Below are 57,671 nucleotides of genomic sequence, written 5' to 3'. Positions count from 1 at the left end.
ATCCCTGTTTGTGCCGGTGCGCTGGATGTATCGGCAACCGCACTAGGAATAGGGGCAGTGAATCATGGCGATGTGTATACCATCCTTGGCACCACTTGCTGTACCGGCATTGTTTGCAATGATCTCAAACGTATTAATCGGCAAACCCGCTTTGTCCCTCATGCGTTAAGTGGCCATTATATCAATCTATTTGCTCTGCAATCTGGCACTCCCAATATTGATTGGGCGCTGTCAAAACTCACCGACAGCAAAGATTTCTTGCAAACCAGCACCCAACTTGAGGCCGTGCCAGCCGGTTGCGGTGGAGTATTTTATCAGCCCTATATCAATGGCGAACGGGCACCATTTTACAGCCCATCAGCGCGCGCCGGTTTTTTCGGTATCAGTCAACACACCACTGACAGCCACCTGTTACGAGCGGTTTTTGAAGGTCTGGCGTATGCCATTAAGGATTCTCTCGCTGATTATCCTGCGGGTGGGCGTCTGTACTTGGCTGGTGGCGGTGCGGCTTCCAGCTTGTGGTTGCAAATTATTGCTGATTGCACTGGCCGCGAGGTCGTCACCCGGCAAGTAAAAGAATTGGGTGCCCGCGGGGCCGCCATGTTGGCAGCCCAAGCCATCGGACAAACGGCTTCTCTGGTAGATTCACTCGATAACATCACGACCTACACACCCGACCCACAACAAATGCCTATCTATGACGCGCTTTACCCTGTTTTTCGTCAGCTACGCGAGGCGCTACAGCCCGTCTGGCAAGCCAGAGAACAGGCCTTAAGCCAACTTAATAGCGCTAAATATCCTCCTCATTCTCAGGACAATCTATGAAAACGCTCTTTACCGCAGAATATGCCGGCAGTCTGGACCATTTCCATCAGCTTGGCGAATTGGTTATCAGTGGTTGGGCGGCAGGGAAACCCAAACTGAGTGAGGAACGGTTGATTGCACTCGGCCACGATGCTGATTTTCTGGTCACCAGTTATGACGATATTACTGCCCGGGTGATTAAAGCTTGCCCGCAACTGAAGCTCATTGCCTGCACTCGTGCCAATCCGGTCAATATTGATGTGAATGCGGCAACAGAGCGGGGAATTCCGGTTATTTATACTCCGGGGCGCAATTCTGATGCGGCGGCAGAATTAACGATTGCACTGATGCTGAATCTGGCTCGCCACATTCCGCAGGCGCATAGCGCTCTGAAGCAGGGACAATTCACGGCAACCACGCCAGGCAATGCTGGGCTTAAAACCGATGTAGTGTGGGATGTGACCAAAGACAGCCCTTATGAAGTGTTTAAAGGGGTGGAATTACGCAATAAAACTTTGGGGATTGTCGGTTATGGCAGTATTGGACAGCGCGTTGGACGTATTGCGCGAGCTTTCGGCATGCGGCTGTTGGTAGCCGACCCTTATGTTTCAGAGGTCGAATTGGACGAACCAGGCATCCACAAAACTACATTGGAGCTGCTCTTCAGTCAGTCTGACTTTGTCACTCTACATGTGAAAGTCACCCCACAAACAGAAGGATTAATTGATGCGCACTTGTTTTCATTAATGAAACCAGAGGCTTATTTTATCAATACTTCACGCGCGGCAGTGGTAGTTGAGCAACACTTAGTTGATACCTTGCGGCGCAAACAACTGGCTGGTGCGGCGTTAGACGTCTATGCCCATGAGCCGATCCACGCCAATCATCCTTTTATTCATGAGTTTGATAATGTGGTTATCACCCCACATATTGCAGGTGCTACACATGAGACGCTGGTTAAACATAGCGCCATGATTGCACAGGATATTGAACGTTTTCTACGCAATGAGCCTTTATTATATCGCTATAACTGAGCCGACTATATTGAGGAGTGCTTTTCAGTTCAATCTGGGGGTATGTGCCATAAAATCAAGCGTATGCGCCCAATTAACCACTCCGGCATCCGATCCTAAACCGGTTGCCACTAATCCCGCGACTGCCGAACCGAGTTCACAAGCCTGTTCCAGTGACCAGCCATTAGCTAATCCGGCAATAAATCCACCGCAGTAACTGTCACCACAACCGGTAGTATCTGAAACTGCCACCTGATAGGCAGGCACACGGAAATTATGGTGCGAACTTATCACATAAGACCCTTGCGACCCGGCTTTAAAGATACAGGTACCCACGCCTAAATCGAGGAAGAACTGCCCAATATCCTGCGGATTATCCAGGCCAGAGATAAAAGCAGCCTCTTCTAATGCTGGCATAAAATAATCAATAGCAGCGAGCATGGGTTTTAATAATGATAGCGTTTGTGAGTTGGGCGCGATGAGATCAAAACTGGTGACCACGCCTTTGCTTTTTGCATGATGCAAAAGCCGCGCGCTTTGGCCTTTGTCCATCGCAGCCAGTAACCCGCTGCCGCCGTGGTGCAAAAATCGGGTATCGCATACCCTATCAAAATCAATATCGTCGACATACCAATGGTCAGATGCCCCTCGACAATGCAATGCGGGGCGCTCACCATCGGGTCGAATAGTCAAAATTGTGGCTGAGGTTTCTGCTTGCGTGGTGCGCTGGATAAGCGAGCTATCAATACCCAACTTGTGATAAACACTCAGAATAAAATCGGCTTTCTCATCCTCTCCCAGACAAGCAGAAGTCGCGGTATGAATACCCAACTTTGCGGCATTCATCGCCGCACCACTGGCAGTCCCAGCAGGGTTAAGACGAATTTGATCGATAAAATGCACCCCGCCCTTTTCAGGAATACCGGTGACCGGACGCCCGGCAATATCTAAAATGGTCAGGCCAACAAACACCGCATCAAATTTACTCACTGCATTTCCTTATTCGTATGCTACTGCACGTTGGGAGCGTTTAAGATTGCGCTGGATAAATGACAGTGCCAACGCACCAATCAAAATAAGGCCAGTCAATGCATCTTTAACAATAAAATCAAGGCCTAATAGATTTAAACCATTGGCAACCATACCAAGAAATAACACGCCAACGAGGGTGCCTGGGACATTCGGCCGCCCCTGAGCATGGAAAGCGGTACCAATAAATACGGCGGCAATGGCGTCCAGCAAATAGGCCTGACCCGCAAGGGGCGTAAACTGGCGCAAGTTTGCGGATAAGATCACCCCGCCTAATGCACAGGTCACGGAGGTAATAATTAATGTCCAGAACAAATAGCGTTTTACCCGAATACCAGCTGCATTTGCCGCCTGACTGTTCAGCCCCAGTGCATGAATGCGCTTACCAAAGATGGTGCGTTCAAAAAAGATAAAATAGAGCAGAAACAGCACCCCGGCAAAAATCACCGGTAAGGGAATATTGGCCCATGACCCCACCGCCAGATTGTGATATTCCTGCGCCATACGCCGGAAAGCGATCGGCCCACCGCCATCAGTATAAATCCGCTCCACACTGCTGCCGATGAAATAAGTCCCTAATGTCGCCAGAAAGGGTTTAACGTTACACCAAACAATTAAGAAGGCATTCAGTAAACCAATTAATGCTCCTCCCGCCAGAGCGGCCAATATCGCCACTTGCCAGGATAATTGGTATTGCTTGAGGGCGATAAGCGCAAAAGCTGCACCAAAATCCAGTGCCACCCCGACCGACAGATCTATCCCGCCAGCCGTCACTACCAAGGTCATCGCCAGCGCCACAATCAGTAGGATGGCATTCCCTTGTAATAGATTTTGCAGATTACCAGTCGAGAAAAAGGCCTGTGTTTTCAATGAGAAAAAAATAAAAAAGGCGGCTAATATTAAAACAAACCCATACTGAATGAGTAAGTACTTCAGAGCAGGCAAGGCCCGTTGACGGTATTGAATGTTCACATTTTTCATCAGTAACGCCCGCCAGACTTCAATGCCGAGGTCGCCAGCACCAGTAATATCAGCGCACCTTTTATCGCCCCAACCCAGAAAATGTCGACGCGCAATAACGCCAACCCATTCGATAACGCATTCACTAGCAAAGCGCCGAGCAATGCGCCGCCAATCGTCACGACCCGCCGACGTGAAAATGCAGAGCCGATAAAAGTAGCAAGAACCATTTCTAGCAATAATGACTCTTCAGTCCCTGGCGAGCTTCCAGATCCCCGAGCTACCAGCGCTAATGCGGCCAACACGGCGGTGAGCGCGGCCAGCATATATGATTGCACCACCAGCCGTTTAACCGGTAAACCCGACATTTCTGCGGCTTCGCGATTGCCACCACTCGCCTGTAAATGTAACCCCCAGCGAGTTCGGTAGAGAACAAAGAGCAATACGGCAAATATGAGCAACATAAACCAAACAGCAACCGGCAATTGCCAGTAACGATTATCGCGAAAAGCCACCATCGCGCTATCGGTCACACTTATGCGTCGTTGCTGAGTTATTAGGTTAGCTATGCCGATAAAGGCGACGGAGCTGGCCAATGTCGCCAGTAATGGCGGCAATCTGACCCAGACCACCAACACGGCATTGACTGCGCCCGCCAGTAATGAGGCACCCACCGCCCAGATAGCGATGGTCAAATAACTCGCACCTTGATTGGTCAGCCCATCACTGATGATGGCCGCAGCCAAAACAGCAGTCGCCGGCAGCGAAATATCGATACCACCCGAAACAACATCATCTCCACCGCCGGTCACCACACAAACTAAACCGAAACAGAGGATAGCCAGTGGCACCGTCTGGCGCAGAATAGTGGTGATATTTTGCCATCCGAGAAAATAAGGTGCCTGTACACAGAGAAAGAGTAATAAAGCTGCGAACAGTAATATCGGTATGTTATCAATTAATTGCCGTTGATTCGGCAAGAAACGCTTGCCAACAAAAGGCTTATTTTTTACCTGCCCGTGACTGAGTTGGCTCATATCAGTGCCTCCTGTTCTGACAGTGGCGACGCAGAGGGCGTGCTGCCGGTGGTTAATGCCAATAAAGCTTCCTGAGTTAAGTCTTGTGTTGAGACTTCTGCCACCAACTCACCGCGTAACATCACTAAAATTCGGTCACATAATCCGATCAGCTCGCTGGCATCACTGGAGGAAACCAACACACTTTTGCCGCTGGTCACCAATGATTCAACCAATTGATAAATCTCAGCTCTGGCCCCCATATCCACACCCAATGTTGGTTCATCCAAAATAAACAGATTGGCATCTGTTGCCAGCCAACGGGCTAAAATCACTTTCTGTTGATTACCGCCGCTGAGGAAGCGAACCGGCTGGCGAAGATTATTGGGCCGAATACGTAGACGGTTTGCTAACCCCTCGGCGCGCACCGCCGCTTTACCGCGTTGTTCCCAACCAGCCAAGGCCACATCGGATAATGACGCCAAATTAATGTTATCGGTCACTGGCATTTCCAGCACCAATCCCTGATGGCGCCTATCTCGTGGCACCAGCACAATGCCCTGTGCAATAGCCTCAGCGGGAGAGAGAATTGATTGCGATCTACCATTGATAGTGATGTTCCCACTACCTGGCCGTTGCAGGCCGTAAAGGGTGTCAATGAGCGCGTCTCGCCCTGAGCCCAATAGACCGGCAATCCCGACGACTTCACCTTCAGCAACCTGAAAACTCAGAGAAGAAAATGCACGATTAACTCGCAGTTGGTTAACTTCAAGTCGGGGTTTTAATGCCGTTTTAGCGCGTCGCGGGGCAAACAGCGCATCAAGGTCTCGGCCAATCATCAAACGGATTAATGGCACAATATCCTGTTGAGTCACCGGAGATAAGGTTTCGATATCCTTCCCGTTACGAAATACTGTTACACGGTCGCATAACGCCGTTATTTCCGACAAGTAATGTGAGATATAAATAATGGCGATACCGCGCGCTTTTAATTCACTAATAGCGGCAAACACCCGTTGTGCTTCACTGGCTTCCAGCGGGGCCGTCGGCTCGTCAAACACCACCAATTTCGCCTGACCATCAATCAGCGCCCGGGCAATTTGTACTAATTTGCGTTCAGCAATACTCAGTTCGCTGATTAAGGTATTGCTGTCAATCTCGGTATTCAGAATTTGCCTGAAAAATTGCTCTGTTTTTTGCTGCATCGCACGTTTATCCAGCCCCAGCCACGGGTGGCGTAATTCTTGTCCCATAAAGACCGATTCAGTCACGGTAAAATGTGGGATTAAGTGCAATTCCTGATGGATAAAGCGGACACCACTGGCGTGGACAGTTTTAGCTGTAACGGGGTTAAGCCGTTTATCATCAACGATAATTTCTCCGCTATCAGCTTGATAAACCCCAGCCAGAATTTTGATCAAGGTTGATTTGCCAGCGCCATTTTCGCCAATAAGACCGTGTACCTCTCCCGGAAGAACCCGCAGCACTGCGCCATCCAGTGCCATAGTTCCCGGAAACGACTTTCTAATATTGTTCATTTCAAGGCCACCCACAGCGTGGGTGCCTGAATAAGCAGAATATGTCATGGTGTTATTTCAAATCGCCGTAACCAAGCTGCTTGTAGACTGCCTTCGCCGCTTCTGGCCCGTTGACTGGCAGCACCGGGACGAAGGTTTGTGGCAGTAATTTTTCACCGGCAAAGTAGCGTGCTACGTTATCCGCAGAAGTTTTGCCAATCAGATTAGGTTGTTGCGCGACGTTGGCAACCAGAGGGCTGCCCTTTTCTGCCATGATTTCCAGCGTTTCTGGCCCGGCATCAATCGCCGTCACTTTGACATCACCTGCGCGCCCGCTCTCTTCCAATGCCTGCACAATACCAATAGCAGGCTGATCCCAGCAGGCAACATGGATAGCATCCAAGGTACCTTTCGGATGTTGACTCAATAATTCCAACGTTTTTTTACGGGCATCTTCCGGCGAGTTAGCATATTGCTCCGCCAATTCCGGCTGAATAATTTTAATACCGGGATAATCCTGCAGTACATATTTCCACAGATCGTAGCGAATACCACAAATACGCAATGAATTAGAGAAAGCATTAAATACCGCTATATTGCCCTTTCCCCCCAACGCATCTGCGGTATAGCGGCCAATGGTGCTGCCGATGGTGTAATTATCGGAGGTGGTGTTATTGATGGAATAAGGTGACACATGGTCGACAGTGAATATCGGGATACCTGCTGCCTGTAATGCTTTAAATTTAGGCTCTACTGCGCTGTCACCCAAAATACTGATAACCGCATCGACTTTACGCGCCAGCAAAATATCATGGTTATCGGCATGCACTTGGTTATCACGCCCACCATCTACCGCCACCACTTTCCCACCCAGTTTTTCAACCTCACTGGATGCCCCTTTAAAGGCTTCGCGATCCCAAAAGTGTTGTGTGCCAACCACCGCCACACCGATTGTTTTCCCTTGCAGGGAGAGTGCTTCAGCTTGTGCCTGGACACTACCCGCCAATAAAACCAGCCCAGAAAGACCGGCAGCTATCGCGGTATTCAGCGTTTTCTTCTTTGTCATCTTGTTATTATCCTTTTATTCACTGCTTGTTATTTGCCACTTTTCTTTGTGCAATCCCCTGGTAAAGCACCTAGAAGCTAGCAATGCAGTCAGATAAAGCGAAATAACAAAAGTGATAAAGGAAAGTTAAAAAGCGGGATTGTATTTTACAATCGATTAACCAGAAATATTTAAATAGCCCACAGTGGTCGCAGCGAGCTGAAGGTTATAGTGTGTATCAGGCCACTTATTCGAGTCGCAGTAAAGCCGCTAACACAGTTGTAGCTTGACGTTTGACGAAGATATATCGCCTGATTTCACCCACTTACTGTGATAAGGATCGCTGAATTTTTTTTCTATAAGTGCTTGAATAATGAAAGAGCGTGAGAAATTTTACTCCTCCGCAAGATGAGCTTCTCACTGGTTTTCGAGGCGGCCCTTTCAAGTGCTCGGGTATCTCTCCATGAAACGGTTGCGTTCATGCCCACTTTTGCGGCATGTTTACAACAACACTTCCCTGCTTTAGACGTTCGAATTATCACTTTGTGAGCAACCTGATGATTAAGTGGCTGTGGAAAGCAAACCAACCGCAAGCGGAGATGCTTGCACAGTGGCGTGAAGCGCTGAATATCCCCCTATTGGCACCTTTAAATGAGGAGGAAAAACAGCGGCTGGTTTCTGTCGCAAGTCACCTGTTGCAGCAAAAGCGCCTGGTGCCACTACAAGGGTTAGTATTAACACCGCTGATGCAGGCCCGTCTGACACTGCTATTCGCCCTGCCAGTTATGGAACTGGGAGCGAAATGGCTAGATGGCTTTCATGAAGTGCTGATTTATCCCTCCCCTTTTGTGGTTGACGACGACTGGCAAGATGATGCAGGCCTGGTTCATTCTGGGCAAACCGTGCAGTCCGGCCAAAGCTGGGAGCAAGGGCCTATTGTTCTGAACTGGCAAGATATTCAAGACTCATTCGATTTATCAGGCTTTAATCTGGTTATCCATGAAGCAGCTCATAAGTTGGATATGCGCAACGGCGGGCACTCAAACGGCGTGCCACCTATCGCTATGCGTGATGTTGCAGCATGGGAATATGACTTACACCAGGCGATGGACAACATTCAAGATGAGATAGATATGGTGGGAGTTGACGCTGCCAGTATGGATGCCTACGCCGCCAGTGATCCCGCAGAATGTTTTGCTGTGTTATCTGAATATTTTTTCAGCGCACCTGAGCTATTAGAAAACCGTTTCCCGGCGGTGTATCGGCATTTCTGTACTTTCTATCGCCAGGATCCGCTGGCCAGACTAAAACGCTGGGAAAACGAGAGCCAAAATATTGAAAGTTCATCTCCAATGGGTTAGTTATCCGCTCGTCACTTTAGGGAATACAAAATGCGAGGAAGAATAAAAACACCAGGTTAGCTTTATTTAACCGCAATAAACACCTTCTTTGCTCAGATGCTGAGCAGTCGACCCAAATGTACTAATTTAGCGTTGACAGTATCGGGTATGCTAGATATCATGCGCCCCGTTCACACGATTCCTCTGTAGTTCAGTCGGTAGAACGGCGGACTGTTAATCCGTATGTCACTGGTTCGAGTCCAGTCAGAGGAGCCAAATTAGAGAAGCCCGCTTAAGGAAACTTAAGCGGGCTTTTTGCTTTACTCATAACCTGATATCAGAAGGCCAGCACCTGATGGTTGAAAATGTGGAAGTCTCAAAAATGCGTGGAACTAAACGGGTGTACTTACATAATGTCTAAGATCGTCGATACTTTTATTGCCCCGCTGTGCCATGACGAGATAGAGACGCTCTATCAGGACGATCACCTGGTGCTTATCAATAAACCCACTGGGTTACTCAGCCTCTCGGGGAAAAATCCGCAAAATCTCGATTCGGTGCATCATCGGCTGGTTCAGATATTCCCCGGCTGCACCCTGGTCCACCGCCTCGATTTCGGTACTTCCGGGCTGATGGTCATTGCGCGCAATAAGGCTATCAATGCCGCACTCTGCCAACAGTTCAGCCAGCGCACAGTGACCAAAGTGTACAGCGCTTTGCTTTGCGGGCATCTGGATGACAACGAAGGGGTGATAGACGCAGCAATTGCCAAAGATCCGGCGCTGTTCCCACTGATATCGATTTGCGCAACTCACGGCAAGCCCGCTCGCTCCGGCTATCGGGTCGTTGAACGTTTTTATCATGAGTTGGAAGACGGAAGGTTACTACCATTGACGCGGGTACAGCTCATCCCAGAAACCGGGCGTACCCATCAACTGCGCATCCACTGCCAGCAGTTGGGCCACCCGATTTGGGGCTGTGACCTGTATGGCGGCCGCTTGCTGCCGGGAACCGAGCAGACACCACGACTGATGCTGCACGCCAGTGAGTTACATTTTGTTCATCCCATTAGCGAGGAATGGATCAAAATCAGTCATGCCAGCCCGTTCTGAGAACGGCTAATTACCACATCAAATCATCGGGCACTTTAAAATCAGCATACGGATCTTCTTCATCTTGCTCTTCCTGACTTAGAGCACTATTTAAGACAATACTGTTCGCATCTCGCTGCGCAATTTTATCGGCGACACTCGCGGGGATAATAGCGTATTCACTTTCGCCATTGTTATCCGCAACAACTCGAGCAATAGCGAGACGACCGCTAATCAACTGAGCTTGCGTCATCTTATCCACAACTATTTTTTTAATTAAATTATTATCTGTGAAGTTAAAACCAATATCGCCTTTTGAAAGGTTGATTCTGTTCATTTCAATAAGCTGCTTCACCTGAGCTTTATACTCTTTAGATAAAGCAGCTTGTTTTTGTTGTTCACTTAGCTGTTTATCACGCTCAAGTTGTGCTTTTTTATTTTCTTCCACCGCTTCTCTCGCCTCACGAGCCTGAACTCGTGACTTTTTAGCTGTTCGTTGGACTTTAGCCATTTTCTTGCTGCTCACTAATCCAGCTTTTAGCATTTGCTCTTGTAAGGTAAGTTTTGTCATCTTCGTTTCTAAGTCAGTTGAATAATTTGTGGGATTATACCTGTTATTTTTGAGGCTGTACCCAGCCAGAAAGCCAAATTTAGATAAGCCCCACCAGCCCCCTCTATTCAACCCATCCCAGAGTTCCCTACCCTCACCCAATATCAATAATGAGTCATTACAGAAAAAACTGAAGTTTTAGCCGGTTACAGCCGTTAATTAACCGGGGGACTTTGGGTTATCAATTTGATGCACCTTGCATGGCTTTTTACCGGGCCATGCAGTCTGATTAGGCCAGCAAGGAATTGGTCGAAAGCATAAAAGCGAAAGGGATGGCAGATGATTGAAGCATCAGTGACAGACTTAATTTGTCTACAAGATATATCCTGCACCTTCTACTCAGGAAAAACCGTACATCCCGTTTTGCATAATGTCTCGTTCTCCATTCCCCAAGGCCAAAATTGCGCCATCGTAGGAGTATCGGGTTCGGGTAAAAGTACCCTACTCACTATTCTTGGCTTGCTGGATCAACCAACCTCTGGTCACTATCTGCTGAACGGGCAGGACATGTTTGCGGCCAGCGCCAACCAACGCGCGATGGCACGTAACCGAACCATCGGATTTATCTTTCAAAGTTTCAATCTACTACCTCGACTGGATGCACTGGATAATGTAGCGCTACCGCTGATTTATCGCGGTGTTTCACGACAAATGGCCCGACAATTGGCCCAAAAGCAATTGAACCAAGTGGGGCTAGGTGACCGCCTGCTCTATCACCCGGCGGATTTATCTGGTGGTCAACGCCAGCGTGTTGCCATTGCTCGAGCCTTGGTCGGTGAACCTTCTCTGCTATTGGCCGACGAACCTACCGGTAATCTAGACAGCCAGACCGCACAGGAGATCATCGATTTATTGCTAACTCTCAATCGAGAGCATGCAGTGACGCTGGTTATTGTGACGCATGATGTGGGCATCGCCGCGAGAATGCAGCGCTGCTTACAGGTCAAAGATGGTCAGGTTTATGAGGCGTCACATGAGTGATATCCCACGTTATGGGCCCACTCTTCTTCAACTGCTCATTGAATCTCTTGATAGCCTGCGATTGCTTGGGCGACGCGCACTTCTGGCTCTATTAGGGATAGCTGTCGGATGCGCCGCTGTGGTGGCTCTGATTAATATTGGTCATAACGCCGAAGTACAGGCCATGAGTGTATTTAAAGGAATGGGCAGCGATCTGCTGGTCGCTAATATTGAGCTACCACCTACGGCTAAGCCGCTGAGCTATCAATCATCAGCCCTGAATGAATCTCTGCTGCGAAAAGCATTACCAGAAATACAGTCAGTCTCTGCTCTCACCGTAGCATCGTCTGAAGTGAGAACTCATGGGCGTTCGGTAAATTTAATGGTGGCAGGCGTCAATGCACAATTAGCTCAGGTGCTGGATTTACAGATCGCGCAAGGCCGATTTTTAAGCCGTTATGATGATCAAAATACCTATGTGGTGCTCGGTGCGAATGTCGTTGCTGAAATGGCAGCCAACGATATTCAAATTTTCCCCGGCGCTCAGCTACAACTAGAAGGATATCTATATCAGGTTATCGGTATTTTGCATCCCTGGGGGACAAACCCAATGATTCCGATATCTATCGATGACAGTATTTTAATCCCCATTGCCGGGATGCATCGCGTAACCCCCTCTTCTCTGCCCACAATATTGCTGGCGCGAACCCGTGGTGGCGATGACCAACAACACATTGCTTCAGAGTTACAGCAATATCTTGCTGCTCTACTACCCGATAGGGATATCGCGACTCATATTCCTCAACAATTGCTGGCAGGTATGGCGCAACAGTCACGTATGTTTGCGGGGTTGCTGGCAGGGCTTGGCGGCATATCACTGCTCGTGGGAGGCGTTGGGGTGATGAACGTGATGTTAATGAATGTCTCACAGCGCAAGCGAGAAATTGGTGTGCGCATGTCACTCGGCGCACGCGCCAGTGATATCGCTAACCTATTTCTTTTTGAAAGCATCACCCTGACGTTAGCCGGTGCGGCGATCGGCGCGCTATGTGGCACCGGTGCCGCCTGGTTGTTTGTCTACTTTTCTGGATGGGCTGCATTTTCGCTTTCTCCGCTATCATTGCCGTTAGGCATAGTCAGTTCGGTGCTAACCGGGCTATTTTTTGGCATATATCCGGCGCTGACAGCATCACGGCTGCAACCGGCAAAGGCGCTGCGGGATGAATAATTACGGCGTAAATCTAATGTTACTGGCCACCCTGATGCTCGCTTCTCGGGCGGGTGGCGCGCAGACATCGCTAAGCCCAGCCTTTGCCTCAAGGCCCGGAGCACCTTCGGTAACACTTAAAAATGTGCCTACCGATTCTGAGCCTATCAATTTAACACTCAGTGATGCCATTTATTTTGGATTGCGCGATAACCGTACCATTCGCAGTGCCTATCTTGAGCGTATTGGACAAAAATTCGACTTGCGGGTAGCTGAGGACAGCTTTACGCCTAAAATGGTGGTGAGTGGTAGTTATTTGTCCAACCGCAATCAATCAGATAATTATCAACAAAGAAATATAGCCCCCACCACAACATTACTGACACCCTATGGCACAAGGGTCAGTTTGGGTTGGACCTACCGTCAAACCAAAGCAAACGCCGCCGGACAATCAAATAATGATGGTGCCAACATTGCCGTCATTCAGCCTTTGTTACGTGGGGCTGGACACGAAGTTGCCTCGGCACCGGTGCGTCTGGCTCGTTTGACCGAACAGCTGAATCTGTTGGCACTTAAGTCAACCGTCTCACAAAGCATTACTCAAATTATCTCAGGGTATCGCGAATTGCTCAAAGCGCAGGAACAATTGCAAATTGCCTATGATGCTCTTGAGCGATCGAGAAAACTGGTTGAGGTCAATCGCGCCATGATTGATGCAGGTCGGATGGCTGAATATGAAATTGTCCAAACCGAGGCTGATGTCGCCACACAGGAACTGTCGTATGAAGAAGCGAAGAACCAGGTAGATACCGCACGCCTTGCCTTATTGCAACAGTTGGCACTGGATTTAAACACGCCAATTGTGGCGACAGAGAAAATTCAAGCCCAGCGTATTGAGATTAAACCCGCCCAAGCTATGGCGCAGGCGCTAGCGCTACAACCGGCCTATTTGTCTCAAATTATTGCCCGAGAGCAAGCCGATATTAACCTGACGGTTGCTCAAAATGGCCGTCTGTGGGATGTATCACTGGTTGGCGGAGCAAATCAGATGCAAGCGCGTAATGCGCAAACCGGCTCATCTCGCAACTGGGAAAACTATGTCGGAGTACAGGTAGAAATCCCCATCAACGATCTGGCGGCTCGTCAGGCGGAAGTGCAAATGCAGGTTAACTTGCGTAATCAGGACATACTGCTCGCGCAGGCACAACAGCAGTTGGAACGCGAGGTTATCAATGCCGTCCGGGATATTGGCGTACGCTGGCGGCAGTTCGAAATAGCTCAGCGGGCGCGAGACCTCTCGAAACGAAAATTGGACATTGAGCGAGAGAAACTCAGCGTTGGGCGCTCAAGTAACTTTCAGGTGCTCAGCTTTGAAAACGATCTCCGCAACGCCGAAAACGCCAGACTCAATGCGCAAATTAGCTATCTCAACGCCCAAGCCGAGCTAGACCAAACCTTGGGTACCACATTAGAAAGCTGGGATATTTCTTTAGATGACTAATATGTCTAATAATATCATTTAATATTATTTCATATCGATTATTAATTAATACGCCATTGGTTTATAAATTTCACTTTAGGATGATTTAACTTAAAAAAAACATCTTTCCTTAGTTAGAAAAATATAAAGTTATTGCCTGACCTACCGATATTCTTTCACACAGGAAATTCTTATGTCATTGGCTGCAACATATCGGTGATATTTCCTGGGCATTATCAATGCGGCCAAATAATTTAAAATGGAGTTTTAAATGAAATTTAATAAAGCTGTTTTGTTTGCTGTCATCACCTCGACTGCCTTAATTTCCGCGGCCGCTCATGCCGGTCCGAAATTTAATGTCACGTTTAAAAATCTGGGTGCAGCGACGGCGCCGGATGCCGTATTTTCACCAACAACAACAGCAGAGATAATGTCCCAGGCTAACTCGACCCCTAAACCGCAGGCATCAGTTCCAGGCGGTAGTTCAAATACTTACACAATATCTAACCCTGTCGCTGATGTTGGCGCAATGCATGTTCGCTACAAAATAGGGACTAAAATTTGCCAGTTCGATATGCAATATACCGTGAAATATGTCATGGGGAATAAAGTCCCACAATGGACTAAAAGCTCCACCCCTACCAATGGGGCAAGATGTAATCTGACCGTAACTTATGCTAATCCAACTACTTATGATTCAGATGTACAGATTACCATGAGATAACAATGAGCAGGCATCTCTATGGGTGCCTGCTTTATTATTTATCGTTGCGATATTCAAATTATCAGTGTTCGGTTTAACTTATGTTCTGTTTAATTCATGTTCTGCTTAACTGCCAGGAGGTCAGAGTGATTAAAATTAACGTTTTTTCTTCCGTACCCAATACCCAGTATGCAAATAAAAATAGCGATACTAAAAATAATAGTGGAAACCTTCAGGCGGAAGACCTGCCTAATTCTACTGGCTCAGCCACCAATAGTAACTTGTCCTCTTTAGCGCAGCAATTAAGCGATGCAGCTTTGCGTGCGGAAGAACGCGATGCGAAAATGTCTCGACAGGAATTAACCGCAAAGTCGAATTCCTTACTAAATCAAATAACCGGAATGGGATATTACAACGGTCGAAAATCTTACGATCAAGAAGTACCTGATACCAATAATCCCGAACGGCTGGCACGAGCAAAGCAGGCAACCGCTTTTACTAATGGTGCCGCGAGCAATCCGTTTCAGGGTATGTCGCGGGAGCAATTAGATTTGATTGCCTACGATGACAGCGGTTCATTTACCATTAATGAGCGTCGGGCCGCGTGGCAAGAATCCTATGACCAAGAAGAGAGTTGGCGGGTTATGGCCGTCGCTCAGAGTAAAATAGAATGGGCTCAGGGCGAATTCAAACAGACCAATTTCTTTAAATCAGTTTTGCAGCATTATGAAGAATTACCCAAAATAGAACAGGCTCAGTATCCCGAGGATTATCTGACCAGACTGCAATATCTGATTAAAATGGATTTCAACTTTGTCACCGGCGAATCCGGTAACGGCAAAGAGCAACGCCAAACTGTCTGGGATATGTTGATGGCAAATAGCATTGAAAGCAGTAAAAAATACACTTCCGCTTGGGCGACTGACATCAAATAAGCTGTCAGTTACAACAGATAATCACTGTGATTACAGCGTGGTTAATAAAATGCATATTGGCGATGAATAACAAAAATAATGTCTGCGATAACCCGCTACTTTAATAAGTTAATCCTGCACAAATATAAATGTGGCGTAGCGCTGTTTATATTGGTGCTAAGTGTCATGTCAGGGTTATCAGCCTGGTCTTCCCGTCAATCAGCCCCTCATATGGTAACTCACTGGTTGCACATCGTTCCGCAGCCCCTGGAAAACCAGCTCGGGTTGGTTGGCCGTATTCAGGCGGCAACTCAAGTCGCTATTACGGCTCCCTTCGACGGAGTCCTGCAACAAGTCAACGTACATGAGGGGCAATACGTCGAAAAAAACCAAATCCTACTGACGCTGGATACGTCACAACTTGAAATACAGCTTCGTCAGGCTCAGGCTGAACTTATGAAGGCGCAGCGTGAAACGCAACAACTGCAAAACTGGGCACATAGCACAGAGGTTTCCCGCGCACGACGAGCTGTCAGCACGGCCCAGCAAACGCTAAAAAATAGCCTGAACAGTTTGCGGGATACGCAATCCCTATTTAAACGAGGAATAGTTGCTCGTATGGAGGTTGACGCACTCACTCAGCAAGTGGAAGTTCAGCAGCAGGACCTTATTGCGGCGCAAGATGAATTAATGACAACACTTGCGCATAGTCAGGGGCTGGAGCGCCAGATAGCAGATATAGAGCTAACCAATGCGCGGGCCAGATACGATACATTACAGGCCGCTTTTTCCCGCAAGGAAGTGAAAGCTCCCGTAGCAGGTTATATTGTCAGCCCCATAATCCCAGAACATAGTCGCCCGCTTCTCATACAATCCGGAATGCCCGTCAACGTAGGCACCCCGCTGATCGATATTATTAATCAAGATACATTCAGAATACTAACGCGCGTAGAAGAGATCGATTTACATCTATTACGGGAAGGTATGCCGGTGCAAATCACCGGTGATGGGTTTGCCGGGCTGGAGTTAACGGGACATATCGCCGCCATTGGTATGCAAGGGAATGTTGGTGATAGTCAACAGGCTGGCGCTAAATTTGATGTCACAATTGATGTTGACTCATCATCAATTCAGCCAGCACAACGCGTAAGAATAGGTATGAGCGCCCAACTCATGGTCGTTCTCTATCGCAATGAACAAGGCATTGCGGTGCCTCCCGCAGCGCTACACAGGGATGACTCAGGGAACACCTATGTTATCTATCGTCAGACAGCAAACTCACCGCCACAGAAAGTAGAGGTGACGCCAGGGCAGGCTTTTGTCCAGGGCATTGAAATTCATGGTATTACCTCCGGCCAAGTGAACATATCAGGCGATGGCCCACAAGAATAAACGCCATTTGGCATTACAATTGGCGCTGCCCGCTTAAGGAAACTTAAACGGGCTTTTGGCTATCTGATAATTTGCTCCGGCTTGAGTATTATCGATATAAGCTCACCGCTATTTTCGATTAAGAATACGTAGAAAATCCTGCTTATTTGAAATCAGCGAAAGTGCATTAGCAATAATTTCATCACTAAAGATCGAGGCAATATCTTTTAGCACATCGATATGCTCTTTTTCTTTCGCGATAACGCCAATGGCAATAAACATTACATTGCTTCTATCCCAAATAACACCATCCGGGAATTGGAAGATCTCAACACCTGTTTTAACGATAATATTGGTAGCTGATTTTGGTAGGTGAGGTAAGGTAATACCATTGCCCAGAAACGTAGAGACTTGCTGCTCTCTTTCATTAAGGAAAGCAATACAATCCTGGTTAATATACCCTTTAGCTTTAAACTCTTTCCCTACCATGGATAAAACTTCAGCCTTATTTTTTGCATGACACCCTAAATGGATATTTTCAGCAGTAATATTATCTAGCATGACCTGTCCCCTTTGCGCTATGACTCATTTGTCTCATATAAAGCAGTACCTATTAATTACCGGAAGACAGTTCTTCTTCTAGTTGCTCTAATGATTTATTAGCTGTTTCTGGCAAGGCTGCGACCACAAAGATAATCGCCAGATAGTTGATAAGTGCAAAAATCAGGAATACCGGGCCTAGGCCCAACTTCGCTTGTAATACCGGGAATAAGTAACTAACTATTGCATTCATGATCCACATGAAAAACACCGAAATCCCCATAGATAATCCACGAATTTTTAATGGGAAAAGCTCAGCTAATACCACCCAGGTAAGAAAGCCCATAGTCCCTTGCATAACACCGACAAATAACGCGCCCAGCAACCAAATGACAGTCGCCTTGATTTCACCCATCAGATAATAATCTGCACCGGCGATAATCAGGTGTAATGTTGCCATGAGTGCGAAACCATAAATAATTAATGTCTTCCGTTTAAACCGGTCAACCAGGAAAAGCACCCCAATGACCATACCACCGACAGAAAAGACGCCATTTAACACGTTGCAAATCAATGACATTCTTTCAGAGAACCCGGCAGTTCTCAGTATTTCAGTGCCATAATACATAATCACATTAACCCCGGTTGTTTGCTGCAATGCTGCCCAAACAATACCCACCAAGATTAATTTTAAGATCCACGGTGTATGAAAAATAATAGCCCAATCTTTCTTTGCATATAAGTGCTTTTCTTTTTCAACATCAATCAACGTGACGATATCTTCAAATTCTTTAATCGCACGCTGTTCGGGGCGAATCTGTTTTAATATGGCTAATGCTTCTTCACGGCGATTTTTACTGACCAGCCAGCGAGGACTTTCTGGCGAACGCCACATTCCAACCAATAAACAAATCGCGGGGATAGTCTGAACCAATAACATATAGCGCCAGACTTCAGGAAGATGTCCCCAAACAATACCAATCACCGCATTCACAGCAAATGCCGCTAATTGACCAAACACAATTGCTACTTCATTTAATCCCGTCAATTTGCCCCGCATTTCTGTTGGTGCAACTTCGGATATAAATGTGGGCGCAGTAACCGATGCACCACCGACTGCGTAACCGAGCAAAAATCGGGCAATTAACAGGCAGGTAATATTAGGGGACAATGCACATAATAGTGCACCAATGAAGAAAACAAAGGAGAGATAGAGTAAATATTTTCTTCGGCCAAAGAAGTCAGCCAGTTTTCCGCCCAAGATACTACCAATAGCGGCACCGACCAAAAGTACACTCATTACCAGGCCGACTGTTGTCGGTGTCAGCGCCATGTTTTCTTTCAATGACGAAAATGCACCATTAATAACACCCGTGTCGTAACCAAAAAGCAAGCCACCAAAGGTAGCGACTAATGTTATTTGATGTAATCGTTTTCTCTGTTGTGCGTTGAGATTCATCATTAACGACATATCCTTACCTTTTATTTGAGTATCCATTTAATGCCAAAAAGGTTTTTAAAAAAAACGTCTCCGCACTTTCAAAAGAGAAAGTGAAAAAACTTTTTGACACTCTGATTTATTAATTAGATAAATGCAGTTATTGAAGCCAAATAAACTTTCTTACAGAGTGTGACGTTATATTACTTATGATGTATTTTTCTATTTAGCACGCCCCTTTTACATTTTCGATTTCTTGCCTGTCCACCTGACAACTCACAGCAACACCTGAATAACTTAACTGTGACATAACATATCATTCATATTGAAATTAAAATTCTATATCGATCACAATATGATACTTAAATTCTAACTTGAGGTGAGTAAAAACAGGACTAACACTCTATTCAACAGCACCGATAAAAAATATCCATTTGATATTAAATGAAAAAAAATGATAAGTAGATGACAAAACGGGTAGGTTTTTAGTGAAGGAGTAGTAAAGAAAGTTGGTTCTTTTGTGACCCAGCTAACCATTTTATTTCAAAAATAATTTTTTATGGAATAAAAATTTGCATTTGAAGTTTAACGGCTCATTGCTGAGATTTTGCCGTGCAATTTGGCCTAAACCTGGGTCAAATAACACGATTGGAGGACTAAAAGTGGGAGCTATCGGATGTTAATGATAAAGCCCGCTTAAAGAAAGATATGCGGGCTTTTTGCTATTTGATCACTTTTTTACTTACCTGGAGCTACAACGCATAAAAAATCAATGCGGCAATGCCACCAAATAATAGCCATTTGATCAAATAATAAATTCTGCGATTCCAGGCTTTCAGGCGCTTACCTACCTTACGTACCGCATAGATATATTTGAAAGCACGGTTAACCCCACCAGTCCTATCCCCTTCTTCATTGGGGGCAGTGGCGGCACTCATCAAATTGCGCCCCAACCAATGGTTAACCCATTGCGCCCAACGATAACGCATCGGGCGTTCAATATCACAAAAGAGAATCAGCCGATCCTGCCCACTCTGATTTTCAGCATAATGAATATAAGTTTCATCAAACAGTACACCCTCGCCATCACGCCAACTGTAGGTTGTACCATCAACATCAATAAAACAGCGGTCATCATTCGGAGTGATTAAACCAAGATGATAACGTAAGGAACCCGCATAAGGATCTCGGTGGCGAGGCAAACGGCTGCCGTCCGGTAACTCAGCAAACATCGCCGCTTTCACCGATGGCAGCCCTTTCAATAAGGTGGTGGTGTGGGGGCACAATGTCATTGCTGATGGATGGCTATCTTCATACCATTTCAAATAAAAACGCTTCCACCCCGTTTTAAAGAAAGAATTAAAACCGGCATCATTATATTTATCCGATGCTTTGATTTGCTGGACTTCCATTAATGCCTTACCTTCTTCCCTGATTTTTAACCAGTTATCTCGCAGTACGCCAAGTTCAGGGAACAAGTCTTGTTTTAAATAAGGCGTGCCAGGAACGCGCGAGAATAAATACATAAAGACATTGATTGGTGAGACAAATGTCGAATGGTCTGAGAGTTGACGCCAGAACTTATAACGAACCTTTCCGCGAAAGTGCACATAGACTACGCATAAGATGAAAATAAATAAGACGATATATTTCATGATTTCCTATCAATAAATATTTCAGATAGCTAAATATCTAGTCTATTCTCATTGAACTTTCCAACTTAAAAACATTAAAAATAATGACAAGAGTAATAATACCATGATTAATAAGCAATAAAGGTCTGTACATCACTGTCATTTAATGTGAAACATCCGGTAAAACAACGGCCCGAAGGAAAATCTTCACTTAATTCTCGCAACAACTGTAATTCAAAACGCCCGGTGTCTAATGAATAACTCAATAGCTTCGCTTCGAGAAAATCAAAATAACGCCCAAGCTGCGGATAGACGGCTTTAAATAAACTCTCTTTCGCGGAAAAAGCCAATGTCAGCAAATGGTTAAAAGGTAATAGCCCATCCTGGAAACAATGATGCTCCTCTTCACTGAGAATACCCGGCCATAAGTTAGCGGCTCTTTCAACAGCAATTAAACTTTCGATATCCAGACCAATACCATGCCGACGGGAACTGGCTTCAATAGGCTCTCCGGCGGGTGTGATTATCTGTGCAGTGCACAAAGCACGTTGGTTATTATGGCTGATGCTACCAATCAAACCGGTCGGCCACAGTGGCGCGCGGTCGATACCATTTGCCAATGGATAATCGCGAGCCTCCAGCATATTCAATACCTGTCTGGCAACAAAGCGCCCTGCCAGATATTCAGCACGCCGTTTTGCAACGGCTTTTTGTAAACTGCCAGGAAACGCGATGCCATACACGGCAAATAGCTCATCCCGATATTCATTCACATCAAAATCACATTTAGCCAAAAGCCCATGAAACAGGGGTTGGTCATTCAAACCGGCGGCAGGGAGTGCAGCAAAGGTAAAATTACGGATAAATACCGAGGTCACGCGTTGTCCTATTCATGTTGATTTATAGCGTTTTATATTAGTAGCTAACCTCGCTTGCCACAATATCAGAACCCCGCCATTTGGACTAAAACGTTAGCCACTTCAAGTTGCGTCACATTTATTACCCGAGAAACCCTCTCTTTTCTCCTGCATTTAATAGGGTTTATGTGATCATGAAATGCAACTTCACAATTATTGAAACGCAGTTCCTATCGTTTCTTTTTCTGTGACAATGGTCAATTTAAAAGCAAATGTAAACAGCTAGGTTGAATACCCTGGGGATAAAGGAAAAGCCCTTTATATAACTATTCCACTATGAGGAATATCGCCTTTTTATTTATTGTTTTAATGACTTCTGGAGACCACTGAATGAAATTTCCTAAGCCACTACCAACACTCTGTCTGACTATTTCTGCCATTTTATTTAGCCAAATAGCCGCTGCTCAACAAATTAAAGCAGCTGATGTTCACCCTAAAGATTACCCTAATGTTGTTGCGGTTAAAAATATGGGTGACAAACTAAAAACGGCGACCGACGGGCGGTTGGAAATTAAAACATTCCCAGGCGGGGTCTTGGGTGATGAAAAACAAATGATAGAACAGGCCCAAATGGGAGCAATTGATATTATTCGTGTTTCGATGACCCCTGTTGCCTCTATTTTACCGGAGATCAGTGTCTTTACTCTGCCCTATATGTTCCGCGATGAAGATCACTTACATAAAGTGCTTGATGGGAAAATAGGTCAGGAAATTGGCGATAAAATTACTAATAATAAAAACTCAAAATTGGTCTTCCTCGGTTGGATGGATGCGGGTACCCGTAATCTGATAACCAAGCAACCGGTTATTAAACCGGAAGATTTGAAAGGCATGAAAATCCGGGTGCAAGGTAGCCCTATTGCATTAGCCACACTGAAAGCCATGGGCGCTAACTCACTCAGCATGGGTGTCAGTGAAGTGTTCAGCGGCATGCAAACTGGCGTTATTGATGGTACTGAAAATAATGAACCGACATTTGTTGCTCATAACTATCTGCCGGTAGTCAAAAATTATACTTTGAGCGGTCATTTTATCATTCCAGAACTGTTCCTGTATTCTAAAGCCAAGTGGGATAAATTATCTCCCGAAGATCAACAAACCATTCTGAAACTGGCAAAAGAAGCCCAGGCGGAACAGCGTGTATTGTGGCAAGCCTATGTGCAGCAATCTCATGACAAAATGAAAGCTGGCGGCGTGCAATATCATGAAATCAATCATGACGCCTATTACCAAGCCACGCAGCCAGTACGTGATGAGTTTGGCAAAGATTATCAAGACCTCATTCAGCAAATAAGTGCTGTCCAATAATATTCTTTTGGCGGTATTAATAACTTTAATACCATCGATATATACCCAGAGTCATTGGCGTTGTAGTAAGGCGACTAACACCGCTACAACGTCAATGGTAAAGGGTAATCTGAGGTCTCCGCTATGGCTCGCTATTATCTATCAACGATGGATGTTTTATATCGCCTGTCAATCTGGGTAGCTGGTATTGCTTTGATTATTATGGTTGCGGTTATTCCTATGGGGATATTCGCCCGATATGTACAAAATGATGGTTTATCCTGGCCAGAACCCGTGGCTATTTTATGCATGGTGACATTTACCTTTGTTGGCGCTGCCGCCAGTTACCGTTCTGGCTCACATATAGCCGTCAGTATGGTCACCGACAGGCTCTCAGAAATGGGAAAAAAAATCTGCCTGATATTGGTGGATTTGCTGATGATCTTGATAAGCCTGTTTATTCTGGTTTACAGCTATATTTTGTGCAGCGAACTTTGGTCACAACCGGTGGCTGAATTCCCATTACTGACGGCCGGGCAGACCTATATTCCGCTGCCTATCGGCTCCGCTATTACCCTACTGTTTATTATCGAGCGCCTGTTCTTCGGCTCACAGACCCACCGCCCGGTAGTCATGATTGGCAACTCATAATTTGGGGAACTTTGCCTTATGGATGCATTTATTTTAGTTTTTACCCTGGCAATTTTGTTGGCTATCGGCGTGCCGGTGGCTTATGCCGTCGGCTTAAGTGCGATTGCTGGTGCATTTTGGATTGATTTACCTCTGGAAGCGGTCATGATTCAAATTACCAGCGGCGTAAATAAATTCTCATTATTGGCGATTCCGTTCTTTATTCTGGCGGGCGCCATTATGGCCGAAGGAGGGATAGCGCGGCGGCTGGTGAGTTTTGCCTATATTTTCGTTGGGTTTATCCGTGGCGGTCTGTCACTGGTCAACATTGTGGCCTCAACTTTCTTCGGTGCAATTTCAGGGTCATCAGTAGCCGACACGGCTTCTATTGGCTCAGTGATGATCCCCGAAATGGATAAGAAAGGTTATCCGCGTGATTTTGCTGCTGCCGTCACCGCCAGCGGTTCTGTTCAGGCCATACTGACGCCCCCTAGCCATAACTCGGTTATTTATTCGCTGGCAACCGGCGGCACAGTTTCTATTGCTGCACTGTTTATTGCCGGGATCCTACCGGGCCTGCTGCTCAGTTTCACCCTGATGCTAATGTGTGTGGGCTTCGCTTACAAACGAGGTTATCCCAAAGGGGAGCGAGTACCATTCCGTCAGGCGCTGAAAATCTTTGTTGATACCTTATGGGGGTTGATGACCGTCGTAATCATCATGGGTGGGATACTTTCCGGGGTATTTACGGCCACTGAATCAGCCGCAATCGCCTGTTTATGGTCGTTTTTCGTCACTATGTTTATCTACCGTGATTACAAATGGTCAGAGTTACCCAAGCTGATGTATCGCACGGTAAAAACTGTCACTATCGTGATGATTTTAATCGGTTTTGCTGCCAGTTTTGGCGCAATCATGACCTACATGCAATTACCCGAGCGTATCACTGAGTTCTTTACCTCGGTTTCTGATAATAAATACGTCATTCTGATGTGTATCAATATCATGCTGTTACTGATTGGCACTTTGATGGATATGGCACCGCTGATTTTGATATTGACACCGGTCTTAATGCCGGTCACCAACTCATTGGGTATCGATCCGGTGCATTTCGGCATGATTATGCTGATCAATCTGGGGATTGGTCTGATAACACCACCAGTGGGATCAGTGCTGTTTGTGGCCAGTGCGGTGAGTAAACAGAAAATCGAGCAAGTGGTAAAAGCGATGCTACCGTTCTACGGTGCGCTATTCCTGGTATTAATGCTGGTGACTTATATTCCAGAAATATCCCTGTGGCTACCCAGAGTCTTTGGCGTTTATACCGGCTAACCAATCAGCTCATCATCTGACATAAATAAGTCGGGCCGCTGACTGGCCCGACTCACAAGATTAATCAGATTGCAGACAAACCTCAATGACAGGAGCTCTGGTGGGGAAGGCAGGTAGAAGAGTAAAGCGTCCGCGCCAGGGATGGCGCGGCTCGAGCCTACAAGGACGCTTGTTTTAACAAAAGAAGTACGGCGTCTTTACGATCTACCTGTTTTCACCGCAGCACGTACTTTGTCATTAACCTTATTAATAATTTTAAATCAATACCATAGACTCATGATTGGCCACCCCACCAGCAACAGCATGCTGATGTAGAACACCCCCATGATCCCACCCAAACGCCAGTAATCTTTGGATTTCACATAGCCGCAGCCATAGATAATCACACCTGGCCCGGTGGCATACGGCGTCAACACCCCCATGATCCCGATGGATAATACCAGCAGCATGGATAAATGCTCCATTGGCACGCCACTCAACCCCTTACCGACAGCTAAAATCACCGGCAGCATGGTGGCGGTATGAGCGGACAAACTCGCGAACAGGTAGTGAGAGAAATAGAACACCAGCACCAATGCCACCACCGTCATATTCGGTGAGAAGCCATCAAGGTGAGTGCTCATGGTATTGGCAAACCAATCAATAAAACCAGAGCGAGTCAGGCCATTTGCCATCACCACCAAGGTCGCCAGATTCACCAACGTATTCCAGGCACTGGAATATTTGGTGATATCTTTCCACGACACCACATGCAGCGCCAACATCAACGATACCGCCAGCAAACCAACGGCAGTGGCATCAATGAACTTACTGCCAAACACCCACAAACACAGGCTCAGTAGCACCAAACCAATCAGGATCATCTCTTTGCGAGTCAGACCACCCATTTCATTCAGTGCTGTTTGTGCCCAGGTCGCCACTTCATCACTTTTGGTAACACCGGGTTTATACAGCACATAGGAGAGCCACGGCGCGACAATCAGTAAAATCAGCCCAACTGGCAGGAATGCCAGGAACCACTGCATCCAGCCTATATGAACACCGGCTATTTTATTTACAAACTCAATACCCAACACGTTAGGTGCCGCGCCGGTAACAAACATGGAGGAACTGATGCTAGTACCAATCACCATCATCCACATCAAATAACCACCAATGCGCCGTGATGACGGGTCATGGGGATAGGAGTCAAACAGCGGCGGCAGGTTTTTCACCACCGGGAATACGGTGCCGCCGGTACGGGCAGTATTTGATGGCGTAAAAGGTGCCAACAGAATATCGATAATGACGATGGCATAACCCAGGGTCAGTGTTCGCCTGCCCATGAATTTCACCATGAACAAAGCAATACGCCGGCCCAGCCCGGTAGCTTCATAACCGAGCGCAAAGATAAATGCCCCGAATACCAGCCAGACGGTGGTACTGGAGAACCCTGCCAGCCCCCATTTCAATGACTCTTTACCGCCATTGAAGCTGGCATCCGCCACTTCGGCGGCACTAAATAGCACCCAATCAGAACTTAGTACGCAAATTGTCACCGCGATAAAACTTATCGCCGTGGCAGGAATTGGCTCTAAAATCATACCGACAATCATGGCGACAAAAATCGCAAAATAGCGCCAGGCTTGTGGTGGCATACCTTCCGGGGTTGGGATCAACAGCAGAACGGCCAGCACCACAAAAGGCGCGAGCGCTTTCCATAATTTCTCTTGCGACTTCAACATAGAGAGACTCCTATACCTGTTACTGGCCCAATAGCTGTTATTGGTTCAATAGCAACGTTATTATTTTTGTGAGGGAGATGATGGGGAAATTGCGCCAGAAACCAGGTCAGGATCAGCAGGTCAGCGCTGCCGCCAGGGCTAAGGTTACGGGCGATACATTGGGCATCAAACATGCGCACTCGCCACAGGCTGAGAGGATCATTCATCCCTGCCGCCGAGAGTGAGGCCAAAAGTTCTGTTGCCTGTTGTTGTAACCATTGCAAACCCGCCATACCGCCACGCGAAACCACATTGGTATCGCGATTGACGGACATCAAAATCAGCAAAGTGTGCAATAAGGCATGGTCAGGTTGCGCCCCGTCGGCTAATAAGCGCCGGTACGCGGGTAAAGCATGGGTTAACACCGTGGCAAAGCCGGATTCAGCCTCACCCCGTGCGCCCGTCAGGCCATATTGATAAAACAGGCGCTGCCCGGCGGTTTGTTGTGGATTTGATTGACGTAGTTCGCGCTCAGTCAGCCCACGGCATAAGCTGGCGGCCTCCTGACACACCGCCTCGGCGCTGATTAATTGCGCTCGTGCCTTTAATCGCCCAAGTGCGCAGCAAATCAACCCCAGAGAAAAAACGCTGCCTTTATGGGTGTTGACGCCATTGGTCGCCTGAAACATGCTGTTTTCGCAAGCCAGTCCTAACGGCCGCAAGCTGTTAAGCGCTGCCTGCCCCTGCAAATAGCTATAGCGAATACCCTGTTCGATAAAACGGGGCAGCCACGGCGCAATAGCATCAGCGCTGTGATAAAAATCTTGCAGCGTCATGTCCTGATGCGCGCCACAGTTCACGCAATCCACCAGGCCGGGTTTGGGGGTCAGATTGACTTCAGCTAACATCGCCCGATAAGCCAATGCGCCGTACTTTTTGCTGAAGTCATCGCTTGCCCCAAAGACAGGCGATGAAACCGCCATCTCATCAGTGCGTTGCAGAGGTAGCATTGAGCATCAACTCCATCTGGACCAATAATTCGTCAAGGGTGTGCGTCTGTGCCCGGGCGCACACATTAGCTGGACGATGGCACAGCAAGCAGCGGCGTGGCGCTAAGCCCACATCACGGCGTGACAAAATCCGCCCTGAAACATCCAGCACATCGATGTCCCATAACCTGCCCTGCGGGTGCTTTAGCTCCAGCAACAATGCGGCGTCTTTCACTTGTTCGGCGGGCAAATCAACCGCTATCAAGCCCTCACAGCCGGTCGGCAGCGGAAACACCTCTTGCTGTAACACCGGCCAATATTGCTGTTGACTCAATGCGGTAATGGCCTGCCACGCCAGTGCAAACAGCTTGCGAGTCAATGGGTTATCTTTTATCGCTCCCGGAGCCACCAGTGTCAGTGAAATCAACGTGACTTGATGGCGCGACAACCAGGCCTGTTGCCGGCTCTGACGCGACTCACGGCTGGTCAGTAATTCCGGCAAACTGATCGGCCGGTTAGCGGCTAATGCAGGGGAAAGTGTATTCATCATCTACTCCTGTATCTGATGAACAACATCAATCACGGAACCATCGCGATAGCGCACCACCGCCACTACCCGATCGGTAAATTTGATCGGTTGTGGTTCACCGGTCAGAATCAGCGCACGCTGATAGAGCCAGTCGATGGTGACTACCGGCAAGCCCGCTTGCTGTAAACGTTCGGCCAGCTCTGGCCGTGCCGGATTTACCGCGATACCGTGATCGGTCACTAAAATGTCGACACTGGAACCCGGCGTGACGCAAGTGGTCACTTCTTTGACCAGGGTTGGAATACGGCCACGGACTAATGGCGCGACAATGATTGACAGTCGAGCGGCAACCGCGGTGTCGCAATGGCCGCCGGATGCGCCGCGCAGCACACCATCAGAACCGGTCAACACGTTGACATTAAAACCGGTGTCAATTTCCAGCGCACTGAGCACCACCACATCCAGCCGATCGACTGATGCCCCTTTCGAGCTAAAATTGGCGTATTGATTAGCACTGATTTCAATATGACGTGGGTTACGGGCCAGCGAAGAGGCGGCCTGCTTGTCAAAACTTTGCACATCCAGCAGCTTGGTAATCAGCCCTTTTTCGTGCAAATCCACCATAGTTGAGGTGATACCACCCAGTGCAAAAGCGGCAGTGATATTGCGGCGCAACATTTTGTCTTCAAGAAAACGAGTTACCGCCAGCGATGCCCCGCCAGTGCCGGTCTGCAAAGAGAAACCATCGACAAAATAACCCGAACCGGCAATCACCTCGGCAGCACGGCGGGCAATGAGTAATTCACGGGGATTGGAGGTCATTCTGGTGGTATCAGCGCCAATCTTGTCGGCATCGCCCACTTGCTCAACCTGCACAATCAAATCAACCTGATCCTGAGCAATACTCGCCGGATGATGCGGATAAGCCACCACCGCTTCCGTTAATAGCACCACACAACCGGCATATTCAGCATCAACTCGCGCATAGCCCAATGAGCCACAACAGGCAGCACCGCTAAAACCATTGGTATTACCGAATTCATCACAAGCCGGTACCCCGATAAAAGCAACATCGATGGTTAGCTCGCCGGACTCAATCAAATTAACGCGGCCGCCGTGGGAATGAATCTGTACCGGTTTGGCTAATAATCCGCGTGATATCTCCTCCGCCAACGGCCCGCGCAGACCCGAGGTGTAGATTTCGCTGACCACACCATTGCGGATATGCTCGACCAGCGGCGAATGGCAGTCACTCAAAGAGCTGGAGGCCAAACGCAAATTTTTGAAGCCCATCGCGGCAATCGCATTCATCACCAGATTTAAGGTCAAATCACCGGCACGGAAAGCATGGTGGAAGGAAATGGTCATGCCATCTTGCAACCCGCTACGGCGAATCACATTTTCCAATGAATCACACATCTTGATATTGCGTGGCTTCTGCGCCTGCAAATTCGCTTTAGAGGTGTTCTGATACGGGCGATATGACGGACCGTTATCCTGACTGTGGCTTAAACTTTCTACTCGTTGTTGCCTATTCATCTCTTATTCCTCACGCAGGCCGCTGACCGCACGTTGCAAAACCAACCGCGCCCGTTCAATCACCGGGCTGTCCACCATCTTGCCGTTCAGAGAAACCACACCGCGCCCTTCGGCTTCTGCCGCCGTAGCAGCATCAACGACTGCCTGGGCATGGCGGACTTCTTTCTCGGTCGGCGCATAGAGGTTGTGTAACAGTTCGATTTGGCGTGGGTTTATCAATGACTTGCCATCAAAACCCAGTTGCTTGATAAGCGCGGCTTCCTGCAAAAAACCTGCTTCGTTATTGGCATCGGAATACACGGTGTCAAAAGCCTGAATCCCTACCGCACGGGCGGCCTGCAATATTGAACAGCGAGCAAACAGCAGCTCAATCCCTTCGGGAGAGCGCTCAGTGCGCAAGTTGCGGACATAATCTTCAGCTCCCAGTGCAATCCCCATTAAACGCGGTGATGCCTGCGCAATAGCCAGCGCTTGAGTGATGCCTTGTGCTGATTCGATGGCGGCCAGCAAGCCGGTGCTACCCACTTCACGGCCACATTCCGATTCAATACGGCTGATTTCACGTGCCATATCTTCAACATCTTTCGCGTTATCGGTCTTCGGCAAGCGCACGATATCCGCGCCACCACGTACCACAGCCTCTAAATCAGCCAGACCATAAGCCGAGTCCAATGCATTGACCCGAACGATAGTTTCCACATCCTGATAAAGCGGATGCTGCAAGGCGTGATAGACCAAGCGACGAGCAGCATCTTTTTCGCGCAGAATGACGGAGTCTTCCAGATCAAACATCAACGCATCGGCTTGATAAATAAACGCATTACTGACCATCGCAGCATTAGCTCCGGGGACAAATAACATGCTGCGGCGCATTCTGTTTTTCATTTCAGGTTTCATCAATGCGCTCTCCATGGCAGAATTTTTTCATCACAGGCTCTCAGCAGTGCGGTTTCCAGCCGTGCCTGTAAAACGCAATCCAACGCACCTTTATCGTCAATAATCAGTTGCACTCCGGTTACCCGATACTGTTCCAGTAACGCCAGTACGCTGTAGCGAATGGCGTCACCAAACTGCTTGTCCACGCTGCTGTGTATTTGCAGATCTATTTCGGGTGGATTTAATGGCGCGATACGCACCATAACGTCGCTCGATTCCAACGTTCCGGCGACGGCCTCTCTGATAATTTTCATTTTTCACCTGATTAACTTGTCTTCAAATTCGTGGTTTCTGACTTAGGTATCAGTCCCTATCTTTCTTTGCTCCCTGCTTTAATCAGTTCTCTTTAATCAGTTAAAACGGGGCTGAACTCTTTGCTAATGCTGAGCTTCTCTCCGTACTGGCCGCTTTTTGCGCACGTTGTGTCAACAATCGTTGTAGGTAATGGCAGGTGGCGGGAGGGACTAATTTGCGAATGGTTTCGCTATCCCCCTGCGCCAGTAGTTTGCGTACCCAAGAGGCGGAAATAGCGGTGTTGTGATATTTAAGACGTTCAATTTCCACCAGCGAAATCGGCGGATAAGGCAATGATGGCGTCTCCAGCCAGAAGCCCATGTCGCGGTTATATTTAGCGGTCACGGTACAAAACGGCTCAGTCCCGACAAAGCGGTGCGTCACACCCAGTGCCGGAGCCAAATATTGGCGGAATATTTTTAGGTCGATTTCGGTATAGCAGTCATCGGCCACGCCTTGATCTTTAATAAAATAACAAGGGAAAGTCGCTCGGGAGATCATATATTCGGAGCCGGGATGTACCGTAAGATTGGTAATATCTTGGGTGCCCTCAAGCACTAATTGCAGCCGGTCTTCATACGGAAAACGTGAATTATCTTCTTTCACCAAAAACAGGTGCAGCCAATCACACTGAGCGGCGGCCTGCCGCACTAAATATTGGTGCCCGCGAGTAAATGGGTTGGCATTCATGACGATGCTGCCAATTTTCTGCCCTGGCTGACGTAATTGACTCAATTGTTTGGCATAGCGCTGCAAACGGCAGTCGCTATTTTCCATCAACACCACAATGCCAGGGACACTCGCTATAGGATAAAATCCACAAGCTTTAAATAAGCTCTCGTTTTTAGTTTTGGTATAAATAAATAGATGGCTGTGATGGCGCTCATAGGCCAGATTGACCAACTCGGTGGCCAGAGTCAGCGCCAGCCCTTCGCCTCTCACCTGCTCACTGATGGCCACGCATTTGATAATATTGCCCGCAATACCCCCACAGGCCACCAGCTTTTCATTACGGCTTACGGTAATAAACACCTCAACAGTGGTATCAATATTCAGATCATTTGCACGCAAGAAGCGTGTTATTTCTGCAATCTGCTGATGGTCTGAACGATTAATTCGATTAAATACCGTATCCATAATTCACTCTCTACCATAACGTTTACATAACAAATAAAAAACAAGTTGAGTTAACAACAACAAAATAAATAATAATTCTATTTTTAAATAAAAATTTCACATAAAAACAACAAGATAAAATAAACTCACCTGGGGTTATTTTTAATTTGAATTAATTTATGAGCACATGCTAAACATAAAAATAGTGTGGTTAATTGACCTATTTCACATATAAGAGAGTAAATATAAGTTATTTAATGGTTTTAATTTCCTTAATTATTAATAACTATTTTTATTTCTCTTAGCTATTTAATTATTTCTTAAATTAACTTATGTTAACGCCAGTACATAGCCCATATGTTAAATAAGGTGAGTAATGTGTCGATCCCCTCTGCCGATGTTTCCCTATCAGGCAAATTAAAATGGCGTGGCCGAATATGGAGCCGGTTGCAAAACATGGCCTTCCCACTACGGATATTTCTGCTGCTATTGACCGTCTCTATTCTACTGGTCGGCGCGCTGGATCGTTTTCTCAGCCATAATTTTGAGCAATATCTACTCGATCAAGTCAGCAAAACAGCGATGAATCAGGCAAAAATTATTGCGTCGATGGATTCCGTAGTCAATGCCGTGAAGCACCGTGATAAAGCGCAACTGGCCCAAATCGTCAGCCGACTCGGGAGCACTTCCGACCTTGATTACCTCGTCATTGGTGACACTCAATCCATTCGTCTGTATCACCCTAATCCCGAGATGATTGGTCACCCAATGCAATGGACCAAACCCGGCGCACTGGAAAGGGGCGAGAGTTACATTATTTTTGGCAAAGGCTCAATGGGTGAAGCCATGCGCGCCAAAACCCCCATCCGCGATGAACAGGGAAAAATCATTGGCGTCGTCTCTCTGGGGTATCTGATCAGCAAAATAGACCACTGGCGGCTGATTTATCTGCTGCCACTAACCCACTCTTTTATTCTGGTACTCGGCTTATTATTGCTACTGTCATGGCTGTTTGCTCACCATATCCGCCGCCAGATGATGGGAATGGAACCCAAAGAAATAGCGCGAGTGTTGCGCCAACAAGAAGCATTGTTCGGTGCAGTATTTGAAGGGTTATTAGCGGTTGATCCTGAGGGAAAGATCACTGCAATCAATCAAAATGCGCGTAAAATGCTGCATATTCTTGCCACGCCACAACAACTGATTGGTCGTAAAGTCAGTGAGGTCGTCTCTCCTGACCACTTCTTCCTCGATCAAAGTGGTGAAAATCGCCAGGATGAACTTTGTACCTTTAATGGCTTAAATGCCATCGCCAACCGGGCGGGTATTTGGTCAGAGGATGGCGTGTTTCAGGGTTGGGTGGTGAGTTTTCGCAGTCAGGATGATATTCATACTCTCAGCGCTCAACTCAGCCAGATCAAGCAGTATGTCGAGAATCTACGTACGGTGCGCCATGAACATCTGAACTGGATGTCAACCCTGAGTGGGTTGTTGCAAATGAAAGAGTTTGACCGGGCGCTGGAGATGGTGAAAACCGAGTCCTCCTCCCATCAGGCGCTGATTGATATGCTACGCACAGCATTCAATAACCGGCAGATTGCCGCATTATTATTTGGTAAATACCATCGGGCCAAAGAGTTAGGGCTGAATTTGAATTTTGTCCCCGGCTGCCAGTTAGGTCAGTTGCCTGCCAATATCGGTGAAAATGAACTGGCCGCTATCATGGGAAATCTGCTCGATAATGCCTTTGAGGCCAGCCTAAAAAACCCTGAGGGCGATAAACAAATTGAAATTTATCTGTCTGATGAAGGGGATGATGTGATTTTAGAGGTCGCCGATCATGGCTGCGGTGTTGAGCCACAGTTGCAAGATAGCCTGTTCGAACGGGGTATCAGTACTAAAAATTCAGATGAACATGGTATTGGGCTGTATTTGGTGGCCACCTATGTTCAGCAAAGTGGTGGCACCATCACAATAGAAGAGAATCCGCCGCGCGGCACCTTATTTACAGTCTTTATTCCGAAGACGCATTGATCTCAAAGACAGGGAGATCCCATGGAATGTCTTAATATTTTAGTGGTAGAAGATGAAACACCACTGGCAGAAATGCATGCCGAATTTATCAAACAAAGCAGCCATTGCCATGAAGTGTGGCTGGCGGGTAATTTGCAACAAGCCCGCAGCATGGTGGCTCGCTTTCACCCTGATTTAATTCTGCTGGATAACTATCTACCCGATGGCAGTGGTTTAGAATTATTGCGTGAACTGACCTTACAAGGGTTCTCTGGCGGTATTATTTTTGTCACCGCAGCCAGCGACAGCGAAACTGTCTCCGAAGCTATCCGTTATGGGGTTTTTGATTATCTCATAAAACCAGTGGCTTACGAACGGTTGGAACAATCGCTGGCCCGCTACAGCCATCGCCATCAAGTCTTACAAGATGGTACCAAGGTCAATCAACGCCAGATTGATGAAATGTACAACACCTATGCTCGTGGCGAGCAAAAAGTGACATTACCGCTGGGGATCGACCAAATGACACTGGATAAAATCCAGACGTTATTCAGCGATAATGCAGATGAATACACGGCTGAAAATGTCGCGCAACTGCTTGGATTGAGCCGCACCACCGCCCGCCGTTATTTGGAATTCTGTGCCACGAATCAAGCGCTACAAGCAGAGATTATTTATGGCAAAGTGGGCCGGCCACAGCGCATCTACCGCAGTAAGAAATCGCTGTAACCATCACTGAGTTCCGCTCACACCACACCTTCGCGCTCCACACTTATCCTGTGGAGCGCTGCGCTTTTCACCGGAAACCACCTATTTCCACATCAGATTTTGCCCGCATCTGTTAAGCCTCTTACATTTTTGATAACAATTATTGCTACGCAAATGATTGATCAGCATCATGCAGCATGGGTTCCGTAATAATGAAAAATCATGATTAATGTCGCGTTGATAGATGACCATATTGTTGTCCGCTCGGGTTTTGCCCAGTTGTTATCACTGGAAAAGGATATACGTATTATTGGTGAGTATGGTTCGGCGGCAGAGGCTTGGGCCAATCTACCCAACACCGATGTACATGTTGCAGTTATGGATATTTCGATGCCGGACGAAAGCGGGCTGAGTCTGCTCAAACGCCTGCGCCAGAAAATGCCACATTTCCGCGCCATTATTTTGAGTATTTATGACACCACCGCATTTGTACAAAGTGCGATGGATGCCGGTGCCAGTGGCTACCTGACTAAGCGCTGTGGCCCGGATGAATTGGTGCAAGCCCTTCGGACCGTTCATGGTGGCGGCCTCTATCTGTGCGCTGATGCCTTGCGCGCCCTGCGCCATATGCCACAGCAGCCGCAACAACTGGCGATTTTGACGCCACGCGAGAAAGAGGTATTCCAGTTACTGATCAATGGGATCAGCGTCAAATCTATTGCCGAACAATTGTCACTGAGTCACAAAACCGTCCATGTTCATCGCGCCAATATTCTGGGAAAACTGAATTGCGAAACCACCGTCGAGCTGGTGCATTTTGCGCTGCAACATCAGTTGCTAGCGGGAAACTGACATGTGGCAACTGCGCTCAGTGGGGCTATCGCTGTTCCTGGCTATTTTCTTCTCACTGAGTTGGCTGGCGCTGTGGACCATCAGTTTTTATCTCAGTGATGATGGTTTACATGCGGTTCTATTACTGCCACAAGGCCTGCGGTTGGCATTAATGATATTGCTGCCGCGCCGCTATTGGCCAGTGTTGCTGCTGACCGAGTGTGTCGCCTTGTGGTGGCTGCACACTGAACAGTTGCAACCCGCAGTGTTGATTATGTTGTCACCGTTCCTCAGTTTATTGCCCGCCGAATTGACCCAGCGTTTTTGGCACCATTACACCCTTTACTGGCAGCGGTTATTACTGTTACTCGCCGCCGTCACCGGTAACAGTGTGTTGCATGGCCTGGTACTGGGTTTCTGGCTGCCTGTGCCATTAACCCAGACACTGCTTGCCACTTTTACCGGGGGCATTCTGTTAGTGCCGTTTACCTATCTCATCTACGAATATTTAAAACAGCAGCATATCCGCAACTTGTTCTCGCAACAGATGCCAGACCCACCGCTGCGCACCTCACTGCTGATTTGGTGCTCGCTGATTTTTGCCATTGGGGTTTGTGTGCAAATAGCCATTGCTCCCAATATGGAGCGGCTATTGCTGATTTTTGTCTTTCTGCCCAATGTGTTTATGGCTTATAAATTTGGCTGGCAAGGCGGGGTATTAGCAGCAGTGTTAGGCAGCCTGATGATTACCGTGACCCGCCAGGCCAGTGGTGCATTCCATGATTTGGCGGAGCTGGAATTGTTCCTCTCCACTCAGGCACTGTTAGGGCTGACTCTGGGGATTGCCATCAGCCGCCAACAGCAGTTGGCTCAACATCTGCACCGCTATCGCAATCAATTGGAGCAAGAACTACAAACCCGGCGTAAATTAATGAAACGGTTAGTGCGCACCGAAGAAGATGTGCGCAAAGAAATTGCCCGTGAGTTGCACGATGAAATCGGCCAGAATATCACCGCTATTCAAATTCAGGCCATGCTGGTCAACCGCAGCGCGCCCTCGCCAGCGGCTCAATCTGCGGCTAATCAAATCAGCAGCTTATCGCAACGAATCCATCAAACCACCCGCCAACTGCTACGCCAATTACGCCCACCGGTGCTGGATGAAATGCCTCTGGATCAAGCTCTACACCATCTGGCGGAAGAGTTTGCTTTCGCCGAGCAAGGGATTCATTTCCAATTGGATTATGCCCTGCCCGCGCCCCCCGGCGAGGATGTGGTGATATTTACGTTGTACCGGCTGGTACAAGAACTGCTGAACAACATTAATAAGCACGCTAATGCTAGCAATATTCAGGTCAGTTTGCGCCTGACCGACAATATCATCACCCTGGAAGTGCGCGATGACGGCATGGGGATCCCGGTGCAACCGCAAGGCGGGGGATTTGGTCTACGCGGGATTGAAGAGCGGGTACGGGCATTGGGCGGTGACTGGCTACTGCAACGCCGTTTAGGTACCCGCGTGGTGGTTAACCTGCCAACTCATATCCGCACTAACGACTCTGTGAACCCGCCCACAGAACGGGATCAAAAACCCGCATAACTAAGCATTATTCCTAAGCGTCTACAACCTTGTCTCATCTCTTTTACTTTTTCCTTCCTTACACTCAACACAATTACCGGAGGAATCCATGTCAGCATCGCCATTGTCGTCAAAGACTTTACCCCCTGAGCCTTTGACGCCGGAACAGGTGAATGCGCGTTACCGCTACTGGCGACCGCGCCTGATGGCCGCCATGGTGATGGGCTATGCCGCCTTTTATCTGACACGTAAAAGTGTCAACTACGCCATGCCAGTGATGCAACTGGAATTGGGGTTGGATAAAGGAGATATCGGTTTACTGGGCACCCTGTTCTATTTGGCCTACGGCGGCTCAAAATTTGTATCCGGCATTGTCAGCGACCGCACCCAGGCACGCTGGATCATGGGCATCGGTTTGATGATGACCGGGATACTGAATGTGGTGTTTACCCTGTGCCACTCCCTGCCCGCCTTGTTGGTGGTCTGGACGTTAAATGGTTTCTTTCAAGGGTGGGGATGGCCCCCCTGCGCCAAATTACTGAGTACCTGGTACTCGCGCAACGAGCGCGGAACCTGGTGGGGATGTTGGAATACCTCCATCAGTATTGGCGGCGCGGCAGTACCACTGTTATCGGCTTTTCTGGCCTCGCATTATGGCTGGCAAGCCGCACTGTTAGTACCTGGGGCTATTGGTATCGTGTTAGGTCTTTGGTTGTGCTGGCAATTATGCGATAAGCCGCAACAGCAAGGTTTACCAACCATCGGCCAATGGCGGCGAGATCCGCAGGATCAGTGGCAAGAGCAGCAAAGCCCCCCTATGCCGATGGGGCGTATTTTTCGCGATGCCATTTTGCGTAATCGCACCATCTGGTTATTAGGGGTTTCTTATGTGCTGGTCTATCTGATCCGCATCGCCCTCAATGACTGGGGCAATATTTGGTTAGCGGAGAGTCATGGCGTCAATTTGCTCAGCGCCAATGCCACCTTATCGCTATTTGAGTTAGGCGGGTTATTTGGGGCGTTATTTGCCGGTTGGGGGTCAGATTTGTTATTTCGCGGTCAGCGCGCACCGATGATTTTGTTATTCGCATTGGGGCTGTTTCTGACGATGACCGCCCTGTGGCTGGCACCGGTACATAACTACCCGCTACTGTCCGTGACATTTTTCAGTATTGGTTTTTTTGTTTTTGGGCCACAGATGCTCATTGGCCTGGCAGCCACCGAATATACCCATAAAGATGCTGCCGGTACGGTCACTGGGTTTCTTGGATTATTTGCTTATCTCGGTGCGGCGCTGGCGGGATGGCCGCTGGCGCAAGTGTTGCAACATTATGGCTGGCAAGGTTTTTTTGCTTTGCTAACACTGGCATCGGCAGGTGTTGGGTTGTTATTAATGCCGCTGTTAATGACCGGTATTAATCGATTGAAAGCAGTACGTTAAATAAAAAAGTGTTAAGTAAAAAAGGACGTTAACAAAGTTAGTCATACCTCTACCTACAACAACAATCCTTTATGCCCCAGTAATGGGCGTATAAAGGGGATAAAAAGGATAATGTTATGAAACTCTTACCTCTCTCAGCACTGGTAGCCGCAGGCCTCGCACTGAGCGCCGTTACCACCGTCGTCCAAGCGGAAGGCCGTTTGGTTATTTATTGCAGCGCCACCAATGCCATGTGTGAAGAAGAAGCCAAAGCATTTGGCGAAAAATACGATGTCAAAACCAGCTTTATTCGCAATGGCTCCGGCAGCACACTCGCAAAAGTGGACGCAGAGAAAAAGAACCCACAGGCCGATGTCTGGTATGGCGGCACTCTGGACCCGCAATCTCAGGCCGGTGAAATGGATTTACTTTATCCTTATGCCTCACCAAATTTGGCACAAATCATGCCGCAATTCCGTGATCCGGCCAAACGCAAAGGTAACTACTCCTCTGCGGTATATATCGGTATTTTAGGGCTGGGCGTGAATACTGACCGCCTGAAAGAGAAGGGCCTGCCAGAACCTAAATGCTGGAAAGACCTGACCAACCCTATCTACAAAGGTGAAATCCAAATTGCCGACCCGCAAAGCTCGGGCACGGCCTACACCGCGCTGGCCACTTTCTCTCAATTATGGGGTGAAGATGCTGCGTTCGATTATCTGAAAAAACTCAATGCCAACGTGTCGCAATACACCAAATCCGGCATTGCCCCGGCGCGTAACGCCGCACGCGGCGAAACGACCATTGGTATTGGTTTCCTGCACGATTACTCACTGGAAAAAGAGAAAGGCGCGCCCCTGAAACTGATTTCGCCTTGCGAAGGTTCTGGCTATGAAATTGGTGGCGTCAGCATACTGAAAGGCGCGCGTAATCTGGATAACGCCAAGTTATTCGTTGACTGGGTGCTGTCAAAAGACGCGCAAGAGTTAGCATGGCAGAAAGGTCAGTCCTATCAGATCCTAACCAATACCACTGCGGCGACCTCCCCTAACTCACTCAAACTTGATGATCTGAAACTGATTAATTACGACATGGACACTTACGGTGCAACCGAGATGCGTAAGAAGCTGATCACCAAATGGGTTAATGACGTCAAAATGGGCAAATAGCAGCCCACACAATAAGCGAACCATAAAATAACTTATCGCTTTTCTATAACCAAGCCCTTGGCGCGGTAGCACCGCGCTGTAGCGTCAAGGGCGAAGGTTAGATCTGGGGAACACCATGACTCACTCACATGCTCTGCGGCTCCCGCAGACACGGGATACCATTTTCTATTGGTTGGCCTTTGCCGTGGCTGCTTTTGCCTTATTACCCGCGTTCAGTCTGGATTATGGTCTGCTTGAGGCCAGCCGTTCTGAGCTACTGGCCGCCTATGGCTGGTCCAGTCTGAACATCAGCACATTATGGTTTGCCTTGCCATTAGTGCTGCTTTTCCGGCCACTGTCCCCCCAAGGACGCGAACACCGCACCCGACACCTGTTTGATGCCGGTTTCGCCCTATTCTGCGCTCTGTTCGTGGTTATCACTTCGGCCTGGCTGCAACGCGGGCTGGGTTTTGCCACGATTGGCTTGTTTATTGCCCTGGGAGCCATCATCACACTGGCGCTCGCTCGCCTGGAATGGCTGGGAGGCGATCGTTTTGTCCTCGGTTCGCTGGTCACCATTATTGCCCTGATCACCGTGTTTATCCTGTTTCCCAGTATCGCTATTTTCATTCCCATCTTTACTGATGAAAGTGGGGCTTTTGCGCCCTGGCAATTTATGGCGATCCTTGGGCAGGCTCATATCCTGCAAGTTATCTGGAATTCATTTGTGCTATCGGTTGCGGTCGGTATCGGCTGTACCTTCTTTGGCATGGTGTTAGCCATATACACCACGCGAATTGCTAAACGCTCAGCATTGCTGGGGCGAATTTTCTCGATTTTGCCGATTGTCACCCCGCCTTTTGTGGTTGGATTGGGTGTCACCTTGATGATGGGCCGCTCCGGTTACGTGACCGAATTAATGGTCACCTGGTTCGGGCTGACAAATACTAACTGGCTGTATGGTTTTACCGGTATCTGGTTGGCGCAAGTACTGGCCTTTACGCCGATGTCATTTATGATCCTCGATGGTGCGATAAAAACGATTCACCCGTCGTTGGAAGAAGCCTCTTATACCTTGCGGGCCAGCCGTTGGCAGACCTTTATGCAAGTATTCCTGCCGCTATTGAAACCGGCTCTGGCGAACTCATTCTTAATTGTCATCGTGCAATCACTGGCTGATTTCAGTAACCCACTGGTATTAGGCGGGAACTTTGACGTGCTCGCCACGCAAATCTACTTCTATATTACCGGCGCACAACTTGACTATCCGGCAGCGTCGACACTGGGTGTCATCCTGCTGATGTTCTCGCTATTTATCTTCTGTATTCAGTATATGTGGATAGGCAAACGCTCCTACGTCACCATCTCCGGTAAATCTTCACGCGGTGATGTTCAGCCCTTGCCGGTCTCATTAGTCTGGGGCACAACTGCCATGCTGTATGTGTGGATTGCCTTTAACGTATTGCTGTACGGCAGCATTTTCTATGGCAGCTTCACTGTCAACTGGGGAGTCGATTACACCCTGACGCTCAATAACTTCAATCAGTTATTTGGGCAAGGTTTCAGTGATGGCGCATGGCCTTCGCTGCTCGATACGCTGTTGTACGCTGGCATTGCCGCCCCTATCACGGCCGCCTTTGGTCTGCTGATTGCCTATATCGTGGTACGTCAGCAATTCCGTGGTAAAAAAACCATCGAATTCAGCACTATGCTCTGTTTCGCCGTCCCCGGAACCGTGGCGGGCGTCTCCTATATTCTGGCCTTTAACAGTGCTCCGGTGTACCTGACCGGTACGGCAGCTATCGTCATTATCTCAATGGTGATGCGCAATGTGCCCGTCGGGATACGCGCCGGGATTGCTGGTCTGGGCCAACTTGATAAATCGCTGGATGAGGCCTCACTCAGCTTGCGGGCCGGTTCACTACGTACCGTGATTTACATTTTGCTGCCATTACTGCGCCCGGCGATTCTATCGGCGCTGATTTATAGCTTTGTGCGGGCGATGACCACTGTCAGTGCCATTGTTTTCCTGGTAACGCCGGACACCCGAGTCGCCACCTCTTACATCCTTAACCGGGTGGAAGATGGCGAATACGGTATCGCGATTGCCTATGGATCCATCCTGATTGTGGTGATGCTTGCCATCATCTTCCTGTTTGATTACCTGGTTGGCGAAGCGCGTATTGCCCGCTCGAAAGCCAGTAATGCTGAATAACGGCGCACTGATAAGGCTTAACATAATGACTAACGAAAGCTATGAATCTGATAAAAATCATGGGTCTGATAAAAAGCATTTTGTCGAACTCAAACATGTCACCAAGCGTTTTGGCACCAATACCGTTATTGATGATTTAAATCTAGCTATCCCCAAAGGCGAAATGGTCACGCTGCTGGGGCCATCTGGCTGCGGTAAAACCACCGTATTACGGCTGGTCGCTGGGCTGGAAAAACCCACTGGTGGGCAAATTTTTATCGATGGTGAAGATGTCACTGACAGATCTATCCAGCAGCGAGATATCTGTATGGTGTTTCAGTCCTATGCCCTGTTCCCGCATATGTCACTGGGCGAGAACATTGGTTATGGCTTGAAAATGCTAGGGCGGCCGAAAGATGAAATTCGCGAGCGGGTGAAAGAAGCGCTGGCGTTGGTGGATTTAGACGGGTTTGCTGATCGTTTTGTTGATCAGATTTCTGGTGGGCAACAGCAACGAGTGGCACTGGCTCGGGCCCTTATCCTAAAACCTAAAGTGCTATTGTTTGATGAGCCGCTCAGTAACCTGGATGCCAACCTACGCCGCAGTATGCGCGATAAAATTCGTGAATTGCAGCAGCAGTTTAATATTACTTCGCTGTATGTTACGCACGACCAAAGCGAGGCTTTTGCCGTCTCTGATACCGTTTTGGTGATGAATAAAGGCAAAATCATGCAAATCGGTGCACCACAGGAGTTATACCGCCACCCTGCGTCTCACTTTATGGCCAGTTTTATGGGTGATGCCAACGTATTCCCTGCACGAATCAACAGTGATAGCGTTGAAATTTTTGGTTATCACATTCCGCGCCCGCAAGGGTTTGCTGATGGATATCAGCAAGCTACGGTCGGTGTAAGGCCAGAAGCCATTACGTTAAGCCAGCAAGGTGATCCAAGCCAGCGCTGCACTATCAATAAAGTGGCTTATATGGGGCCGCAATATGAAGTATTAGTCGATTGGCAGGGTCAATCATTGCTATTACAAGTCAACGCGACGCAATTGCAACCCGCTCCTGGCGATAGCTATTATCTGCAAATTCACCCGTATGGCATGTTTGTCCTAACGGATGCGCCACAGTAAGCGCCCTGGCGGGCAGAGAACCAACACCGCTGCCCGTCATTTTTCCGGCTATCAGACCCGTTTTACGGGTAAATGTTGAACGAAAAGCCAAAAATCTCAACAAGTTGCACAAACTGTAAGCAAACGATCTACTTTTGCTGTTTCCCCCTTTGACATGTTCCTCATACCCCGCTATTATTCGCCCCGTTCACACGATTCCTCTGTAGTTCAGTCGGTAGAACGGCGGACTGTTAATCCGTATGTCACTGGTTCGAGTCCAGTCAGAGGAGCCAAATTTGTGTTTTCATGCCTCTTTGCGAATCTTTATACGATTTAGATTCAATAAGTTAGCGCGAAAAATCTTCCCGATGTATTTTCAGTTTTCCCTCCGCATCGGGAGAATTTGGTGGTCAGATTTGGGGTCATGTTGGTTCGATGACGGAGTGACCCCCAAATGTCTCTTAACGACTCAAAAATCCGCAACTTAAAATCATCTGCAAAACCCTTCAAAGTTTCCGATTCTCACGGCCTGTACCTATTAGTAAATCCAGTCGGTTCACGTCTCTGGTATCTCAAATATCGTATCAATAGTAAAGAATCCCGCCTTGGCTTAGGCGCCTACCCCGACGTATCTTTGGCTGATGCTCGTCAACAGCGTGATGGTATCCGTAAATTGCTGGCGCATAATATCAATCCAGCACAACAGCGCTCTGCTGAAAGAGCCACTTCCTCGCCAGAAAAAACTTTTAAGTATGTGGCACTGGACTGGCATAAAAGCAACCGAACATGGTCAGAGAACCACGCCTCCCGTCTGCTTGCCAGCATGAACAATCATATATTTCCTGTGATTGGACACTTGCCGGTAGCTGAACTGAAACCCCGTCACTTTATCGACCTGCTGAAAGGCATTGAGCAAAAAGGTCTGCTGGAAGTCGCAGCACGTACCCGGCAGCATATGTGCAACATCATGCGTCATGCCGTACATAATGAGTTGATAGAGCAGAATCCTGCAGCAAATCTGGACGGTATCATCGCCCCGCCCGTTAAACGCCACTACCCTGCCCTTCCGCTGGAGCGACTGCCGGAACTATTGGCTCGCATTGAGGACTACCAGCAAGGACGAGAGTTAACCCGCCTGGCCGTATCACTCACCCTTCACCTATTTATCCGCTCCAGCGAGCTGCGCTTCGCCCGTTGGTCTGAGATCGATATCAGAAACAAAATCTGGACCATTCCAGCCACACGCGAAGCTATCCCTGGTGTCCGCTATTCTGGGCGTGGTGCAAAAATGCGCACTCCACACATCGTTCCACTCTCCCGTCAGTCCATCACTATTCTGGAACAGATACGGGAAATATCCGGGCATCAGGAGCTGGTATTCCCCGGCGATCACAATCCATATAAACCGATGTGTGAAAACACGGTCAATAAGGCGCTACGCCTGATGGGCTATGACACAAAAGATGAAATCTGCGGCCACGGGTTTCGTGCAATGGCCTGTAGTGCCCTGATGGAGTCTGGCCTATGGGCACAGGGTGCGGTTGAACGGCAGATGAGTCACCAGGAACGCAATAGCGTTCGAGCGGCTTACATCCATAAAGCAGAATATCTCGATGCCCGTAAAGCGATGATGCAATGGTGGTCGGATTATCTGGATGCATGCAGTGATGCTTTTCTGCCTCCTTATGTATGGAGCCGGGTGCAGAAAAGATAAATATCCTAATTAAGAATATCAGTAATTGACGAATACAATAAAAGCAGAACAGGTCGTTTAGTGTTCTGCTTTTTATATTAGCTAGCATCATGTCTTAAACAGAACTTCTCATATTGCTAAAACAAATTAGCCCGCAAAACTGTGGTTGAACCTCCCACATTTCAGTACATCACTACCGCATAACAAGCAGGTTACTTTAAGCAATAGACAGAGGCCTACCCTGGTAATTTCCTTTTTTGTTTGAGGGACTTGGTTCTGCTAATAAAACAAAGAACAAAGTTATATGTTGCAGATGTTAATGGAAAAAATCATTTATCACAAATCATTAACTTAAACGGTTGAGAAAAATCACCCCAAAAAAAGTTAAGGAGTGATGAAGTCAAATTTTCAATGGAGTAAAACAAATGAAATAATAAATTATTGGAGACTGTATGGCTAACGATGTTGTTATTGTATCAGCGGCAAGAACTGCTATTGGTTCTTTTGGGGGAAGTCTATCAAACTTTCCAGCAATTGACTTAGGGGCAGAAGTAATAAAGGGGCTAGTTGATAGAGTCAAAATATCCAAAGAAATTATTCAAGAAGTTGTTATGGGGAATGTCCTCACCGCAGGACTTGGACAAAACCCCGCCCGACAGGCAGCATTGAAAGCTGGACTACCTATTGAAACCTGTGCCTATACCATTAATGAAGTATGTGGTTCAGGTTTAAAAGCAATAGCGTTAGCATACAATGATATTAAATGCGGCAATGCCGATATTGTCATCGCCGGTGGTCAAGAAAATATGGATATGGCCGCTAGAATTCTGTCAGGTTCTCGTACAGGGAAAAGAATTGGCGACTTAAAACTAATTGACACACTTATTAACGATGGATTAAGTGATGCATATAGTAAATGTCATATGGGTGTAACCGCCGAAAATATAGCAAATCACTTTCATATAACAAGAGATGAACAAGACGAGTTTTCTTATGGTTCCCAACAAAAATGTCGAAAAGCTGTTGATGAAGGGAAATTTATTAATGAAATTGTGCCATTATTTTTGGAAAATAATGCTACAGATACAGTTTTTTATAAAGATGAGTTTCCAAGGCCAAATACGACACTAGAAAAACTTCATTCTTTAAAACCAGCATTTGATAAAAATGGCACCGTCACAGCAGGAAATTCGACTGGTATAAACAATGGGGCATCAGCAGTAATTTTAATGTCTGAAAAAAAAGCCAGTGAATTAATGTTGAATCCTATGGTTAGAATCATCGCCTGGGCAGAAGTAGGGGTTGAACCTAGTTTAATGGGGACTGGGCCAATAGAAGCATCTCTAAAAGTGCTTAAAAAAGCAAATCTAAAAATAGAAGATTTAGATTTAATAGAAGTCAATGAAGCTTTTGCAGCCCAGGTGATTTGTATAAACAGAAAATTAGGGTGGGACGTTGAGAAAGTAAATGTCAATGGCGGTTCAATAGCATTAGGCCATCCAATTGGTGCTTCCGGTGCAAGGATCCTTACGACATTAATTTTCGAGATGATAAGAAGAAAATCTCATTATGGATTAGCAACATTATGTATTGGCGGAGGGATGGGAATCGCAATGATTGTCGAAAATATTAATAGTTAAATCTTATATTAATCGAGGTGGGCATGAAAGGAAAAATAGCTTTAGTTACTGGAGGAACCCGAGGCATCGGCTCCTCTATAGCTAAAATGCTACATAATGAAGGATTGAAAGTTATTGTTATATCAAAAAATAAATCATTGGGTGAAAAATGGATAAACGATTCTCATGCAGAAGGATATGATGATTTAATATATTTCCCATGTGATATAAATGACTATGCCTCATGTAATAGCCTCATTTCACAAATAATCAATGAATATGGCTCTATAGATGTATTGATTAATAATGCAGGCATTACAAGGGATAGAACATTTAAAAAATGTCCATTGAAGACTGGTCAATTGTATTAACTACCAATTTAGTTAGCCTATTTAACATCACTCAACCAATTGTAAGTAAGATGATAGAAAGTAAATATGGAAGAATAGTTAACATTTCGTCGGTTAATGCAGAAAAAGGACAGTTTGGTCAAACTAATTATTGCGCGGCTAAAGCTGGAGTTGTAGGCTTTACCAAAGCATTAGCATTAGAACTAGCAAGCAGCGGAATCACAGTAAATGTTGTATCCCCAGGATATACTGAGACCGATATGGTATTGGGTAAAATACCAACGACCACTCTGGGAAATATTTTAAAAGAAATACCAATTAAAAGACTCCTAAAACCTACTGAAATAGCCGAAGTTGTACGCCTACTGATACAAGAGGATTCTACCTACATCACGGGAGCAAATTTCAACATTAATGGGGGTTATTATATGTAGCAGATGTTATTGAAAACCATTAAGGAGTTAATAATCATGAGCTGTGGAATTACAAGTATCGGGCTATATATACCCCCTCAAACAATAACATCATCCCAAATATCTAAAGAAACTGGGATTCCTGAAAGCATATTGATAAATAAATATGGAATTAGTAAAAAGCGAAGAGCTCGCAGTCATGAAACAAGTTATTTTATGGGAATTAAAGCGGCTGAAGATGCTTTGAAAAAATCCGAAATAACCGCTACAGACTTGGATGTAATAATTTGGGTCGGGAGCCAGAATACCGAGAAGTTTATGTGGGTTACGGCGATTAGTTTAGCTTCGGATCTAGGTGCTGATAATGCCTGGGCATTTGATATGACCGCTTTATGTGGATCAATGCTGGCAGGGATATCCATTGCAAAATCATTATTAGATTCGCACCAAGAGTACAGCAACATTCTTCTTGTTGGAGGATGTAGAGACATGGATTATTTAGATACAAACAACCCAAACACACATTTTCTATTAGATTTAAGTTCTGGAGCAGCGTCAGTTTTAATTAGCAATGAAAATTGTAGCAACACCATATTAGGGGATAGTTTCAAATGTGATGGCTCTCTATCTAATATGTGCTATGCAACGCGAGAAACAAAAAAAACACATGGCAATAGTGACATGCAAATAAGATTTCTCATGAATGATTCTGAGAAATTCAAAAACACGTTGAACATGACATCAATAAATAACTTTGAAACTGTAATAAAAAATGCATTGAAAAAATCCAATATGACTCCGAGTGATATTGACTATCTTGCAATTTTGCATATCAAGAGGTCAGCACATGAAGAAATATTAAAAAGAATAAACTTGGAAAATTCAAAATCATTATACCTGTCAAACTTTGGCCACATGGAGCAATTTGATCCCATTTTGTCATTATTTTTAGCAGAATCGAAAGGTTTAATTAATAAAGGAAGTAATGTGGTATTGGTTAGTGCTGGCCTTGGGTTTATTTGGGGAGCAATTGTAATCTATTATAAATAATTTAATAAAATATCGAGGCTAATATGAACAAAATATTTACTGCAAATGATGCTGTAGCAAGAGGCGCGTTTGAGTCAGGTGTTAAGGTCGCTACTGGTTATCCTGGTACACCATCAACATCAATCATCGATGATATTATGAGGGATTATAAAGATATTTATTGCGAATGGTCTGTAAATGAGAAGGTAGCATTAGAAGTCGCAATGGGGGCATCATTTTCTGGTGCTAGAAGTTTAGCGGTAATGAAGACCGTTGGTTTAAACGTAGCTCACGATGCCTTGATCTCAGCAGCACAATCACAGATAAACGGGGGCCTTGTTATTGTAGTTGCTGACGATGTCGGAAGAATAACCGATGATTATAATGATTGCCGTTATTACGGTAGAAGTGCCGGCGTCCCGATATTGGAACCAAGTGATAGTTTAGATGCACTAAAATTGACAAAACTTGCATTTAAATTAAGTGAACTATACAGTCTCCCTGTGATAATCAGACTTACTACTGTTACGTGTAAAACTAGTTCGCTTGTAAATATAGATGAAACTATCAATATTCAGCGAGCAAAAACTTGAAATTTAAAAGTAGCTGCTATGCCGTATTAACCACTACAACTATCATGGGAATGAAAAACAGTGATAATCCGAAAGTTACAAGATTCAATAATGATTTTGTTCATTCGATGGATAGATTGACAGACAATTTATCAAATAATAGCAACATCAACCCTATTGAGTTAAAAGATAAAAAAATTGGTTTTATAACATCTGGCGCATCATACCTCTACTTGAAAGAAACGTTACCTGATGCCTCCATACTTAAACTTGGTGCTATACACCCCCTACCCATAGGATTGATAAAAAAAATATCCACCTATGTGGATAAATTATATGTAATTGAAGATGGGCAATCTGTCATCGAAAAAGAAATAAGATCCATGGGCATTAACATCGCTAAAGACGTTGATCTCAAAAAATTCCCAGATTTCACATTCTTCACCCCGGAAATAATAAAAAGCAAATTCCTAGTGAATGATATCGTTGCACAACCATTGCAAGACATTCCATTTAGGCTGCCAATGAATTGTGCTGGCTGCTCTCATCTGTTTGTATATTATATACTGAAAAAATATCACCTTAAGGCAACAACAGATGTAACTTGTGGCGGGTTAGGTATTTTTCCACACATCAATGCATTCACTAATGCTAAACATATGGGATGTAGTGGTCAACAAAAACTGGCCACAGCTTTAGAGTTTTTCCAGAACAATCGTTCTGATTCATTCGGCGTCAAACCACCATTATATTGATGAGGTCTGAGCTGGCTGTAATATCCTGTGATGTAATTCGTTATTGCCGTGCTGGCTTGGCTAAAATTCGCGTAGCCATTATCCGGTACCCACTCTGTTTTCAGGCTTCTGAAGAACCGTTCCATTGGGCTGTTATCCCAGCAATTTCCCCGGCGACTCAGGCTTTGCTTTATCTGATATCTCCACAGTAACTGTCTGAAATTCCTGCTGGTATAGTGACTGCCTTGATCCGAGTGATACAGTAAATTAGCCGGTTTTCCCCGTGCTTCCCAGGCCATCGACAGGGCTTTACCTGTCAGTGCGGAATCAGGGAAAAATGACATCGCCCAGCCAACCGGTTTACGGGAAAACAAATCGAGTACAACAGCCAGATAAGCCCAGCGTTTTCCCGTCCAGATATAAGTCACATCACCACACCAGGCCTGATTAGGCTCGGTAACAGCAAACTGGCGATCCAGATAATTAGGGATCTCAATGTGTTCCTTAGACGCCTTCTTATAACGATGGCCAGGTTGCTGACAGCTGATAATATTGAGCGCTTTCATCAGCTTTGTTGCCCGCCAGCGGCTCAGTTTTATACCTTTGGTGGTGACCATTGCGGCAATGCTTCGCGCTCCTGCTGAACCGTTACTTTCGCGATAAACTTCACGCACAAGGCTCAGTAATGCCACTCTCGTGGCGTCAGGCTTCCTGGGCTGCCGCCAGTATTTATAACTGCTGCGATGAACCCCAAACACGTTGCACACAACGGCAACAGGAAACCGCGCCCTGAGTTTCTCAACTAATGAGAATTGTTCAGGGAGTCTGACATCAAGAGCGCGGTAGCCTTTTTTAATATATCCCGTTCCATTTCAACGCGTTGAAGTCTTTTCTTCAACTCACGTATCTCAATCTGCTCAGGTGTCATGGGTGAAGCTATGGGTGATTTTCCCGCTCGCTCTTCTTTCAGTTGTCGAACCCATTTATCCATCGTGGATTTGCCGACATTCATCGCAGTGGCAGCGGCGGCAACGGTGTAATGCTGATCGAGTACAAGCTGGGCAGCCTCGAGGCGAAACTCGGGGCTAAAATTGCGTCTGTTACGTCCGGTCATAATGTCACCTGTTTTGACTATGAGGTGATGATATCACCTCTATTCAGGTGGCCAAATTCAGTGTGCCACTACACTGGCTACTTCAGGGAGGGGCGTCCTTCGACACGACAAAACCTGTGATACTTACCATGGATTCCTCGATGAAGGAACGGTAGAATAGCTATTTTGGTTGATACAAACAGTGAATGCCATTGCTTTAGTTGAAGTGAGTAAGAGCGCTTAAGATTAAGTTGAGAAAAAATGAAACTACTTGATAAAAAGTATTACAACCTCGAGCCTAAATATGAGTACCTTAAGGACTCATTTATTTTAGGGCTAGCATGGAAAAAAACAGATAGTTTTGTAAGAACTCACAATTGGTATGCAGATATTTTAGAGCTGGACAAGTGTGCGTTTGATATTAGTGATGAAGTCACTAATTGGTCAAGCGAGATCTCAAAGGGCGCTCTTTCCAAAAGTGATATTGAATTGATACCAGCTCCAAAAGGAGCAAGCTGGTTCATTAATGAAGGTAAGTGGACTACCAATAAAGATAGTAGAAAGATAAGGCCTTTGGCTAATATATCTATTAAGGATCAGTCTTTTGCTACAGCAGTAACGATGTGCCTTGCTGATGCTATAGAAACAAGACAGAAAGACTGTTCATTGAGCAATCTTGGCTATGCCGAGCATGTAAAGAACAAGGTTGTTAGTTACGGAAATAGGCTTGTCTGTGATTGGGACAATGAAAGGGCAAGATTTCGTTGGGGAGGAAGTGAGTATTATAGGAAGTTCTCTGCCGATTATCGAAGCTTTCTACAAAGACCTATCTATATAGGCAGGGAAACTGTAAATAAAGTTAGCGGAATTGATGATGTATATATTATCAGTTTGGATCTAAAAAACTTCTTCGGTTCTATAAAAATAAATCTTCTGTTAGAAAAAATCAAAAAATTATCCTCTAATCATTATGGATCTAAATTCATAAATGATAATGAATTTTGGAATTTGGCGAATCGGATTTTAAGTTGGGATTGGCCTCAAGAATCTTTATCTTTACTTGAGAGTTTGGATATAAAAGAAGAAAATGTTGGTCTTCCCCAGGGGTTGGCTTCTGCTGGTGCTCTGGCGAATGCATATCTCATTGAGTTTGATGAATCTTTAATTTCTAAGCTTCGTACTAAGATAGAAGATAGCCAAATAATACTGCATGATTATTGTCGATATGTCGATGATATTAGATTGGTGATTTCTGGAGAGGCACTAGAAAGTAATAAGGTCAAGGAATCTATTCATGCATTAGTTCAGGGGATTCTCGATGAGACATTAGATCAAAACAAGTCAGATAACGAACCATATTTAAAAATTAACGATAGCAAAACTTATATTCTTGAGCTTTCAGATATTGATAACGGAAGTGGGCTTACAAATCGAATCAATGAAATTCAGCATGAAGTAGGAGCTTCGAGTATCCCAGAGCGTAACGGACTCGATAATAATATACCGGCACTTCAACAATTATTACTGACCGAGCAGGATAATTTTTCAGAGGATGTTGATAGTTTATTTCCCGGGTTTAAAAATGATAAGTCGATAAAGGTTGAATCTGTACGTAGATTTTCTGCCCATAGGCTGGAAAAAAGTTTGGCTAAAAAAAGCAAGCTAATTTCACCTGAGGAGAGAAAGCAATTTGATAATGAATCTTCACTGATTGCAAAAAAATTATTAAAAGCCTGGCTAAAAGATCCATCGATTATGGTCATCTTTCGCAAAGCGATAGCTATAAATCCTAATCTAGATGCTTATAGCACCATTCTTGAAATTATTTTTTCAAGAATACAACGCAATCGTGATAAACTTGATAAATATATAATGTTGTATCTTCTTTCTGACATATTTCGTAGCGTCGTTGATGTCTATCGAAACCTACAATCAGAATACGTCGCCGATTATCAAAAATTGATGGGTGAAGTTACATTATTTGCCCAAAAAATACTTTCTTGTAAATCCTTTATTCCAAACTATACATATCGGCAAGCATTACTTTATCTCGCAGTGATCAATAAACCGTTTATAGCTAGTAATAAATCTTCTTTTGATCTTGCAAGGCTTCAAAGCGTATTAATTAAACAGCATTTAGAACCGTTGAATAGTAGTGATGGATACCTATTTGAGATATCTGCTCAAATCAGTAAAGACTACCGAGCAAATGCTGCTTTTCTACTTTCTCATACAAATAATAACAAAGTAGTAGACTTAATTATCAAAAAATTTGCTTTCCGAGGCGGTGAATTCTGGAATACAATTTGGAAAGAAATTGTTAGGATGCAAGATAAAGATAGGATTAACGAATTTAGATGGGCCATATCAAAATATGAGTCAAAACCAAATAGTTCGGAGCACTATCTTTCATCAGTGATCAGTTTCAAGGAAAACCCATTTAGATACGAACATGCGCTTCTCAAACTAGGTGTAGCATTAGTTGAACTTTTTGATGATACAGAGAAAAACGTATGGCAACTTGATGGTAAGCAGTATTCCCCACATGAAATAAAAGTAAAATTAGACGGTAACTCAACCTCATGGGGTGAATTATGGCGTCCAAATGTTAGTATTTCATGCTCTACAGATAAAAAAGGTAAACCTGGTAAAGACCCACGCTATGTAAGCCCTGAGTGGTTGGCAAATTATCCACAAACTCAAAATGATGAACAAAAACTCTATTGGGTTTGCAGTGTGCTAAGAAGTGCTGCTTTAGGCAATGTAGATTATACCCAAAGAAATGATTTAAAACTTGATAAAGATAAGTATGATGGTATCCATTCTCAGTTTTACAAGCGACGTATGGGAATGTTACATACACCAGAGTCAATTGTTGGTTCATATGGAACTATAACTGATTGGTTTGCAAGTTTTCTTCAGCATGGATTGCAATGGCCAGGTTTTTCTTCTTCTTATATAAACCAAGAAGATATATTGTCAATTACTAATCTTAGTGAGTTTAAAAACTGTTTGTTGGAAAGGCTAGGTTACTTAAATACGCAGATATGCATTTCATCGAATGTTCCAACCTTACCGACTGTTGTCAATAGGCCTGAATTAACATCTAACCATTTTAGAATTGTTACGGTTCAGCAGTTATTTCCTAAGGATAATAATTTCCATCCTTCTGACGTGACATTGGATAATCCCGATGTGCGCTGGAAGCACAGAGAGCACCTTGCGGAAATCTGTAAGCTAACGGAGCAGACTTTAAATGCAAAACTTAAAACTGAGTCTAGGGATCATACAAGCACAGCTGATCTGATCGTTTTTTCTGAGTTGGCAGTTCACCCAGAAGATGAAGATATAGTTAGAGCGCTGGCATTTAGAACCAAAGCCATCATTTTTTCCGGCTTTGTCTTCTGTGAACAAGATGGTCGAATAGTTAACAAAGCTCGTTGGATTATTCCAGACTCTTCAGAGTCTGGAACCCAATGGCGTATCCGTGATCAGGGGAAACATCATATGACTAGTGATGAAGTGGCTCTTGGCGTTCAAGGATATAGACCATCCCAACATATTATTTCAATTGAGGGTCACCCTGAAGGACCATTTAAATTAACTGGTGCGATTTGCTACGATGCAACAGATATAAAGCTTGCTGCAGATCTGAGAGATTTGACTGATATGTTTGTCATTGCAGCATACAACAAAGATGTAGACACATTTGATAATATGGCTTCAGCACTACAATGGCATATGTATCAGCATATTGTTATCACGAATACGGGAGAGTATGGTGGTTCAACTATGCAAGCCCCGTACAAAGAGAAATATCATAAATTGATTTCTCATGCTCATGGGACTGGCCAAATAGCAATTAGTACTGCTGATATAGATTTAGCAGCATTTAGGCGGAAGCTAAAAGTATATAAAAAGACCAAAGCCCAGCCTGCTGGATATAATCGAAAACATTAAGGGTTCTTATGGATACGTTAGTTAAGTTAGCTACGATTATTTCTCCATTAGTTAGTGCTGGAGTAGCTATTTGGGCGATTTTGGTTGCTAAAACAACCATTAGTCAAAGCAAAGAAATTGCAAAAAAAACCATTGCAGATACTGCCTATCAGGCATATTTGCAATTAGCCATGGAGTACCCGCAGTTTTCGAAAGGCTACAGTCCGGACTGTAGACAGGAGCGAGACCCTATGTATGACCAATATGTTTGGTACGTGGCCAGGATGATATTCTGCTTTGAGAAAATCATTGAGGTTGAAGTAAACTTAAAAGATAGTTCTTGGGCAAATACGTTGGAAAAACATTTGAAGTTTCATTCTGAACATTTTAAGAAAACTAGTGTTGTCGAAGAGGCTCTCTATATTCCTCCTATTTTGGATCTCATAAGATGTGCGGCTAAATAATAACCTATCCCAATAGGAGTGTATTACACACGATAAGCCCACTGGAAAAATGTAACATCCCAAGATAGTTTTTGGGGTTGTTTCCCAGTGGGCGGTGAGTATCATGATAGTTGTCACCCTCAGTGGAGCTGCAAAGCATTTTGTAGGGAGGGTGTTACATTGCGCGATAAATTTGGAATCGTGGCTTTAATTTCTGCTTCTCGTTCATAGCAGACCTGATGATTTCCTGTCGACTACTATGTGCCAGAAAATAACCATTACTCATCAGCTATTAGTTGACCATTCTCTTACTGAAAAAGATATTAGGTAAAAAATTGAGCCACAGAGAAAATATGTTGAATTAACCTATGGCTCTTTAACATTAGAGGTACATGCTCATCGGTATGCCTTGTCCTACCTCAATAGCAGCTTTACCCATCCATGTATCATGAACAACAAATCCATATTTTTCAAAATGATTTTTGAGTGGTATGTCAGCAGCGGTAAGATATATTTCCTCAATACTTTCTTTTTTACAATACTGTATGGCATTTTCCAGAAGTTCGGTGAAAAGCCCGAGGCCACGATATTCTTGGAAATCATATTTTTGAGGGGTTATTGGTTCATAGGGGTTAACAAGCATTACATCAACGATCATTAAAATATTAGGGTAGGAATGTGCTAATATGAGTTCTACTGTCTCTTTATCATCCAGTTCTGGATCCTGAACCTCTCCATGAACGTATAAAATATCTTTAATGACATTTTCCTTTATATGTCTTGATACTTTTTTATACAATAGTGGGTTATTAGTTTGACATTCCTTTCCAAATATAAATTTATCTTGGTTAGGATTTGCATTGCAGAAACGGTCCCACGCTGCAATGCCTATCTGAAAAAGATCATTTGGCTTATTTCTCACAAGGTATTCTATTTGTTCAATTCCATACTCTATGAATTTTACTGGATTAGTGAATTTTTTCATTATTGATTCAGAAGGAAGTATAGCGTTTAATTTTTTCTGGTTTCCCATAATTCACACCTTTTAATTATCTTATAAAAATAAGCTAATCCTGCACCAAGAAAGGTAACATTGCCATAATTTATTAATTGGCCTATGACGCACATCAAGAATGGTCGTATCGGAAGAAGGAGCAGTGAAAGATTATGCCAGCAGATTTGCTACAGATATTAATAGCAGTTCTGGTGATGTTATGGTCTAGCATCAGGAAAATAAGGGCCATAGGTTATGTGGACACGATACTTGATCATAACGACTGCTTCACGCCCTGAGACATTCGACAAGCTTTTTATGGCTTCAGTAAGGGCGAGTGTCGCGCTTCGAGAGCCAGCAAATACCTCGCTTCATCGTACTGGGTTCTGGTCTTCCAGCAGCGGTAAATGATCCTTATCCATTTGAATGTCAGAGCCCGGATTGCAGACTGGTGAGATTTTCCTTTTTCTCGCAGTCCCTGATAATAAAGTCTTGCCCAGTATGATGAGTTAACCGTTTTGGCAGCCCATTCAACGAATGGTCTGCCTGACGAACTTGGCACACTGCCATCGCTAGTGAACCCAGCATTTCTGGCCACTTCTTTCTGTCACCGGTGCAATACCTGCGTAGTTTTGAATTTCTTCAGCGCTATTAAACCGGTCACGGTTATCACCAAGTGCAGCAAGCATTCTTGGGCCCATACACGGCCCCATGCCTGGAAGTGATTTGAACAGCCCCGCATCTGGCAATGTGTCAAACAGCGCTTCGATTCGTTCGTCATAGGTTTTGATGATTTCACTCACGACTTTAATTTGTGTCGCCAGTGCTGTTGCCATCAAAGCATTAGCCTCTATAACACTCGGGTCTGTCGTCAATGGGATCGCGTTATCAATACTTACAACACGCTGCTCGGTAAGGGCCATTGCGCGACCGCCTTTGGCATTCAGAAAGTTGCGGATCGTCTCGCGCCTGGCTCGTTTAAGTTGTTGCAGACTGGGCCATCGTATAATCAGTTCACACAACAGTAAGCTACCCCGATGTGAGAACCACTCCAGGGGCTGAGGATAATACTGTTTAAGCGTGTTGATTATCCGGTTCACAAAACGGCGTTTATCTTCAACCAACTGACGACGCTGCTCAACCAGTTGCTGGAGTAACCGGATATCCGCATTGTCGGGTTCAATAGCTTTTATCTTTTGGGGATAACGCAGCATTAACTCTAATGCCAGCTCGGCATCCTGCGGGTCATCTTTAGCGCTGCTGGGCGAGAAGGCTTGCCGGTAACGAGCCAGTGACAAAGCGTGGACGGGGAAAACGGTGATAAAGGGATATTTTTGAAGAGCATATACCACGGGGCCCTTCTTCAGCTCGAGAGCTATGGCGATTCTACCTTTTACCTTCTGGTGTAACTTAGTAAGCCAGGCATCAAGCGCTTCTGCTGTATGTTCAATCACATGGAATACGCGTTCGACGTTTTTAAACTGAACATAGACATCGTGTTTTTTATCTGCCCAGTCCAGACCAACGTGCGCAGCAAACTGATTAGTCACAGTCATCACCAACTCCTTTTTATCGGGGATTGGTATGCATTCCACGCTCTTCGAAAGAAATATAGCCAGCAGTTTATCTGCATGCCCTGAGTATTCGTTAGCGAACGTGGAGCACCTACTGGCTCGAAAGAAAAGCAGCGATCATCACGTGATTCTCGCTCAATATTCGTAACCAGTAAGCGCATACCCTGAATCACTTAAAAGTGTAATTTGAATAGACCCGGGTTTCGTAGACACTTTTTTGCCTCATAATGGAGGCCTAATGAAGGAGTGTTTATGTCAGTCAAA

47 protein-coding genes, 2 tRNA genes and 2 pseudogenes (1 of these 51 running past the window's edge) are annotated in these 57,671 nt (G+C 45.9%); 31 read left to right on the top strand and 20 right to left on the bottom strand.

The window, feature by feature from the left end:
- Positions 1 to 825 carry the 3' portion of an FGGY-family carbohydrate kinase gene (locus QSV56_RS16705; protein WP_050131850.1) on the top strand. The gene continues 699 nt to the left of window position 1, outside the view, so only the last 825 of its 1,524 coding nucleotides appear in the window; its start codon lies beyond the left edge, outside the window; it ends in the stop codon at positions 823 to 825.
- Positions 822 to 1,838, top strand: a complete 1,017-nt coding sequence (locus tag QSV56_RS16700; RefSeq protein ID WP_301212992.1) for a 2-hydroxyacid dehydrogenase — start codon at positions 822 to 824, stop codon at positions 1,836 to 1,838. The genes QSV56_RS16705 and QSV56_RS16700 overlap by 4 nt, the downstream gene beginning before the upstream one ends.
- 24 nt (positions 1,839 to 1,862) lie before the next feature.
- On the opposite strand, the gene QSV56_RS16695 is transcribed toward QSV56_RS16700, so the two are convergent.
- The 5 genes from QSV56_RS16695 to QSV56_RS16675 are packed head-to-tail and all read right to left on the bottom strand — an operon-like array spanning position 1,863 to position 7,405.
- Positions 1,863 to 2,807, bottom strand: coding sequence for a carbohydrate kinase family protein (locus tag QSV56_RS16695; RefSeq protein WP_050158490.1), 945 nt, complete (start codon positions 2,805 to 2,807; stop codon positions 1,863 to 1,865).
- 9 nt (positions 2,808 to 2,816) lie between these two features.
- Complete coding sequence (locus QSV56_RS16690; RefSeq protein WP_050333580.1) at positions 2,817 to 3,827, bottom strand: ABC transporter permease; 1,011 nt, start codon at positions 3,825 to 3,827, stop codon at positions 2,817 to 2,819.
- A complete protein-coding gene (locus QSV56_RS16685; protein WP_301212991.1) occupies positions 3,827 to 4,843 on the bottom strand; it encodes an ABC transporter permease in 1,017 nt (338 codons plus the stop codon). The genes QSV56_RS16690 and QSV56_RS16685 overlap by 1 nt, the downstream gene beginning before the upstream one ends.
- Entirely contained in the window at positions 4,840 to 6,408 is a 1,569-nt protein-coding gene (locus tag QSV56_RS16680) for a sugar ABC transporter ATP-binding protein (protein ID WP_301212990.1), read from the bottom strand. Before QSV56_RS16680 ends, QSV56_RS16685 begins: the two co-directional genes overlap by 4 nt.
- A gap of 4 nt (positions 6,409 to 6,412) precedes the next feature.
- Positions 6,413 to 7,405, bottom strand: a complete 993-nt coding sequence (locus tag QSV56_RS16675; protein WP_263697809.1) for a sugar ABC transporter substrate-binding protein — start codon at positions 7,403 to 7,405, stop codon at positions 6,413 to 6,415.
- A gap of 536 nt (positions 7,406 to 7,941) precedes the next feature.
- Between QSV56_RS16675 and mtfA the strand changes: the two genes are divergently transcribed.
- The 3 genes from mtfA to QSV56_RS16660 all read left to right on the top strand — a co-directional run bounded on the left by mtfA (position 7,942) and on the right by QSV56_RS16660 (position 9,836).
- Positions 7,942 to 8,745 carry a DgsA anti-repressor MtfA gene (gene mtfA, locus QSV56_RS16670; RefSeq protein WP_050131861.1) on the top strand — a complete coding sequence of 268 codons (804 nt, stop codon included), beginning with the start codon at positions 7,942 to 7,944 and terminating at the stop codon, positions 8,743 to 8,745.
- A gap of 179 nt (positions 8,746 to 8,924) precedes the next feature.
- A tRNA-Asn gene (locus QSV56_RS16665) sits at positions 8,925 to 9,000 on the top strand.
- Positions 9,001 to 9,137: 137 nt separating this feature from the next.
- Entirely contained in the window at positions 9,138 to 9,836 is a 699-nt protein-coding gene (locus QSV56_RS16660; RefSeq protein ID WP_046695195.1) for an RluA family pseudouridine synthase, read from the top strand.
- A gap of 10 nt (positions 9,837 to 9,846) precedes the next feature.
- Here QSV56_RS16660 and QSV56_RS16655 read toward each other — a convergent pair whose 3' ends face one another.
- Positions 9,847 to 10,386, bottom strand: a complete 540-nt coding sequence (locus tag QSV56_RS16655; RefSeq protein WP_046051189.1) for a DUF2058 domain-containing protein — start codon at positions 10,384 to 10,386, stop codon at positions 9,847 to 9,849.
- Positions 10,387 to 10,704: 318 nt separating this feature from the next.
- On the opposite strand from QSV56_RS16655, the gene QSV56_RS16650 reads away from it, so the two are divergent.
- The 6 genes from QSV56_RS16650 to QSV56_RS16625 all read left to right on the top strand — a co-directional run bounded on the left by QSV56_RS16650 (position 10,705) and on the right by QSV56_RS16625 (position 17,081).
- Positions 10,705 to 11,406, top strand: coding sequence for an ABC transporter ATP-binding protein (locus QSV56_RS16650; RefSeq protein WP_046051190.1), 702 nt, complete (start codon positions 10,705 to 10,707; stop codon positions 11,404 to 11,406).
- Complete coding sequence (locus QSV56_RS16645) at positions 11,399 to 12,613, top strand: ABC transporter permease (protein ID WP_050122738.1); 1,215 nt, start codon at positions 11,399 to 11,401, stop codon at positions 12,611 to 12,613. Before QSV56_RS16650 ends, QSV56_RS16645 begins: the two co-directional genes overlap by 8 nt.
- Positions 12,606 to 14,093 (top strand): TolC family protein, encoded by a 1,488-nt coding sequence (locus tag QSV56_RS16640; RefSeq protein WP_046051192.1) that lies wholly within the window; start codon positions 12,606 to 12,608, stop codon positions 14,091 to 14,093. Before QSV56_RS16645 ends, QSV56_RS16640 begins: the two co-directional genes overlap by 8 nt.
- A gap of 250 nt (positions 14,094 to 14,343) precedes the next feature.
- Positions 14,344 to 14,796 carry a hypothetical protein gene (locus tag QSV56_RS16635; protein WP_019080897.1) on the top strand — a complete coding sequence of 151 codons (453 nt, stop codon included), beginning with the start codon at positions 14,344 to 14,346 and terminating at the stop codon, positions 14,794 to 14,796.
- A gap of 125 nt (positions 14,797 to 14,921) precedes the next feature.
- On the top strand, positions 14,922 to 15,710 hold the full coding sequence (locus QSV56_RS16630) for a hypothetical protein (protein WP_019082837.1): 789 nt from the start codon (positions 14,922 to 14,924) through the stop codon (positions 15,708 to 15,710).
- A gap of 165 nt (positions 15,711 to 15,875) precedes the next feature.
- On the top strand, positions 15,876 to 17,081 hold the full coding sequence (locus QSV56_RS16625) for an HlyD family efflux transporter periplasmic adaptor subunit (RefSeq protein ID WP_229694744.1): 1,206 nt from the start codon (positions 15,876 to 15,878) through the stop codon (positions 17,079 to 17,081).
- 108 nt (positions 17,082 to 17,189) lie between these two features.
- Here the strand turns inward: QSV56_RS16625 and QSV56_RS16620 are convergent, their stop codons facing one another.
- The 4 genes from QSV56_RS16620 to QSV56_RS16605 form a co-directional block, all read right to left on the bottom strand.
- Entirely contained in the window at positions 17,190 to 17,621 is a 432-nt protein-coding gene (locus QSV56_RS16620) for a PTS sugar transporter subunit IIA (protein ID WP_046051195.1), read from the bottom strand.
- 52 nt (positions 17,622 to 17,673) lie between these two features.
- Positions 17,674 to 19,071 (bottom strand): sugar porter family MFS transporter, encoded by a 1,398-nt coding sequence (locus QSV56_RS16615; RefSeq protein ID WP_026018007.1) that lies wholly within the window; start codon positions 19,069 to 19,071, stop codon positions 17,674 to 17,676.
- Positions 19,072 to 19,790: 719 nt separating this feature from the next.
- Positions 19,791 to 20,693 (bottom strand): lipid A hydroxylase LpxO, encoded by a 903-nt coding sequence (gene lpxO, locus QSV56_RS16610; RefSeq protein WP_019082835.1) that lies wholly within the window; start codon positions 20,691 to 20,693, stop codon positions 19,791 to 19,793.
- Between the two features lie 107 nt (positions 20,694 to 20,800).
- Positions 20,801 to 21,550 (bottom strand): 4'-phosphopantetheinyl transferase, encoded by a 750-nt coding sequence (locus tag QSV56_RS16605; protein ID WP_019080902.1) that lies wholly within the window; start codon positions 21,548 to 21,550, stop codon positions 20,801 to 20,803.
- Between the two features lie 369 nt (positions 21,551 to 21,919).
- Between QSV56_RS16605 and QSV56_RS16600 the strand changes: the two genes are divergently transcribed.
- The 3 genes from QSV56_RS16600 to QSV56_RS16590 all read left to right on the top strand — a co-directional run bounded on the left by QSV56_RS16600 (position 21,920) and on the right by QSV56_RS16590 (position 24,838).
- Positions 21,920 to 22,897 carry a TRAP transporter substrate-binding protein gene (locus QSV56_RS16600; protein ID WP_046051196.1) on the top strand — a complete coding sequence of 326 codons (978 nt, stop codon included), beginning with the start codon at positions 21,920 to 21,922 and terminating at the stop codon, positions 22,895 to 22,897.
- A gap of 123 nt (positions 22,898 to 23,020) precedes the next feature.
- Positions 23,021 to 23,527 (top strand): TRAP transporter small permease, encoded by a 507-nt coding sequence (locus QSV56_RS16595; protein WP_005168610.1) that lies wholly within the window; start codon positions 23,021 to 23,023, stop codon positions 23,525 to 23,527.
- An 18-nt stretch (positions 23,528 to 23,545) separates the two neighbouring features.
- Entirely contained in the window at positions 23,546 to 24,838 is a 1,293-nt protein-coding gene (locus tag QSV56_RS16590; RefSeq protein ID WP_019080904.1) for a TRAP transporter large permease, read from the top strand.
- 260 nt (positions 24,839 to 25,098) lie between these two features.
- Here QSV56_RS16590 and QSV56_RS16585 read toward each other — a convergent pair whose 3' ends face one another.
- From QSV56_RS16585 to citC, 7 genes are all read right to left on the bottom strand, one after another.
- On the bottom strand, positions 25,099 to 26,562 hold the full coding sequence (locus tag QSV56_RS16585; protein WP_013649676.1) for an anion permease: 1,464 nt from the start codon (positions 26,560 to 26,562) through the stop codon (positions 25,099 to 25,101).
- Positions 26,556 to 27,551, bottom strand: a complete 996-nt coding sequence (citG, locus tag QSV56_RS16580) for a triphosphoribosyl-dephospho-CoA synthase CitG (RefSeq protein WP_301212989.1) — start codon at positions 27,549 to 27,551, stop codon at positions 26,556 to 26,558. Before citG ends, QSV56_RS16585 begins: the two co-directional genes overlap by 7 nt.
- A complete protein-coding gene (citX, locus tag QSV56_RS16575; RefSeq protein WP_019082832.1) occupies positions 27,529 to 28,077 on the bottom strand; it encodes a citrate lyase holo-[acyl-carrier protein] synthase in 549 nt (182 codons plus the stop codon). The genes citG and citX overlap by 23 nt, the downstream gene beginning before the upstream one ends.
- A gap of 3 nt (positions 28,078 to 28,080) precedes the next feature.
- A complete protein-coding gene (citF, locus tag QSV56_RS16570) occupies positions 28,081 to 29,598 on the bottom strand; it encodes a citrate lyase subunit alpha (RefSeq protein WP_019080907.1) in 1,518 nt (505 codons plus the stop codon).
- A 3-nt stretch (positions 29,599 to 29,601) separates the two neighbouring features.
- Positions 29,602 to 30,495 (bottom strand): aldolase/citrate lyase family protein, encoded by an 894-nt coding sequence (locus tag QSV56_RS16565; protein ID WP_019080908.1) that lies wholly within the window; start codon positions 30,493 to 30,495, stop codon positions 29,602 to 29,604.
- Positions 30,495 to 30,788: a citrate lyase acyl carrier protein gene (gene citD / locus QSV56_RS16560; protein ID WP_019080909.1), complete on the bottom strand. Its 294-nt coding sequence runs from the start codon at positions 30,786 to 30,788 to the stop codon at positions 30,495 to 30,497. Before citD ends, QSV56_RS16565 begins: the two co-directional genes overlap by 1 nt.
- A 100-nt stretch (positions 30,789 to 30,888) precedes the next feature.
- Entirely contained in the window at positions 30,889 to 31,965 is a 1,077-nt protein-coding gene (citC, locus tag QSV56_RS16555) for a [citrate (pro-3S)-lyase] ligase (protein WP_046051199.1), read from the bottom strand.
- 336 nt (positions 31,966 to 32,301) lie between these two features.
- Here citC and dpiB point away from each other — a divergent pair, with 336 nt between their 5' ends.
- The 15 genes and pseudogenes from dpiB (at position 32,302) to QSV56_RS16475 (ending at position 49,385) form a co-directional block, all read left to right on the top strand.
- Positions 32,302 to 33,978 (top strand): sensor histidine kinase DpiB, encoded by a 1,677-nt coding sequence (gene dpiB, locus QSV56_RS16550; RefSeq protein WP_071843384.1) that lies wholly within the window; start codon positions 32,302 to 32,304, stop codon positions 33,976 to 33,978.
- 21 nt (positions 33,979 to 33,999) lie between these two features.
- Complete coding sequence (gene dpiA, locus QSV56_RS16545) at positions 34,000 to 34,686, top strand: two-component response regulator DpiA (RefSeq protein WP_019080912.1); 687 nt, start codon at positions 34,000 to 34,002, stop codon at positions 34,684 to 34,686.
- 201 nt (positions 34,687 to 34,887) lie between these two features.
- Positions 34,888 to 35,517, top strand: coding sequence for a response regulator transcription factor (locus QSV56_RS16540; RefSeq protein ID WP_005168584.1), 630 nt, complete (start codon positions 34,888 to 34,890; stop codon positions 35,515 to 35,517).
- Position 35,518: 1 nt separating this feature from the next.
- Positions 35,519 to 37,096 (top strand): MASE1 domain-containing protein, encoded by a 1,578-nt coding sequence (locus tag QSV56_RS16535; protein WP_050158500.1) that lies wholly within the window; start codon positions 35,519 to 35,521, stop codon positions 37,094 to 37,096.
- An 88-nt stretch (positions 37,097 to 37,184) separates the two neighbouring features.
- Complete coding sequence (gene uhpC / locus QSV56_RS16530; RefSeq protein ID WP_046051202.1) at positions 37,185 to 38,516, top strand: MFS transporter family glucose-6-phosphate receptor UhpC; 1,332 nt, start codon at positions 37,185 to 37,187, stop codon at positions 38,514 to 38,516.
- 116 nt (positions 38,517 to 38,632) lie between these two features.
- Positions 38,633 to 39,664 carry an ABC transporter substrate-binding protein gene (locus QSV56_RS16525; protein ID WP_005168576.1) on the top strand — a complete coding sequence of 344 codons (1,032 nt, stop codon included), beginning with the start codon at positions 38,633 to 38,635 and terminating at the stop codon, positions 39,662 to 39,664.
- Positions 39,665 to 39,779: 115 nt separating this feature from the next.
- Complete coding sequence (locus tag QSV56_RS16520) at positions 39,780 to 41,858, top strand: iron ABC transporter permease (protein ID WP_019082828.1); 2,079 nt, start codon at positions 39,780 to 39,782, stop codon at positions 41,856 to 41,858.
- 25 nt (positions 41,859 to 41,883) lie between these two features.
- Positions 41,884 to 42,975: a ferric ABC transporter ATP-binding protein gene (gene fbpC / locus QSV56_RS16515; protein WP_050131874.1), complete on the top strand. Its 1,092-nt coding sequence runs from the start codon at positions 41,884 to 41,886 to the stop codon at positions 42,973 to 42,975.
- A 196-nt stretch (positions 42,976 to 43,171) separates the two neighbouring features.
- Positions 43,172 to 43,247: transfer RNA gene (locus tag QSV56_RS16510), tRNA-Asn, on the top strand.
- A gap of 161 nt (positions 43,248 to 43,408) precedes the next feature.
- Positions 43,409 to 44,668, top strand: a complete 1,260-nt coding sequence (locus QSV56_RS16505; protein ID WP_050917460.1) for an integrase arm-type DNA-binding domain-containing protein — start codon at positions 43,409 to 43,411, stop codon at positions 44,666 to 44,668.
- Between the two features lie 431 nt (positions 44,669 to 45,099).
- On the top strand, positions 45,100 to 46,287 hold the full coding sequence (locus QSV56_RS16500; RefSeq protein WP_301212988.1) for an acetyl-CoA C-acetyltransferase: 1,188 nt from the start codon (positions 45,100 to 45,102) through the stop codon (positions 46,285 to 46,287).
- A 23-nt stretch (positions 46,288 to 46,310) separates the two neighbouring features.
- Positions 46,311 to 47,050 (top strand): annotated as a pseudogene (gene phbB / locus QSV56_RS21985) (acetoacetyl-CoA reductase).
- A gap of 36 nt (positions 47,051 to 47,086) precedes the next feature.
- Entirely contained in the window at positions 47,087 to 48,079 is a 993-nt protein-coding gene (locus QSV56_RS16485) for a 3-oxoacyl-ACP synthase (RefSeq protein ID WP_050917463.1), read from the top strand.
- Between the two features lie 23 nt (positions 48,080 to 48,102).
- The gene (locus QSV56_RS16480; protein ID WP_301212985.1) at positions 48,103 to 48,651 is read left to right on the top strand and encodes a hypothetical protein; all 549 of its coding nucleotides are present in this window, start codon (positions 48,103 to 48,105) and stop codon (positions 48,649 to 48,651) included.
- A gap of 50 nt (positions 48,652 to 48,701) precedes the next feature.
- On the top strand, positions 48,702 to 49,385 hold the full coding sequence (locus QSV56_RS16475) for a hypothetical protein (protein WP_301212984.1): 684 nt from the start codon (positions 48,702 to 48,704) through the stop codon (positions 49,383 to 49,385).
- Here QSV56_RS16475 and QSV56_RS16470 read toward each other — a convergent pair.
- Positions 49,304 to 50,478, bottom strand: a protein-coding gene (locus QSV56_RS16470) for an IS3 family transposase (RefSeq protein WP_137399272.1) whose coding sequence is annotated in 2 segments (ribosomal slippage) — positions 49,304 to 50,220 and positions 50,220 to 50,478 — 1,176 coding nt in all. Because the reading frame shifts where the segments join, the coding sequence is not laid out codon by codon here. The two genes, QSV56_RS16475 and QSV56_RS16470, sit on opposite strands and share 82 nt — an antisense overlap.
- A gap of 240 nt (positions 50,479 to 50,718) precedes the next feature.
- Between QSV56_RS16470 and drt1a the strand changes: the two genes are divergently transcribed.
- Positions 50,719 to 54,417 carry an antiviral reverse transcriptase Drt1a gene (drt1a, locus tag QSV56_RS16465; RefSeq protein WP_301212983.1) on the top strand — a complete coding sequence of 1,233 codons (3,699 nt, stop codon included), beginning with the start codon at positions 50,719 to 50,721 and terminating at the stop codon, positions 54,415 to 54,417.
- A gap of 8 nt (positions 54,418 to 54,425) precedes the next feature.
- The gene (gene drt1b / locus QSV56_RS16460; RefSeq protein ID WP_301212982.1) at positions 54,426 to 54,860 is read left to right on the top strand and encodes an antiviral protein Drt1b; all 435 of its coding nucleotides are present in this window, start codon (positions 54,426 to 54,428) and stop codon (positions 54,858 to 54,860) included.
- Between the two features lie 361 nt (positions 54,861 to 55,221).
- On the opposite strand, the gene QSV56_RS16455 is transcribed toward drt1b, so the two are convergent.
- Positions 55,222 to 55,872 carry a GNAT family N-acetyltransferase gene (locus QSV56_RS16455; RefSeq protein WP_248463893.1) on the bottom strand — a complete coding sequence of 217 codons (651 nt, stop codon included), beginning with the start codon at positions 55,870 to 55,872 and terminating at the stop codon, positions 55,222 to 55,224.
- Between the two features lie 277 nt (positions 55,873 to 56,149).
- Positions 56,150 to 57,389, bottom strand: a pseudogene (locus tag QSV56_RS16450) (IS110 family transposase).
- Positions 57,390 to 57,671 lie beyond the last annotated feature (282 nt).

The sequence above is a fragment of the Yersinia sp. 22-579 genome, assembly GCF_030433455.1.
Taxonomy (GTDB): Bacteria; Pseudomonadota; Gammaproteobacteria; order Enterobacterales; family Enterobacteriaceae; genus Yersinia; species Yersinia enterocolitica.
The sequence above is the reverse complement of the archived record's forward strand: the minus strand, read 5'-3'. Positions and strand labels throughout refer to the sequence as shown.

What these genes read in the sequence shown, in the direction of transcription:
- QSV56_RS16660 (WP_046695195.1), top strand. Translation starts at nt 9,138, where the DNA reads ATGTCTAAGATCGTCGATACTTTTATTGCCCCGCTGTGCCATGACGAG.
- citF (WP_019080907.1), bottom strand. Translation starts at nt 29,598, where the DNA reads ATGAATAGGCAACAACGAGTAGAAAGTTTAAGCCACAGTCAGGATAAC.
- citX (WP_019082832.1), bottom strand. Translation starts at nt 28,077, where the DNA reads ATGAATACACTTTCCCCTGCATTAGCCGCTAACCGGCCGATCAGTTTG.
- uhpC (WP_046051202.1), top strand. Translation starts at nt 37,185, where the DNA reads ATGTCAGCATCGCCATTGTCGTCAAAGACTTTACCCCCTGAGCCTTTG.
- QSV56_RS16640 (WP_046051192.1), top strand. Translation starts at nt 12,606, where the DNA reads ATGAATAATTACGGCGTAAATCTAATGTTACTGGCCACCCTGATGCTC.
- QSV56_RS16680 (WP_301212990.1), bottom strand. Translation starts at nt 6,408, where the DNA reads ATGACATATTCTGCTTATTCAGGCACCCACGCTGTGGGTGGCCTTGAA.
- QSV56_RS16685 (WP_301212991.1), bottom strand. Translation starts at nt 4,843, where the DNA reads ATGAGCCAACTCAGTCACGGGCAGGTAAAAAATAAGCCTTTTGTTGGC.
- QSV56_RS16645 (WP_050122738.1), top strand. Translation starts at nt 11,399, where the DNA reads ATGAGTGATATCCCACGTTATGGGCCCACTCTTCTTCAACTGCTCATT.
- QSV56_RS16690 (WP_050333580.1), bottom strand. Translation starts at nt 3,827, where the DNA reads ATGAAAAATGTGAACATTCAATACCGTCAACGGGCCTTGCCTGCTCTG.
- QSV56_RS16525 (WP_005168576.1), top strand. Translation starts at nt 38,633, where the DNA reads ATGAAACTCTTACCTCTCTCAGCACTGGTAGCCGCAGGCCTCGCACTG.
- citD (WP_019080909.1), bottom strand. Translation starts at nt 30,788, where the DNA reads ATGAAAATTATCAGAGAGGCCGTCGCCGGAACGTTGGAATCGAGCGAC.
- QSV56_RS16650 (WP_046051190.1), top strand. Translation starts at nt 10,705, where the DNA reads ATGATTGAAGCATCAGTGACAGACTTAATTTGTCTACAAGATATATCC.
- QSV56_RS16505 (WP_050917460.1), top strand. Translation starts at nt 43,409, where the DNA reads ATGTCTCTTAACGACTCAAAAATCCGCAACTTAAAATCATCTGCAAAA.
- QSV56_RS16635 (WP_019080897.1), top strand. Translation starts at nt 14,344, where the DNA reads ATGAAATTTAATAAAGCTGTTTTGTTTGCTGTCATCACCTCGACTGCC.
- dpiA (WP_019080912.1), top strand. Translation starts at nt 34,000, where the DNA reads ATGGAATGTCTTAATATTTTAGTGGTAGAAGATGAAACACCACTGGCA.
- fbpC (WP_050131874.1), top strand. Translation starts at nt 41,884, where the DNA reads ATGACTAACGAAAGCTATGAATCTGATAAAAATCATGGGTCTGATAAA.
- QSV56_RS16540 (WP_005168584.1), top strand. Translation starts at nt 34,888, where the DNA reads ATGATTAATGTCGCGTTGATAGATGACCATATTGTTGTCCGCTCGGGT.
- QSV56_RS16595 (WP_005168610.1), top strand. Translation starts at nt 23,021, where the DNA reads ATGGCTCGCTATTATCTATCAACGATGGATGTTTTATATCGCCTGTCA.
- drt1b (WP_301212982.1), top strand. Translation starts at nt 54,426, where the DNA reads ATGGATACGTTAGTTAAGTTAGCTACGATTATTTCTCCATTAGTTAGT.
- mtfA (WP_050131861.1), top strand. Translation starts at nt 7,942, where the DNA reads ATGATTAAGTGGCTGTGGAAAGCAAACCAACCGCAAGCGGAGATGCTT.
- QSV56_RS16675 (WP_263697809.1), bottom strand. Translation starts at nt 7,405, where the DNA reads ATGACAAAGAAGAAAACGCTGAATACCGCGATAGCTGCCGGTCTTTCT.
- QSV56_RS16565 (WP_019080908.1), bottom strand. Translation starts at nt 30,495, where the DNA reads ATGAAACCTGAAATGAAAAACAGAATGCGCCGCAGCATGTTATTTGTC.
- QSV56_RS16500 (WP_301212988.1), top strand. Translation starts at nt 45,100, where the DNA reads ATGGCTAACGATGTTGTTATTGTATCAGCGGCAAGAACTGCTATTGGT.
- QSV56_RS16615 (WP_026018007.1), bottom strand. Translation starts at nt 19,071, where the DNA reads ATGTCGTTAATGATGAATCTCAACGCACAACAGAGAAAACGATTACAT.
- QSV56_RS16585 (WP_013649676.1), bottom strand. Translation starts at nt 26,562, where the DNA reads ATGTTGAAGTCGCAAGAGAAATTATGGAAAGCGCTCGCGCCTTTTGTG.
- QSV56_RS16700 (WP_301212992.1), top strand. Translation starts at nt 822, where the DNA reads ATGAAAACGCTCTTTACCGCAGAATATGCCGGCAGTCTGGACCATTTC.
- citG (WP_301212989.1), bottom strand. Translation starts at nt 27,551, where the DNA reads ATGCTACCTCTGCAACGCACTGATGAGATGGCGGTTTCATCGCCTGTC.
- QSV56_RS16535 (WP_050158500.1), top strand. Translation starts at nt 35,519, where the DNA reads ATGTGGCAACTGCGCTCAGTGGGGCTATCGCTGTTCCTGGCTATTTTC.
- QSV56_RS16475 (WP_301212984.1), top strand. Translation starts at nt 48,702, where the DNA reads ATGAAAAACAGTGATAATCCGAAAGTTACAAGATTCAATAATGATTTT.
- drt1a (WP_301212983.1), top strand. Translation starts at nt 50,719, where the DNA reads ATGAAACTACTTGATAAAAAGTATTACAACCTCGAGCCTAAATATGAG.
- citC (WP_046051199.1), bottom strand. Translation starts at nt 31,965, where the DNA reads ATGGATACGGTATTTAATCGAATTAATCGTTCAGACCATCAGCAGATT.
- QSV56_RS16480 (WP_301212985.1), top strand. Translation starts at nt 48,103, where the DNA reads ATGAACAAAATATTTACTGCAAATGATGCTGTAGCAAGAGGCGCGTTT.
- QSV56_RS16600 (WP_046051196.1), top strand. Translation starts at nt 21,920, where the DNA reads ATGAAATTTCCTAAGCCACTACCAACACTCTGTCTGACTATTTCTGCC.
- QSV56_RS16520 (WP_019082828.1), top strand. Translation starts at nt 39,780, where the DNA reads ATGACTCACTCACATGCTCTGCGGCTCCCGCAGACACGGGATACCATT.
- QSV56_RS16625 (WP_229694744.1), top strand. Translation starts at nt 15,876, where the DNA reads ATGTCAGGGTTATCAGCCTGGTCTTCCCGTCAATCAGCCCCTCATATG.
- QSV56_RS16620 (WP_046051195.1), bottom strand. Translation starts at nt 17,621, where the DNA reads ATGCTAGATAATATTACTGCTGAAAATATCCATTTAGGGTGTCATGCA.
- lpxO (WP_019082835.1), bottom strand. Translation starts at nt 20,693, where the DNA reads ATGAAATATATCGTCTTATTTATTTTCATCTTATGCGTAGTCTATGTG.
- QSV56_RS16590 (WP_019080904.1), top strand. Translation starts at nt 23,546, where the DNA reads ATGGATGCATTTATTTTAGTTTTTACCCTGGCAATTTTGTTGGCTATC.
- QSV56_RS16485 (WP_050917463.1), top strand. Translation starts at nt 47,087, where the DNA reads ATGAGCTGTGGAATTACAAGTATCGGGCTATATATACCCCCTCAAACA.
- QSV56_RS16655 (WP_046051189.1), bottom strand. Translation starts at nt 10,386, where the DNA reads ATGACAAAACTTACCTTACAAGAGCAAATGCTAAAAGCTGGATTAGTG.
- dpiB (WP_071843384.1), top strand. Translation starts at nt 32,302, where the DNA reads ATGTTAAATAAGGTGAGTAATGTGTCGATCCCCTCTGCCGATGTTTCC.
- QSV56_RS16455 (WP_248463893.1), bottom strand. Translation starts at nt 55,872, where the DNA reads ATGGGAAACCAGAAAAAATTAAACGCTATACTTCCTTCTGAATCAATA.